The organism is Pseudomonas sp. 57B-090624, assembly GCF_003234055.1.
GTDB classification, from domain to species: Bacteria; Pseudomonadota; Gammaproteobacteria; order Pseudomonadales; family Pseudomonadaceae; genus Metapseudomonas; species Metapseudomonas tohonis.
Map to the genome: position 1 here is coordinate 1 of NZ_QKRU01000010.1, position 55,763 is coordinate 55,763.

Genomic DNA, 55,763 nt, shown 5'->3' on the forward strand with positions numbered 1-55,763 from the left:
TGAACGCCGCCGGTGTGGTGGGTTTCTCGACCGGCCTATCGGGCCGACCTGGTCCCCAGGTGGCCGAGCTGCATGATCGGTGGGTGCTGAGCATCGACGGTGAAACCATCGACCAGGCACAAAGCACTCTCCACGGCCTCTCGCTGGGCCTGGGCGGTGGCTACGGGCCCGGCGGCGACAACCTGTCGATAGATGAGCAAGGGCGCTTTGGCGAGGGCAACCCGGAAAAGTGGCTGGTGAGCGCGGCCCGCCGCGTCTTCACCCTGCCTATGCGTTCTCCGACCAAAACCTACAGCTGGCAGTGCTGGGCGCACTGGTGGAGCAATCGGCTGGTATGCCTGCTCGAGGCTTTCCGCGTGGTTGGCAGCCAGCGCCAGCGCGACCGCTACGGCTTCACCGCCTTTCCTGGCGGAGTCGACCAGGTGCGGCGTGACATCCCATTCCCGCCCCAAGGCCGCCCCTCACCGCTGTACGGGGCCATTGACCCGTTCACCGGGCAATACGTCCTGGGCGAGCCCAATTCAGTCGTCTACATCTAGGAGTCATTTCAAGTGCAACCACTGTTCATCAACAATTGGACGACCGAGCTTCTGGCAGCGCTGAGCGCCGGGGCCGAAACCATGACCATCGACGCCAGCAAAGCGGCCGCCCTGGGCAGCCTTGCCGGCGGCTACTACGTGCTGACGCTTTCGAGCGAAGACGCCAGCGACGACGACAGCGGCGAGATCGTCAAGGCTGTGGCCGTTTCCGGTGGCTCCATCACGCTGCTACGCGGCCAGGAGGGCACCGAAGCCAGGGCCTGGCCGTCAGGAACGCGCGTAAGCGCCTATTGGACTGCCGGCGTTGGCCGGGCCTTGCTTGAGGCCGCCAATGCGGGCGGCGGGTCGTCCGGCGCGTACAGCGTGACCGCCCTATGGGGTGGAAGCGAGGCCACTGCCGGCGGGGAGTTGGTAGGCCTCTATCCGGTAGGTGGCGACTCCAACACCCCTGGGCAGACTGACCGCTATGCGTACCTCTTGGAGGAGGACATCGGCAGCAGCCTGGGCCTGTTGCCTGGCTACCTGGTCGGAAGGGTGCTTGCTGCCGGCGTCGCCAGCGGTGAACCTGTCCAGGTGCTGGTGGGCGGCACCTGCACCCTGGCGGACCTGAAGGCAGACACCACCGCGTTGCCGGCCGGGACGCTGGACGATTGGGTCGGTGCCCCGGTTTGCGTGCTGGGCGGCGGGCAATCGTTCGCGGTCACCGTGGGAGGGGCGTACCTCAACGGGCGCGGCCCGGACGGTGAGGCACCCGCCACGGCCGAGGACTTGCACGTCGCCACCATCCTGGTGGTCGGCTACCTGACATCAGGGCTGAGTCAGGGCACCGTCACCCTGCACCCGCAGCCGATCCTCATCGACCTGGCCGGCGGCGGCGAGAGTGGCGGCAGTAGCAACATCACCGCTGCTGACCTGTTGCGTCCTGGTGGCCAGGCCTTCCAGTTGGCCGGCAGCTTGGCAGCGCCGTTTGCCCTGCGCGCGATCACCCAATCGCTACCCGAGCCGCCCACCCGTGAAGCGCGCTTTGTCCTGGAGCGCACCGCCAGCGGCTACGCCTGGCGTGACTCAGCCGACCCGCTGGCGACGCCCTGGGTGGATGCCATGAGGGCCACGAGCCGAACGGTGGTGCCGAACGTGTGGGGCAACTGGGCAGGGGCCTGGCATGAAATGGAGTGCGGTTATGCGAGCGGCTCGTTTGCCATCAGCGAGCAGGTAGTCCAGCAGCACCATTACCTGAGCGACACCACGGCGGGCACTCTGGTCATCCAACTGCCGGCAGGGTTCAACGACACCGTCCGCGATGCCTACAGCGCCAACGGCATCGACCAGCTGGGCGGCGACCCCGACCTGTTCGTCGAGGTGACAGTCGCGGCGGGTAACGCCAGGACCTGGCGTTTCGAGGCCGGGGCCGGCGCCACGCTATACCCGACCGGCGCTGTCGAGCTTAGCGCCCCCGGCCATCATGCTCGGTTCCGCTGCGACCCCCGGACGGGTGTCTGGTACGCCAGCGGGAGCTGGAGCTAACAGCATTTAGAGAGTTAAGAGAGGGCGACGGCCGCAGGTGCAGCGAAACCCTGCGGCCGGCAGCAACTAGCAGGTACAGCCTAAAGGCCGGCGAATAAGTCAGCTTGAAGATGGCTCCGGCTTTGCAACTCGGTATTCCTTAGAAAGCTCTTCGGACAGCTCACGATAAATTCTTATCGCCGCAATGCTCTTCTTAGTGGCAGCACAGTTCCTTTGGAGGAAGCACTCGCCGCGCAGAATGAGCACAGAGCCCATCGTCTCAGCATCATCAATTCGCAGCCCCGGCATCTCTCGCTGTCGTGACAACAAGCGTTGATTGGCTAAGGCCACCATCTCTTCTTTGGTGATTGTCTTCATGACGCCTCTACCTGTTGAGTCCAAGCGCTAAGCATAGTAGCGATGCCAAATGTCCCGCTAGGTACCGCTTGTTCGAAAATGCCAAATGGATCGCTAGGAAAGGCCAAAACCGGCGCGCGCTTACACCTGTGCGTACCACGTGGCGATGCGTTGGACGAAGAAAGTTGGAGCAGCCGCCAACGCCCCTCCAGGAGGCCGAACGCAGTCGTTGCGCCGGGGGACGAGCGGCATGGATGCCGCGAGAGGCGCGCCAGGCCATAGATGGCCCATCGCGCCGGCCCCCAGACGACGCTTGCGGCGAACGCACTTCAGTGCGGCCCGAAGGGCGAGCGTAGCGAGTAACGACGATGGAGTGAGGGAACCACGGCGAAGCCGGGGCCGGATGATGGGGCAAGCCTCTTTGGTTTCTTTCTTGGCGACTGAAGAAAGAGACTCGCCGGGGGGCGAAACCAGAAACATCACCAGAGCTCGGCAATCAGCTGGGCTCAATTCTTATAGCAACACTTAACGCAGACATAGCCAATGAGTTCGCCCCTACAAGCCCATGGGGCATCACGCCAGCGCCGGCTCCTCCAGGCGCATCGGCCGCCATTGGCGCAGCTTGCGGTACAGGGTCGGCACCACGAACAGGGTGAAGAAGGTGCCCACCAGCAGGCCGCCGACTATCACCATGCCGATCTGCTGGCGGCTCTCGGCGCCGGCACCGGTGGCGATCGCCAGGGGCAGCGAGCCGAGGACCATGGCGCCGGTGGTCATGAGGATCGGCCGCAGGCGCTGCACCGAGGCCTCCATCACCGCCTCATCCAGGCTGCGCCCCTCGCGCAGCAGCTGGTTGGCGAATTCGACGATGAGGATGCCGTGCTTGGTGATCAGCCCGATGAGCGTGACCATGCCCACCTGGGAATAGATGTTCAGGGTGCCGCCGAACAGCTCCAGGGCGAGCAAGGCCCCGGCGATGGAGAGCGGCACGCTGAAGAGGATGATCAAGGGGTCGACGAAGCTTTCGAACTGCGCCGCCAGCACCAGGTAGATGAACACCAGGGCCAGGGCGAAGGTCAGCGCCACGCCGGCGCTGGACTCCTTGAAGTCGCGGGAGGTGCCGGTGTAGTCGAACTGGGTCTCCGGCGGCATCACCTCGCGGGCCACGCGTTCCAGATGGGTCAGCGCCTCGCCCAGGGTGTAGCCGCTGCCGACGTTGGCGCTGAGGGTCACCGCGCGCAGCTGGTTGAAGTGGTTGAGCTCGCGCGGCGACACCGTCTCCTTCACCTCGATGAGGTTGGAGAGCTGCACCATGCTGTCGTCGCGGCCACGCACGTACACGCGGTTGAGGTCGTCGGGGTTGCTGCGGTCGACGTTGGCCAGCTGCACCAGCACGTCGTACTGCTCGCCGTTCTGCTTGAAGCGGGTCACCTGGCGGCTGCCGAACAGGCTTTCCAGGCTGCGGCCGATGGTGGCGACGTCGGTGCCCACGGCGGTGGCCTGCTCGCGGTTGACCGTGACCTTGAGCTGCGGGGTGTTGAGCTTGAGGTCGGTGTCGATGCTCTCCAGCCCCGGGTACTCGCGGATGCGCGCCAGCAGGGTGTCTACGTACTGCTGCAGCTCGGCGTATTCCAGGGACGAGCGGATGACGAAGTTCACCGGCTGGTTGCGCGCGCTCTGCCCCAGCGGCGGGCGGTTGACCGGGAAGGCACGCACGCCCGGGATGTCCTGCAGCTTGGGCAGGAGTTCGTCGCGGATCTCGAACTGGCTGCGGCTGCGTTTGTCCCAGTCCTCCAGCTTCATGAACGACAGGCCCTGGGCCACGGTGGGGAAACCCACCACCACCATGTAGCGGTTGGTCTCGGGGATGGACTTGTAGGCGTCCTCGAGCATCTTCGCGTAGCGGCTGGTGTACTGCAGGGTGGCGCCGTCCGGGCCGTTGAGGGTGCCGACTATGGTGCCGGTGTCCTCGGTGGGCGCCAGCTCGCTGCGCAGGCCGGTGAACATCCAGGCGCACGCCAGCAGCACACCGACCAGGAACACGGCGATCAGCACCCAGGCCCGCAGCACCCGCTCCAGCAGGTGGCGGTAGCTGTAGGTGAGGCCGTTGAGGAAGCCTTCGATCAGGTTGTAGACGCGACCGTGGCGCTCCTCCGCCCGGTGCGGCTTGAGCAGTTGGCCGCACATCATCGGCGATAGCGTCAGGGCGACGAAACCGGAGACCAGCACCGCGCCGGCCAGGGTCCAGGAGAACTCGGTGAACAGCTTGCCCGAGGTGCCCTGCATGAAGCCGATGGGCGCATAGACGGCGGCCAGGGTCAGGGTCATGGCGATCACCGCGAAGGCGATCTCGCGGCTGCCCTTGAACGCCGCCTGTACAGGCGACAAACCCGCCTCGATGTGCCGGTGGATGTTCTCCAGCACCACGATGGCGTCGTCCACCACCAGGCCGATGGCCAGCACCATGGCCAGCAGCGTGAGGGTGTTGATGGTGAAGCCCATCAGCGCCATCAGCGCGCAGGCGCCGATCAGCGACACCGGGATGGTCACCAGCGGGACCAGCGTCGCCCGCAGCGAGCGCAGGAACAGGAAGATGATCAGCACCACCAGCACCACCGCCTCCCAGATGGTGGCGTAGACGTTGGCGATGGACTCGCGGATGAACAGCGAGTTGTCGTTGGCGATGGCCATCTGCATGCCCTCGGGCAGCAGCTCGCGCACATCGGGCAGCGCGGCATTGAGACCATCGGAGATTTCCAGCGGGTTGGCCGTGGCCTGGCGCACCAGGCCCAGGGACACCGCCGGGCGGCCGTTGAAGCGCACCAGCGAGCGCTCGTCGGCGGCGCCGATCTCGGCATGGCCCACGTCGGACAGGCGCAGCAGGTAGCCACGGCGGTCGTCGATGATCAGGTCGTTGAATTCCTCGGGGGTCTTCAGGTCGGTTTCCGAGAGCACGCTGAACTCGCGCTGCACCGACTCGATGCGCCCGGCAGGGATCTCCACGTTCTGCCGGCGCAGGGCGTCTTCCACGTCCTGCACGGTGAGGTCGTGGGCGGCGAGCTTCTCCGGGTCCAGCCAGATGCGCATGGCATAGGTGCGCGCGCCGCGTATCTGCACCTCGGAGACGCCGGGGATGGTCTGCAGGCGGTCCTGCACCACCCGCTCCAGCACGTCGGTGATTTCCATCGCCGAGTGCCGCTCGCTGTAGAAGGCGATCCACACCACCGGCTGGGCGTCGGCCTCGACCTTCTGCACCACCGGTTCGTCGATCTCGGTGGGCAGCAGGCCACGCACCCGGCCGAGACGGTCACGCACGTCGTTGGCCGCCTCGTCGGCGTCGGTGCCGAGGCGGAACTGCGCGGTGATCTGGGTGTTCTCGGAGCGGCTGATGGAGGACACGAAGTCCAGGCCCTCGATGCCCGAGAGCACGTCCTCGATGGGCTGCGCCACCTGGGATTCCATGATCTCCGGGCTGGCGCCGGGGTAGATGACGTTGACGGTGACGATGGGCACGTCGATGTTCGGGTACTCGCGCACCGTCAGGCGCTGGTAGGCCATCAGCCCGAGCAGCACCACCACCAGGGAGAGGACGGTGGCGAATACCGGGCGGCGGATGCACAGGTCGGACAGGGTCATAGCGCACCCCGCGCGACAGTGCGCACCTCCTGCCCGGGCCCGGCCTTCTGCCAGCCCGCGGTGATCACCTGCTCGTTGCCCTGCAGGCCCTCGCGCACCTCGGCCTTGCCGCGCTGGCGCTGGCCGATGCGGATCTGCCGGCGCTCCACCTTGCCGTCGACGACGATGGCGACGAACAGCTGCTGGCCGACCGGGATCACCGCCTCCTCGGGGATCAGCAGCGCGTCGGGGCGCTCTTCGAGGATCACCGAGACCTTGACGAACTGGCCGGGCTTGAGGCGGTGGTCGGCGTTGCCGATCTGCGCGCGGATGGCCTGGCTGCGGCCGACCTCATCCAGGCGCGGGTTGAGGGCGATGATGCGGCCGCGGAAGCGCTCGCCCAGGTAGGCATCGACGCTGATCTCCACGGTCTGGCCGAGGTGCACCTGGGACACGGCCTTCTGCGGCACGCGGAAATCCACCTTGAGCGGGTCGAGCACCTCCAGGTTGACGATGTCCTGGCCGGGGCTGAGGTAATCGCCGGTGCTCACCTGGCGCAGGCCGAGGAAACCGTCGTAGGGCGCGCGGATCTGGGTCTTGTCGAGGCGCGCCTGGGCCAGGGCCAGGCTGGCGCGGGCGGCCTGCTGCTGGGACTGCGCCTCGTCCTGGGCCTGGGCGTTGCTGGCGCCGCGCTTGAACAGCATCTGCGCGCGCTGGTAGCTCTTCTCCGCCAGCTCCAGGTTGGCCCGGGCCTGGTCCAGCTCGGCGCGGGCGATGGCATCGTCGAGGCTGACCAGCAGGTCGCCGCCCTTCACCGGCTGCCCTTCCTTGAAATGCAGGCGGGCCAGGCGCCCTTCGATCTCCGGGCGGATGGTCACCGACTCGTCGGAACGCAGCGAGCCGAAGGTCACCAGCTCGTCCCGCACCAGCGTGCGCTGGGGCTCGGCCACCTCCACCAGCGGCGGGTTGGCGGCGAAGGCCGGACAGGTGAGCAATCCACACAGCAGCAACGGCCAGGCGCGGCGACGAGCGATCATCAACAGCCTCTTTTCGAGTCGTTCTTGTCGGAAATGAAAAAGTCTACCGGGAGTATCGGCGGACTTTTGTCAGGGGCACGTAAAGATAGAGGCAGTCTGTGACGCTTTGTATCGAGATGGATGCATTTCGGAGAGGGGCCCGCGTGGGAGCGGTTTCAACCGCGATGCCCGGTACGGGCCTTTGTTCGCGAGTAAAAATCCACGTTCTTAGAACGTGCTTTGCTTTTGGCCCCCTAGAAGGGGCGCAATCAGACCTTGGAGCAAGCAGCCGCCGCTCACTTCGGACGTAGGGTGTGCTGCGCGCACCTCGGACTCGCCGGAAGCACCGCGCGGAGGTGCGCACGGCACACCCTACGACACGCGTTCATCCTGCAGGGCTATCAATTCAAATCGTCACAGGCAGAACCGATGACCACGCCCTAAGGACGTGGTTTTCCAAGTTCAAATGAATTCGCTCCCATGACAGAGCAATGCCATCCAGCCCCGCCATTCAAGGTTCGCGAGCAGAGCTCGCTCCTACGGCTGGAGCACCCTTGCCCTCATCAGCGATGCCTTACTGGCGCATACCCCGCCCGCTCACCAGCAGGCGGATGCAGGCGATGTAGAGGATCACCGTGGTCAGCGTCATCAGGCCGATGGCGATGCCGATGTTGATGTCGGAGACGCCGAGGATGCCGTAGCGGAAGGCGTTGACCATGTGCAGGATGGGGTTGGCCAGGGACACCGTCTGCCAGAACGGCGGCAGCAGGCTGATGGAGTAGAACACCCCGCCCAGGTAGGTCAGCGGCGTCAGCACGAAGGTCGGGACGATGGAGATGTCGTCGAAGTTGCGGGCGTACACCGCGTTGATGAAGCCGCCCAGGGAAAAGGTGGTGGCGGTCAGCAGCACCACCAGCACGGTCACGCCCAGGTGGTGCACCTGCAGCTTGGTGAAGAACAGCGACAGCAGGGTCACGATCACCCCCACCGCCAGGCCGCGCAGCACGCCGCCGATGGTGTAGCCGAGGAGGATGGTGTGCGGCGACACCGGCGACACCAGCAGCTCCTCCACCGAACGCTGGAACTTGCTGCCGAAGAAGCTGGAGACCACGTTGCTGTACGAGTTGGTGATCACCGACATCATGATCAGCCCCGGCACGATGTATTCCATGTAGCTGAAGCCGCCCATGTCGCCGATCTGCCGGCCGATCAGGTTGCCGAAGATGACGAAGTACAGCGCCATGGTGATGCCCGGGGGCAGCAGGGTCTGCGGCCAGATGCGGGTGAAGCGACGGACTTCGCGGTAGACGATGGTGTTGAGGGCGACCAGGTTGGCGCGCAGTTCGGAACTCATACGGCCACCTTCGACAGGTTCTTCTCGACCAGGGACACGAACAACTCCTCCAGGCGGTTGGTCTTGTTGCGCAGGCTGAGCACGTCGATGTGCAGCGCCGACAGCTGGCGGAACAGCTCGGTGATGCCCTGGCTCTTGTCCACCTGCACCTCCAGGGTGTGGTGGTCCACCAGGCGTGCCGGGTAGCCGTCGAGCTGCGGCACGCTGGCCAGCGAATCCTTGAGGTCGAGCAGGAAGGTCTCCACGTGCAGCTTCTTCAGCAGCGCCTTCATGCTGGTGTTCTCGACGATGGTGCCGTGGTCGATGATGCCGATGTTGCGGCACAGCTGCTCGGCTTCCTCGAGGTAGTGGGTGGTGAGGATGATGGTGATGCCCTTGGCGTTGAGCTCGGTGAGGAAGCTCCACATCGAGCGGCGCAGCTCGATGTCGACGCCGGCGGTGGGCTCGTCGAGGATCAGCAGGCGCGGCTCGTGGATCAGCGCACGGGCGATCATCAGGCGGCGCTTCATGCCGCCGGACAGCTCGCGGGAGGCGGAGTCGCGCTTTTCCCACAGGCCCAGCTGGGTGAGGTACTGCTCGGCGCGCTCCTTGGCGATCTTCGCCGGGATGCCGTAGTAGCCGGCCTGGGTCACGACGATGTCGAAGACCTTCTCGAACTGGTTGAAGTTGAACTCCTGGGGCACCACGCCGAGGCAGCGCTTGAGCGCGTAGGGCGAGGTGTCCAGGTCGTTGCCGAACACGCTCACCGTGCCGCTGGTCTTGTTCACCAGGGTGGAGAGGATGCCGATGGTGGTGGACTTGCCGGCGCCGTTGGGGCCCAGCAATGCGAAGAAATCGCCTTCGGCCACTTCCAGGTCGATGCCCTTGAGGGCCTGGAAGCCGTTGCCGTAGGTCTTGGTCAGCTGCCGGATGGATAGAGCAGATGTCATGACGTGCCTTTGCAGAAGGGATTGAACTTGGCCTTGATGGCTGCGAACGCAACCATCAAGCCGCTTGATGGGTTGAGCCTAGCATCAGGTCAGGGCGGTCATCACCGCCTTGCGGTAGGCCGGGCGCTCCCTGAGCCGCGCGTACCAGGCCTCCAGGGCCGGCAGCCCGGGCCGCTCGATGGGCATCTCGAACCAGGCGTAGATGAAGCTGCCCAGGGGGATGTCGCCCATGGCGAAGCGCTCGCCGGAAAGGAATGGCTGTGCCGCCAGGGCCCGCTCGGGCATCGCCAGCAGCTCGCTGCAACGGGCCAGGGCGGTGGCGATCCTGGCCGGGTCGCGCTCAGCCGGCGGCGTGCGCAGGGTGCCCCAGAACAGGTCGCGGAAGACCGGGGCGAAGGCCGAGGTGGTCCAGTCCATCCACTTGTCGCCCTGGGCACGCAGCGCCGGGTCCTCGGGATAGAGATCGCCCGGGGCGTAGCGCGCGGCCAGGTAGCGGACGATGGCGTTGGACTCCCAGAGCACCAGCTCGCCATCCTCGATCAACGGCACCAGGCCATTGGGGTTCTTCGCCCGGTACTCGGGATCGTTGACCAGCCCGAAGGCGCCCCCGGCGTCGATCGCCTCGAAGGCGATGCCGGCCTCCTCGGCGGCCCAGAGCGCCTTTCTCACGTTGGACGAATTCTTGCGGCCCCAGATCTTCAGCATCTGTGATTGTCCTGTCGTTTCACGAGGCGTCGATTCTAGAGGCAATCCCCCCCTCCTTGGCCAAGGATTTGCGTTGATATCGCATATCGACCCGAGCGGGGTGGCGGATTGGTGGGGGTATGCATGGGCGCTTGCAGCAAGGGTTTCGCTCCGCCCACGGAACGGCCCCGTCCCAGGTGGCCTTCATTCGTAGGATGGGTCGGGCGGCGCTCCGCGAGCGAAGCGAAACCCATCATCGCGACGCCATCTTCGCCGCGGCGGCCTCGCTGTGCAGGTCACCGCTCATGAAGGCCGCGTCGGGCTCGAACAGGTGCGGGTAGACCTTCGCCAAGTGGCCGAAGAACAGCGCCTCCGGCAGGTCCTCGAACTGGCCATGGTCGGCGAGGTATTCCATGTAGCGCTCGCCCTGGCGGTTGAAGGGGTGGAAGACGCTGTCGCTGGCCCCGTCGAACTCCAGCGGCGCGACGTCGAACAACCGGCACAGCTCCAGGTTGAAGGCCGGCGTCGCCTTGACCCAGCGCCCGTCCAGATACAGCTCGGTGTAGCCGTGCATGGCGAACACCTCGCTCTTCAACAATTGCAGCAGGCGCGGGGTGGCCAGGTGGTTGCGCACGTCCGCCAGGCCGATGCGTGCGGGAATCCCGCAATGCCGCGCGCAGGCCGCGAGGAGGATGGCCTTGGGCACGCAGTAGGACTCCCCCGCCGCCAGCGCGGTGCTCGCCTTGAGCGAGCCGGGGTCGCGGCTGAAGGCGTAGGGGTTGTAGCGGATGGCGTCGCGCACCGCGTAGTACAGGCTGACCGCCTGGTCACGCGGCTGCGCGCTCGCGCCGCAGTTTTGCGAGGCGAACTCAACCACCAGGGGGTGGTCACTATCAACGAAGCGACCGGATCGCAGGTAGGGCTGCATGGCGTCTCTCCAGGGTGAACCGCCCCAGTCTAGGGGTTGCCCCGGTGCCCGCCCAACGACGATCCGGCCAAGCTGACTGCCCATGTCGCCACCTTCCATGGCGACGTCTACGCTCGTGACGGTCGCGCCTGTGCCGCACCGTCATCAAGGAGGATCACGCATGGTGTTCGTCTGGTTGCTCGTCCTGGTACTGGGGGTCGCCTGGCTGGCGCACCGCCGCACCGCTCCCCTGCCCGCCCTCGGCGCGGTGGCCCTGTATCTCCTGGCCATGGGGGTGTTCAGCCACTCGCCCGGCTGGCTGCTGGCGATCCTCTGGGTCCTCTGGCTGGCGGTCGCCCTGCCCCTGGCCTTCCCGGAAATGCGCCGCAAGCTGATCACCGCCCCGCTGTTCTCCTGGTTCCAGCGCGTGCTGCCGCCCATGTCGGAAACCGAGCGCGACGCCATCGAGGCCGGCACCGTGTGGTGGGACGGCGAGCTGTTCAGCGGCCGCCCCGACTGGAACAAGCTCCTCGACTACCCGCGCCCGGCGCTCACCGCCGAGGAGCAGGCCTTCATCGACGGCCCCACCGAGGAGCTCTGCGCCATGGTCAGCGACTGGGACATCGGCCAGCGCATGGACCTGCCCCCCGAGGCCTGGGAACACATCAAGGCCAACGGCTTCTTCGCCCTGATCATTCCCAAGGAGTACGGCGGCAAGGGCTTCTCCGCCTACGCCCACTCCCAGGTGGCCATGAAGCTGGCCACCCGCAGCGGCGACCTCGCCTCCACCGTGATGGTGCCCAACTCCCTCGGCCCGGCCGAGCTGCTGCTGCACTACGGCACCGACGAGCAGCGCCAGCACTACCTGCCGCGCCTGGCCCGTGGCGAGGACATCCCCTGCTTCGCCCTCACCGGCCCGTTGGCCGGCTCCGACGCCGGCGCCATGCCCGACGTCGGCATCGTCTGCAAGGGCCAGTGGAAGGGCGAGGAAGTCATCGGTCTGCGCCTGACCTGGGAGAAGCGCTACATCACCCTCGGCCCGGTGGCCACGCTGCTCGGCCTGGCCTTCAAGGCCTATGACCCCGAGCACCTGCTGGGTGACGAGGAAGACCTGGGCATCAGCCTGGCGCTGGTGCCCACCGACACCCCCGGCGTGGAAATCGGCCGCCGCCACCTGCCCCTGGGCGCCGCCTTCATGAACGGCCCCAACTCCGGCAAGGACGTGTTCGTACCGCTGGACTACCTGATCGGCGGCCAGCCCATGCTCGGCAAGGGCTGGATGATGCTGATGAACTGCCTCTCCGTCGGCCGCTCCATCTCGCTGCCGGCGGTGGGCACCGGTGCCGCCAAGTACACCAGCCTGGTCACCGGCCAGTACACCCGCGTGCGCGAGCAGTTCAACGTGCCGCTGGCGGCCTTCGAGGGCATCCAGGAGGCCATGGCGCGCATCGGCGGCAACGCCTGGCTGATGGACGCCGCGCGCGTGCTCACCGCCAACGCGGTGGACCTGGGCGAGAAGCCCTCGGTGCTCTCGGCCATCCTCAAGTACCACCTCACCGAACGCGGCCGCGAGTGCATCGGCCACGCCATGGACGTGCACGGCGGCAAGGGCATCATCATGGGCCCGAACAACTACCTGGGCCGCTCCTGGCAGGGCGCGCCGATCTTCATCACCGTGGAAGGCGCCAACATCCTCTCGCGCAACCTGATGATCTTCGGCCAGGGTGCCATCCGCTGCCATCCGTTCGTGCTCAAGGAAATGGCGCTGGCCGGCCGCGAGGACCACGACCGCGCCCTGGAGGAGTTCGACGACCTGCTGATGCAGCACATCGGCTTCGCCGTCAGCAACGCCGCCAGCACCCTGTTGCTGGGCCTGACCTTCGGCCACCTGGGCAGCGCCCCGGGCGATCGCCTGGCCCAGGGCTACTTCCGCAGCCTCAACCGTCTCTCGGCGGCCTTCGCCCTGCTCGCCGACTTCAGCATGATGCTGCTGGGCGGCGAGCTGAAACGCCGCGAGCGCCTCTCCGCGCGTCTGGGCGATGTGCTCAGCCACCTCTACCTGGCCTCCGCCGCGCTCAAGCGCTACCACGACCTGGACAGCCCCGAGCATCTGCGCCCGCTGCTGCGCTGGGCCCTGGAGGAAAGCCTGGGCAAGGCCGAGGACGCCCTCGCCGGCCTGCTGGCCAACTTCCCCAGCCGTGTCTTCGGTTGCCTGCTCGGCGTGCTGGTGTTCCCCTTCGGCCGTCGCCACAAGGGGCCGTCGGATGAACTGGACGCGGAGATCGCCGCCCTCATCGGCCGCGACCGGGGCGATCCGGCGCTGGAGAACCTGCTCGCCGGCTGCTTCCGCCCGCAAGCCGAAAACGACCCGGTCGGCGCGCTGCAGCACGCCGTCGACGCCCTGGCCGCCGTGCAGCCGCTGCAGAAGAAGCTGCACAAGGCGGTCAAGGACGGCCAGGTGAAACCCGCCGCCGGTGAAAGCCTGATCGACGCCGCCCTGGCCGCCGGGGTGGTCGACGCCAGCGAGGCCCAGCGCCTGCGCGCCGCCGAGGCCGCACGGCGCAAGGTGATCGACGTCGACGACTACGCCAAGGAAGAGCTGCTGCTGGCCGAGGGCCGGGTCCGCTAGGGCCACCACCCGGCCCGGCGGGCGGGACAGCGGGCGCGGAGGGACTTATACTCCGCGCCCGTTTTCATTCCGCCCCAGGACGCACGCCATGGCCAATCCCTACCTCGACCACCACCTCGCCCTGCTCGCCCACCTGCGCGGCATCCTGGTCGCCCTGGGCGAAGCCGAGCAGGTTCCCGAAGAGAACCACGCCCTGTTCGTCGAACGCTTCGACGAGCTGATGAGCGAACTGCCGCGCGACCCCGAGGCCAGCCTCTACCTGGGCCAGGACCTGATCGCCCAGGTGTTCCACCGCTACCCGCAGATCGCCCACCTGGTCCCCCGCGACCTGCTGTGGTTCTTCGGCGGCGACTGCCTGCACTTCATGCCCGATGAGGAGATCGCCCTGTTCCAGCGCCTCGACGAGCGCCGCTTCGAAGCCGAGGAGAACGACGAGCCCTTCGACTGGAACCAGGAAAAGCAATTCCTCGCCCTGCCCGACGAAAGCGGCAAGCACTGACCCTCGCGCCCCTGGCCCGTGCCCGGCCCGGGCATGGAGCCGCCGGCCGCCCCGGACCGCAGTCCGGGCCAGGCCCCTCGGGTTTCCTGCGGCCACGCAGGCACCGCCACCCCGGCGAGCGCGGGTCCCGCTGACCCCGGCCTGCACCGCAACCACCCTCCTGCGTGCGACGAGGCGAATCCGTGGTTCGGGGCGCAACTTTCCCGCCGCCATGCTGCCGAAACGCTAGGCCCCATGGGCCCGCTCCCCAGCCGCCACCCCCGTGCTCCGGACCCGCCAGCCGATGACCGATGATGCGACCCGCCGTCCCGACGGCGCCCCGACCCCCTACTTCCTGCCCGGCAGCGGTGAGCTGGGCCGCCTGATCAATGCCCACGACTGGGCCGCCACGCCCCTGGGGCCCATCGAAGGCTGGCCGCAGAGCCTGAAGACCGTCACCGGCATGCTGCTGCTCTCGCCGGTGCCCATCGTCCTGCTCTGGGGCGAGGCCGGCACCATGATCTACAACGACGCCTACTCGGTGTTCGCCGGTGGCCGCCACCCGCAGCTGCTGGGCTCGGAGGTGCGCAAGGGCTGGCCGGAGGTCGCCGACTTCAACGACAACGTCATGAAGGTCGGCCTGGCCGGCGGCACCCTCGCCTACAAGGACCAGGAGCTCACCCTGCACCGCAACGGCCGCCCCGAATCGGTGTGGATGAACCTCGACTACTCACCCGTGCTGGACGAGAGCGGCCACCCCGCCGGGGTCATCGCCATCGTCGTCGAGACCACCGAGCGGGTCCGCGCCGAGCAGCACATGCGCGCCGAGCGCAGCCGCCTGCAGAGTCTGTTCGAACAGGCCCCGGGGCTGATGGCGCTGCTCGCCGGGCCGGACTACGTGTTCGAGCTGGCCAACCCCGTCTACCGCCGCCTGGTGGGCGACCGCGACCTGATCGGCCGCCCCCTGCGCGAGGCCCTGCCGGAGGTGGAGCGACAAGGCTTCATCGAGCTGCTGGACCAGGTCCGCACCAGCGGCAAGGCCTATGTCGGCACCGGCGTGCACGTCATGCTGCAACGCGAACCCGGCGGCGCCGAGCAAGAGCGCGTGCTCGACTTCGTCTACCAGCCGGTGGTGGATGGCCAGGGCCGGGTCACCGCCATCTTCGTCGAGGGCCAGGACGTCACCGAACGCGCCGCCGCCGAGGCCCGCGTGCGCAAGAGCGAGGAGCGCTTCCGCGCGCTGGTCAACGCCTCCTCCGACATGCTCTTTCGCATGGACCCGCACTGGACCGAGATGCGCCGCCTCGACGGCAAGGGCCTGATCGCCGACCTCCGCCACCCCACCGCCAACTGGCTGCAGGACTACATCCCTGCCGAGGACCAGCCCCGCGTACGCGCGGCCATCGACCAGGCCGTGCGCACCAAAGGCATCTTCCAGCTGGAGCACCGCGTGTACCTGCTCGATGGCAGCCTGGGCTGGACCTTCTCCCGTGCCGTGCCCTTGCTGGATGCCGACGGCGAGATCAGCGAATGGTTCGGTGCCGCCAGCGACATGACCGGGCGCCACCTGGCCGAGGACGCCCTGCGCGAGAACGAGGCGCGGCTGCTGTTCCTCGACGCCCTCGGCAAGGAAACCTCCCGCAGCGTCGATGCCGACCAGATCCTCGCCATCACCACCCGCATGCTCGGCGAGCACCTGGGCGTGGCCGTCTGCGCCTACGCCGACATGGACCCCGACGGCGACGGCTTCACCATCCGCGGCGACTGGGCCGCCCCGGGCTGCCAGAGCATCGTCGGACACTACCACCTCGCCGATTTCGGCCAGTTGGCGGTGCAACGCCTCGGCGCGGGACTGCCGCTGGTCCTGGACGACAATCGCGGCCAGCTGCCCCCCGAGGAGGCCGCCACCTTCCTGGCCATTGGCCTGGCGGCGACCCTCTGCCTGCCCCTGGTCAAGGGCGGCCGCCTCACCGCGCTGATGGCCATCCATGACCGCGTGCCGCGCAACTGGAGCCACAAGGAACTGGCCCTGCTCACCGAGGTGACCGAGCGCTCCTGGGCGCACATCGAGCGGGTGCGCTCGGAGCTGGAAGCCCGTGACGGCGAACGCCGCTTCCGCGCGGAACTGGAAGCCAAGGTGGACGAGCGCACCGCCGCCCTGGCCCAGAGCGAGGCCAGCATCCGCACCATCTTCGAGACCTCGCACCTCTACCAGGGGCTGATCGCCGCCAGTGGCGAGGTGCTGCACTTCAACGCCACCGCCCTGGCCGGCATCGACGCCAGCCTGGAGGAAGTGGCCGGCCAGCCGTTCTGGGAAACCCCCTGGTTCACCGGCACCCCCGGCATGCCCGAAACCATCCGCGCGGCGGTGCAGCGGGTCGCCACCGGCGCCACCGCCAACCTCGGCATGGCCCTTGAGCTGCCCGGCGGTACCCGGCTGTTCGACTTCTCCCTGCGCCCGGTGCTCAGCGACACCGGCGAGGTGGTCGCCATGGTGCCCGAGGCGGTGGAGAAGACCGCGCGGGTCAAGGCCGAGCAGGCCCTGCAGCAGGTGCAGAAGATGGAGGCCATCGGCAACCTCACCGGCGGCATCGCCCATGACTTCAACAACCTGCTGATGGCGGTGCTCGGCAGCCTGGAACTGCTGCGGCGGCGCATGCCCCACGAGGCGCCGCTGCTGCGCCTGCTGGACAACGCCCGCGCCGCCGCCGAGCGCGGCGCCTCGCTGACCACGCGCATGCTCGCCTTCGCCCGGCGCCAGGAGCTGCGCCGCGAGCGCATCGACCTGCGCCAGCTGGTGGAGGACATGACCGACCTGCTGCAGAGCGCGCTGGGCTCCACCATCGCCGTGGAAACCCTGTTCCCGCTGCAACTGCCAGCGGTGGAGACCGACCCCAACCAGCTGGAGTCCGCCCTGCTCAACCTCGCCGTCAACGCGCGCGATGCCATGGGCGGCCAGGGCCGCATCTCCATCGCCGCCCGCGAGGAAACCGCGCCGCCGGGCGACGGCCTCACGCCCGGGCGCTACCTGTGCCTGGCCGTGACCGACAGCGGCGAAGGCATGGACGAGGCCACCCTCAAGCGCGCCACCGAGCCCTTCTTCACCACCAAGGGCGTCGGCAAGGGCACCGGCCTCGGCCTGTCCATGGTCCACGGCTTCGCCGAACAGTCCGGCGGCTTCCTGCGCCTGCGCAGCACGCCCGGGCACGGCACCACGGCGGAGATCTGGCTGCCGGCACAGGCGTGGCCGCACGAGGCCGCACCGATGCCACCGCCCGACACCTGCGAGCCGCTGGACGACTCGCGCACCGGCGGCCTGTCGATCCTCGCCGTGGACGATGACGACCTGGTGCTGACCAACACCGCCGAGATGCTCGAGGACCTCGGCCATCGCGTGCTCACGGCCCACTCCGGGCAGGAGGCCCTGGAACTGCTGGAGCGCGAGGCCTTCGACCTGCTGGTGACCGACCACGCCATGCCCCACATGACCGGCGCACAGCTGGCGCTGGAGGTGCGCTCGCGACGCCCCGGCCTGCCGGTGCTGATGGTCTCGGGCTACGCCGAACTGCCGGCCGGCGTGCGCCTGGACCTGCCGCGCCTGTCCAAGCCCTTCACCCAGCAGCAGCTCGCCGACGCCGTCGCCGGGCTGGCCACCCGCAACGCCCCCTGCGCCTGAGCCGACCCTTCGTCCAGGCGCCGGACGGCGCTACCACCTGGACGCGGCGGCGCCTTAACATGGCGACCCCGCCCGGCACAGGATGCCGGGCCCGACCGACCTGCCAGGACCGATAATGCTGTTCGTCGTGATGCTCGGGGGCAAACACCCCCGGGCCAAGATCGAAGTCCATGACGTGGTGTTCGCCTTCGCCGACACCATCGAGGAAACCCACCCGCAATTGCGCCAGGAATGGTTCGGCAGCCCCGCCGGCCTGCACATCGACTCCTGGATGGCCATCGAAGGCGTCGACGGCTACCGCGTCAGCCTGGGGGCCAGCGCTCCCGCCGCCGGCGCACCGCGACTGTTCTTCATCAACCTCGGCGGCTACGAGCCCGGTGCCTTCGGCGAAGCCCACCGCTACCTGCTGGTGGTGGCGCGGGACAAGGCCGAAGCCAAGGAGAAGGGCAAGCGACGCATGCTGGCGAACTGGGACAAGCCCCACACCGACGCCCTGCTGGACGTGGACGACTGCATCCCCATCGACCAGGTGGACGGCCGCTACGTGCAGCTGGTCGAGGGCGAGCACCGGGGCATCACCCAGCGCAGCGACTACGTCATCCTGTCCTGACCGGCCGCCGCCTCGCGCTGGCGGGCCGCCCACAGGCGCTGCTGGGTGATGCCGCGCACCTGTGCCTTGCTCCGCTCCACGTGCTCGCGCAGTAGCTGCTGCGCCGCCGCGCAACGCCCGTCGAGCATGGCGGCGAGGATCTGCCCGTGCTCCTCGTAGGTCGCCGCCACCCGCTGCGCCTGGGTGAAATCCAGGCGCCGGACGATGCGGATGCGCTCGCTCAGTTCGCGGTGCACGCGGGCCATCTCGGCATTGCCGGCGGCGGCCACCAGCTGGCAGTGGAAGGCCTCGTCGAGCTCCGCCACCGCACGGCCATCGACCAGGCGCTCGCCCTCCTCCACCTGCCAGGTGCGGCAGAGCCCGGCCAGCGGGCCCGGCCGCTCGCCGGCACGCCGGCACAGGCGCTCCACCGCTGCCAGTTCGAGGACGATGCGCAGATCGTAGAGCGCCTCGAAGCGCTCGAAGTCGAAGGGCCTGACCTGCCAGCCGCTGCGGAAATGCACCTCCAGGTAGCCCTCGCGCTCGAGCCGGTACAGGGCCTGGCGCACCGGTGTACGGCTGGCCGCCATGCGCCCGGCCACCTCGCCTTCGCTGAAGCGGTCGCCGGGCAACAGGCGGAATTCGGAGATGTCCTCCTTGAGCCGCTGGTAGATGCCGTCCACCAGGCTTTGCGGGCGACCGGCGCGCCCTTGCGCAACCTCCACGCGCCTCAGGCCGGCGTGCGGCTGGCGATGTAGGCGCGCCAGCCACCGAAGGCGGTGATGTCCTCGGCGTCGGCCAGCGCCCAGGGCTCGCAGATGAAACCCTTGACCCAGCGCCCGTCCTCCAGCTGCAGGTTGCCGATGCCCAGCGGCGGCGGGATCTCGGCGACGAACTCGCCGAAGCGCGCCAGGGGGATGTCCCACAGCTCGACGATGATCGACGCGCCTTCGGCGGCGCGAGCCAGCCCCGGTTTGGGAGGCACCGAGCCGGGCAGCGCGTGGAGGCGGTAGGTCGGTGCGGTCAGCGTCTGCTCCACCAGCACCGCGTCGCGGGTGGTGAGCTGGGCATTCAGCGGCATGCCGGTGAGGTGCGCGCCCACCACCGCCACGCGCACGCTGCCGGGCGCCTGGGTGGCCGCGGCGGCAGGCGCCAGGGGGCGACCGGTGGCGCCCAGGGGCAGGCCGAGGCTCGCCTGCCAGCGCTTGCCCAGGGACGCCAGGGCCCGGTCGTGCCAGGCCGGGGCGATCAGGGTGATGCCGGCCGGCAAGCCGTCGTCGCGGAACCCCGCCGGCAGCGCCAGGGCGCTGAGGTCGGCGAGGTTGGTGAAGTTGGTGTAGGTGCCGAACTGGCTGTTGTAGAGCACCGGTTCCGCCTCCATCTGCGCCAGCGTGCGCAGGGTCGGCGAGGTGGGCACCACCAGCGCGTCGAAGCCCTCCAGGGCCCGCTCGATGCACCGCGCCAGTTCGGCGCGGCGGTATTCCGCGCGGTAGGCGTCGCAGGCGCTGTAGCCCAGGCCGTTGGCGACGATACCGCGCACCACCGGGTTGATCGCTTCCGGGGCGCGCTCCAGCATCCCCGCCAGCGCCACGGTGCGCTCGGCCACCCAGGCCCCCTGGTAGAGCTGCTCGGCCAGCTCGCGGAAGGGTGTGAAGTCGATGGGCACCAGCTCCGCCCCGAGCCCGGCCAGGTGCTCCAGGGCACGCTCGAACACCGCCTGGTTGCCGGTATCGCCGAAGAACTCCAACGGCTGCGGCACCGCCAGGCGCGGCCTGGCACCGATGGCCACCGGCGCGCGCTGGGGGTTGCGCCGCGAATAGGCGTCCGCCGCATCGAAACCGCCGGCGATATCGGCGACGCATTCGGCGTCCGCCACCGTCAGGGCGAACACCGAGATGCAGTCCAGGGTGCGGCACGCCGGCACCAGCCCGTGGGTGGAGAGCCAGCCCTTTGTCGGCTTGAGGCCGACGATATTGTTGAAACCGGCCGGCACCCGGCCGGAACCGGCGGTGTCGGTGCCGAGGGAGAACGCCACCAGGCCCCGCGCCACCACCGAGGCGGACCCGGAGCTGGACCCGCCGCTGACGTAATCGGCATCGAAGGCGTTGGGCACCGCGCCGAAGGGCGAGCGGGTGCCCACCAGGCCGGTGGCGAACTGGTCGAGGTTGGTCTTGCCGACCAGCACCGCCCCGGCCGCCTGCAGGCGCGCGACCACGGTGGCGTCCTCTTCGGCCAGGTAGGCGAACGCGGGGCAGGCCGCGCTGGTGCGCCAGCCGGCGGCGTCGATGTTGTCCTTGATGGCGAAGGGCACCCCGTACAGCGGCAGACGGCTGCGATCGCCGCCAACGGCCGCCAGCTGCGTCGCCAGGGTCGCCAGCCGCTCAGCGAGCTGCGCATCGCTGGCCAGCACGATCCAGGCGGGGTCCTCGCCACGCAGGCCCTGCAGCCATTCGAAGAGGATCTGCGGGGTGATCCGCTCGCTGGCGTAGGCATCGCGCCAGTCATCGAGGGTCCAGCCTTGGGGTTGCCGGTCGGGGGTCTGCATCGGAGGGCTCCATCTTGTATCCAAGTTGTGGCGGCAGCCCTGCAACCCGCGGACCAACTATGCTGAACCCCGTGAAACCGGGCCATTGGAACGAGACAGGGAAGGATCGAGCCATGCCCGCGCCATAATCCGGTGCAATCCTGCATGTTTTTGGTGCCCATCGCCCAACGTGCGACGGGGCTGCCCCGGCGGAGGCAAACCGCTAGACTGCCATCACTTAGCCAGTACCCGAGCAACGGAATGACCGCAGCCCCCTCCTACATCACGCCGGACCAGCTTTGCGTCGGCCTCTACATCCAGCTCGAACTGGGCTGGTGGGAGCACGATTTCACCTTCAGCAACTTCAAGATCAAGGATGAAGCGCAGATCAGGGCGCTGCGCGAGCTGGGCCTCAAGCGCCTGCGCTACGACCCGGCACGCAGTGATTGCGAGCCCCTGGACCTGGAACCCGAAGCCCCGCCGGCCTCCCAGGAACCCGCAGCGCCCGCGCCCAGCCCCGAGGACATCGCCCGCCAGGAACGGGTGGTCAAGCTCAGCAAGCTGCGCAAGCGCCTGGCGGAGGTGGACCGCAAGTTCATCCACGCCAGCCAGCAGGTGAAGCAGCTCAACCAGACCCTGCGCAGCCAGCCCGAAGAAGCCTTGAAGCAGGCCGGCCAGGTGGTCGGCGACCTGGTGGCCTCGGTACTCGGCGAAGATGGCGCCGCCCTGCACAGCATCAACGGCAAGCCCGCCGAAGACGCCTACTTCCACTCGCTGAACGTCACCGTGCTGTCGGTGATGCTCGGCCGCCAGCTCGGCTACGACAGCGAGGCCTGCCACAGCCTCGGCCTCGGCGCCCTGCTCCACGACATCGGCAAGATGGACGTGCCCAGCAAGGTGCTGCTCAAGCCCGAGCCGCTGACCCGCCCCGAGCAGCAACTGCTGCAGATGCACACCGACTTCGGCCTGCGCCGCAGCCAGCAGCTGATGCTCGACGACGAGGTGCAGCGGATCATCCACGAGCACCACGAGCACTGCGACGGCAGCGGCTACCCCCGGCAGCTGCACGAGGCCGGCATCGGCCGCCTGAGCCGGGTGGTGTGCATCACCAACCACTTCGACAACCTGTGCAACCCGCTCAACCCGCGCGACGGCCTCAGCCCCCACGAGGCCCTGTCGCGCATGTACGGGCAGTACCGCCAGCGCTTCGACGAGGTGATGCTCAAGGCCTTCATCCGCTGCATGGGCGTCTACCCGCCGGGCAGCCTGGTGCAGTTGCAGGACGATCGCTACGGCCTGGTGCTGGGCATGCACCCGACGCTGCCGCTGAAGCCGACGCTGATCCTCTTCGACCCCAAGGTGCCGAAGGAGGAAGCGCTGATCGCCAACCTCGAGCACGACGCGTCGATCGCCATCGCCCGCAGCGTCCGCCCCGCCCAGGTTCCGCCGGAGGCCCTGGAGTACCTCGACCCGCGCCAGCAGGTGACCTACTACGTGGACCCGCGCACCCGGGGCTGAACAATGCCTGCGATCGCAGATTGTTGGTACGGCGCACGCGCGGCGCCCGGCCACGGCCGGACGGGCGAAATTCCGCCCAGAGCCTCCGCTCCCACCCCCTGTAATGGCGGACTCCCGCCACTACAAGCAGCCTCCCGGCTGCCATGAGCCGCGCAGCGCCTGGCTTGCGGCCTGCAGGCACGCTCCTTGCTCTACTGGCCGCCCACGGTGGCGAACAGCTACCGGATGCAGGGCGCCGAGGCGCCTGACCGGGGCGCCGCACACGCCCCGGCCACGAAGAATGCAGGGCCGCCAGCCCAGGAAGACGTCACTCCCGCCACCCTGGCCGGGAACCGTCGATCCGCGTGCCCCCGGGGCGGCAGGCCATGCTCGAAATCTGGACGGTTGGTATATGAAGAAACTACTGCTGGCGCTCCTGTGCCTGAGCGTCATGGGCTGCTCCCAGCCCGACTCCTCCGAGAAACCCCTGGACGTGCTGCTGATCGGCGGCGGCATCATGAGCGCCAGCCTCGGCACCTACCTGCACGAGCTGGAGCCCGACTGGACGATCGAGACCTTCGAGCGCCTGGACCAGGTCGCCGAGGAAAGCTCCAACGCCCTGAACAACGCCGGCACCGGCCACTCCGCCTTCTGCGAGCTGAACTACACCCCCGAGACCGCCGACGGCGGCATCGACATCAGCAAGGCCGTGGCGATCAATGAATCCTTCGAGATCTCCAAGCAGTTCTGGGCCTACCAGATCGACCAGGGCGTGCTGAAGAACCCCCGCGCCTTCATCAACACCGTGCCGCACATGAGCTTCGTCTGGGGCGACGACAACGTCGCCTACCTGAAGAAGCGCCACGCGGCCCTGCAGCACAGCCCGCTGTTCCGCGGCATGCAGTACAGCGAGGACCACGCGCAGATCGCCCAGTGGGTGCCCCTGGTGATGGAGAACCGCGCCCAGGACCAGAAGATCGCCGCCACCCGCATGCCCATCGGCACCGACGTCAACTTCGGCGAGATCACCCGCCAGCTGTTCGGCTCGCTGTCCGAGTCGCCCAACTTCAAGCTCAACCTCGGCCATGAAGTGCGCGACATCGTGCGCAACGAAGACGGCACCTGGAAAGTGGTGGTCGCCGACCTGGCCAAGGGTGGCGAGGAGCGCGCGGTCAATGCCCGCTTCGTGTTCATCGGTGCCGGCGGCGGTGCCCTCAAGCTGCTGCAGAAATCCGGCATCCCCGAGGCCGACGGCTACGCCGGCTTCCCGGTGGGCGGCTCCTTCCTGATGACCCGCAACCCGGACATCGTCGCGCGCCACCACGCCAAGCTCTACGGCAAGGCCTCGGTCGGCTCGCCGCCCATGTCGGTGCCGCACCTGGACACCCGCGTGGTCGATGGCCAGGAGGTGCTGCTGTTCGGCCCCTTCGCCACCTTCTCCACCAAGTTCCTCAAGAACGGCTCGCACATGGACATGTTCAGCGCCATCACCACCGGCAACATCGGCCCGATGACCAACGCCGGCATCGACAACATGGACCTCAGCCAGTACCTGATCGGCCAGCTCATGCTCGACCAGGACGACCGCATGAACGCCCTGCGCGAGTACTTCCCCGATGCCCGGGACGCCGACTGGGAGCTGATCCAGGCCGGCCAGCGCGTGCAGGTGATCAAGAAGGACGCCGAGAAGGGCGGCGTGCTGCAGTTCGGCACCGAAGTGGTGAGTGCCGCCGACGGCTCCATCGCCGCGCTGCTGGGCGCCTCCCCGGGTGCTTCCACCGCCGCGCCGATCATGCTCAGCGTGCTGGAGAAGACCTTCCCCGAGAAGATGAAGAGCGACGCCTGGCAGACCCGCCTGAAGGCGATCATCCCCTCCTACGGCCGCAAGCTGAACGATGACCTCGAGCTGACCAACGCCACCCGCGCCTGGAGCCATGAGCGCCTGCAGCTGGACTTCATCCCCGTCCAGCCCGAGGAAAGCGCCCCGGCCGCAGCCGCCGAGTGATGCAAGCGCCCCGCCCTCACGGGTGGGGCGTCTCCCCTTGCGGGAGCGAATTCATTGGCTCTGTCGGCGTTAGCTGTTGTGGTTTTAATGCAAGCCCTCAAGCTCGGCCCTTTCCGGGCGCCCAAGGGTTCGTGCCACCCCCACCGCATGGGTTTCGCTTCGCTCTACACCATCCTACGAAAGCCCGTGCGCACCACGTGGCGATGCGCTGGACGAAGAAAGTTGGAGCAGCCGCCAACGCCCCTCCAGGAGGCCGAACGCAGTCGTTGCGCCGGGGGACGAGCGGCATGGATGCCGCGAGAGGCGCGCCAGGCCATGGATGGCACATCGCGCCGGCCCCCAGACGACGCTTGCGGCGAACGCACTTCAGTGCGGCCCGAAGGGCGAGCGTAGCGAGTAACGACGATGGAGTGAGGGAACCCCGGCGAAGCCGGGGCCGGATGATGGGGCAAGCCCTTTTGGTTTCTTTTGGGTGGTTCGGCACCCCGACGACCGCCAAAAGAGACTCGCCCGGGGGGGGGCGAAACCAGAAACATCACCAGAGCTCGGCAATCAGCTGTGCTCAATTCTTCTAGCAACACTTAACGCAGACAGAGCCAATTCATTCGCGAATGGGCTACCTGGCCATTCGCAGCCGAGTGCCTGCGCAACGTCTTTCGCGGTTGAAACCGCTCCCACACCTAACGGGAAGCCCTCACCCCTTGAGCGGCAACTCCTTCCCGCCGACGCCCTCGCCTATCACCAGGTAATGCCCGCCCGCCACATGGTGCAGGGTGCGCAGTTCGTCATGCCCCTCGAAATGCCAGCGGCCGTCGCTGAACACCCGCGCATCGGCCCAGGCGGCCACCACTTCGCCGAGGAACAGGTCATAGCGCTCCTGGATGTGCGGCTCTGGCAGCAGGCGGCATTCCAGCCAGGCCACGCAACCTTCCACCAGCGGCGCCGGCACCTGTGCGCCGGGGAAGGTGGCGATGCCATAGGCGTCGAACTTGTCGCGCCCCGCCTCGTCGAGGGTCTGCCCGGAGCTGGAACCGACCGTCTGCACCAGGTCGACCTGGCAGCGCGCCGGCACATTGAGCACGAAGCTGCCGGAGGCTTCCAGCAGGCGGCGGGTCCAGGTGGACTTGTCGAGCACCACGGAGACCTTGGGCGGCTCGAAATCCAGGGCCATCGCCCAGGCGGCCGCCATGACGTTGCGCTTGCCCTCGTGGGCGGCGCTGACCAGCACGGTGGGGCCGTGGTTGATCAGGCGATAGGCCTTGGCCAGCGGAACGGGACGGCGGTGATCGACGGACATGGCAGGGCTCCGGAAGGCTGCGAAAGGGGACGGCGCAGCCTGCACCAGGGCGAAGCCGGAGAGCAAGCCCGGCTGTGCCGGCTCACCAGCGCAGCAGGCGCGGCCCCAGCAGCCAGCCGGCCAGGGTCGGCAGCGCCATGCCCAGCACGTACCAGACACCCCAGAACGGCACCGCCATTTCCGGGCAGTGCAGGCAGTAGACCAGCGTCGCCAGCGCTCCGGCGAGCAGGCCGCCGGCGGCCCCGGCGAGGCGCAGCCGGGTGGGTGCGAGGCCGCGAAGAGCCCAGTTCACCGCGATGAAGGCCGGTACCGAGAGCAGGGCGATGTTCAGCGGGCAGGTCCGCCACGTACTGCCGAGCACGACCGCCAGCCTGTCCCCGGCGGGCAGCGCCGCCAGCAGCACCAGGCTCGCCCCCCACACCAGCATCACGGGCGCGGCGATGGCCGCCCAGCGCGAGCCCACCGCCACGCCAGGCCGCGCCAGCCGGCCGGCGGCCCATAGCGCGCCCAGCACCAAGGCCGCCGGCAACGCCACCTTGGCCCAGAACAGGGGAGTGGCGGCCACCTCGGCCAGGTCCTTGCGCGCGCCGAAGAAACAGGCCATGAGCAGCAGCGCCCCCAACAGGCCGCAGCCGAGCGCCAGGACGAAACGCTGGGTCGAATGGAGCAGCGGCACCGTCGGGTTGTCGCTGGCGAGCATCGTAATCAGGTCATCGGTCTTCATCACTTACCTCGAATCATGTCCGCGAGCACCTTGAGCCCGCGGTGTATGCCGACCTTGACGGCAGAACTGGAAAGCCCGGTGAGCCGGGCGGTTTCCTCCACCGAAAGGCCTTCCAGCTTCACGTGGATGATCGGCAGGCGCTGCTTGTCGGGCAGCCGCTCCAGCAAGCGCCCCAGGTCACGACTGGCCTCGCCTGGCTGCGCGTCGGCCTCGTCGAACAGGCCTTCCTCGTCCAGCGGGTCGTGCAATGCCTCGCGCCGGCCACGGGCGCGGAAGTGGTCAGCCAGCTTGTAGCGCGCGATGGCCTGTACCCAGGCCGTCACCGGCTGGTCGGCACGGTAGGTGTGGCGGGCGTTGTGCACAGCCAGCAGCACCTCCTGCACCAGGTCCTCGCAATCGCTCGGCTGCCGCAGGCGACGCATCAGGAAGGCCCGCAGGTGCGCGCCGAGCTGGCCGAGAAAATCCCGGTACGCGGCCGCCTCACCCGCCAGCCCCTTGAGCAGCAGGGCTTGCAATCCGGCTTCCCGTGCTTCGAGCGCCTCTTGGTCACTAGTTCGCTTCATCGACCGTCCTGGTTACACCCCGGATGAAATTCTCCCGCCGTCGGCATCCGCCGCGCTTCGGGCGACACACGTTAGGGCGCGGCGAAAAAAATCTCAAAAAAATTTCGGCAGGCTGTAACCGGATGCGAAGTGCCGGCGAACTACCCATCGAGCCACCGGTGAAACACCGGTCGCCACCCTCAATGGAATCTGGAGATACGACATGAACAACATCGCCCTCACCGCCGCCGCCCTCGCCCTCGCCACCCTCGCCGGTGGTGCCGTCGCCGCCGACGCCAAGCCCGGCGCCATGGAGAAGTGCTACGGCGTGGCAATGGCCGGGCAGAACGACTGCAAGGCCGGCGCCGGCACCAGCTGCGCGGGCACCTCGAAGAAGGACTACCAGGGCGACGCCTGGAAGAACGTACCCGCCGGCACCTGCACCTCGATCAAGACGCCCAACGGCATGGGCTCGCTGACCCCGATCAAGTCCTGACCGACGGCCGTCGACCATGCAACGCCACGCGCCGCTGGGCGCCGGACTGGGCCTCAAGCCCGAGCACTACGAACAGGCCCACGCCTGCACGGCAACGGGCTTGTGGTTCGAAGTGCACCCGGAGAACTACATGGTCGACGGCGGCCCGCGCCTGGACTGGCTGCAGGCCATGGGCGCACGCCACCCGCCGTCGCTGCACGGGGTTTGGCGGTCCCTGGCGGCGGATTGCCCGCCCGACCCGGCCCACCTGCGGCGCCTGCGCGCCCTGGCGGACCGGGTACGGCCGGCCCTCATATCCGAGCACCTCGCCTGGTCCACCTGGCGCGGTGCCTACAACCCGGACCTGCTGCCCTTCCCCCGTACCGAGGCGGCGCTGGTCCGCATCACCGACAACATCGCCCGTACCCAGGACGCCCTGGGGCGGCGCATCGCCATCGAAAACCCCAGCCACTACCTGCGCATGGACGGCCACCGGTACCCGGAGATGGACTTCCTCGCCGAACTCAGCCGGCGCAGCGGCTGCGGGTTGCTGCTGGACCTGAACAACGTGCAGGTGAGCGCGCACAACCTGGATTTCGACCCGGTCGGCTACGTGGACGCCTTCCCCGCCGAGGCCATCCTCGAGCTGCACCTGGCCGGGCACAGCCACGACGGGGGCGGTAGCGGGCTGCTGGTGGATTCCCACGACGCGCCCATCGACGAGGCCGTGTGGGCCCTTTACCGGCGCCTGATCGGACGCATCGGCCCGCGCCCGACCCTGATCGAGCGCGACGACCACATCCCCCCGTTCGCCGAGCTGCTGGCCGAGCGCGACATCGCCCAGGCCGTGCTGGATGGCTGGGAGGTGCGGCCATGACGCTGTCCCTCGGCGCCTTCCAGGACGCCTTCATCGCGGCGGCCCGTGGCGCTCCCCTGGCCAGCGACAGCGCGGAAAGCCGACTGGTGGCCGAGCTTGCCCGCCAGGCCGGTTTCGACCTCTACCGCAACACCCTGGCGAAGGGCTGCGTGGACGCCCTGCGGGCCAACTTCCCGGCTGTGGAGCTCCTGGTGGGCGTCGACTGGTTCGGTGCCGCGGCGGCGCTGTACGCACGCCAATCGCCGCCGACCTCGGTGCAGTTGCTGGAGTACGGCCAGGGTTTCGCCGACTTCCTCGAGGCCTTCGAGCCGGCCCGCGAGCTGCCCTACCTGGGCGCGGTGGCGCGGCTGGACCGTCTCTGGGTGGAGGTCTTCGCCGCAGCGGAGCGGCCATCGCTCGCGCTCGGCGATATCGCCGACCTCGCCCCTGAAGCACTGGGCGCCCTGTGCCTGCGCCCGAGACCGGCACTGCGCTGGTTCTGGTGCACCGACATGCCGGCCTACAGCATCTGGCGCCACCAGCGCGAGGAGCAGCCCCTGCCCGACACCCTGGAGTGGCGCGGCGAAGGCGCCTTGCTGGGCCGCAGCGGCGGCCAGGTGACCTGGCAGGCACTGGGCCCGGGCGGCTGCGCCTTCCTCGACGCCTGCGCCCAGGGCCAGTCGCTGGACCAGGCCAGTGGCCTGGCCCTGGCCGCCGAACCGGCTCTCGATTTCATCGACCTGCTCGGCCGCCTGCTGGCGGCCGGCGCCTTCACCTCACTGCTCGCCCCAAGCGACACCTGACCGGAGCACCGCCCCATGGATACCCCGCATGCCCACCCGATCACGGCCGGCCCCGTGGCCCCGCGCAGCCTGGCTGCGCGCCTGCACGCCCTGCTCCCCGATGCGTTGCTGTTGCTGGTGGCACGCCTGGGCATCGCCGGGGTGTTCTTCCTCTCCGGACGCACCAAGGTGGAGGGGGTGCTGACCATCACCGACAGCACCTACGAGCTGTTCCGCAGCGAGTACGCCCTGCCCCTGCTGCCGCCGGAGCTGGCCGCACACCTGGCCACCTATGCCGAGCACCTGTTCCCGTTGCTGCTGGTGCTGGGCCTGTGCACCCGCCTCTCGGCCCTGGCGCTGCTGGGCATGACGCTGGTGATCCAGGTGTTCGTCTACCCCGATGCCTGGTCCACCCACCTCAGCTGGGCCGGCCTCCTGCTGCTGCTCGTCGGGCGCGGCGCGGGCGCCTGGTCGCTGGACAGCCGGCTGGGCATGCGCTGACCGGCCGCTAGGGCTGCACCCTGCAGCACTCGGTGGCCACCGCCGCACCGGGCTCGAAGGGTGGGCGCAGGCCGCCGAGCAACTGCTCGCGCAGCTCCGGGTCCTGGGTGCGGGCATCCAGCCAGATGCCGAAGAAGGTCCGCGCGAACAGCGGGTCGCGAACCTCGTGGGGCGGGCGCCCGTCCACATAGAGGCGCCCACCGACGCCGGGCAGGTAGACGCCGGTGATGCGCTGCCCGGGCGCGACATCGACGAAGGCACGCTCCATCTCCGCCTGCCAGGCGCTCAGCCTGGCCGCATCCACCGCCTCGCCGCCGAGCCGTTGCAGGTCGTCGAGGCTGGCCTCCACCAGGGTCTCGCGGCTGATGGAGCGCCGGTAGGTCAGCTCCAGGGCGAAGGGACGGTCCTCGCCAAGCCCCGCCTCGGTGGCCCACAGCCTGGCGTCGTAGATGTGGAAGCCGTAGGCGCTGAAGGCGCCGCTGCCCACCAGACGCGCGTTGGGCACGGCCTCGTGCCAGGTATCGGCCAGGGCCTGCGGCAGGCCCAGCAGGCCGATGAGCGCGGCCACCAGAAGGTGGCATGGCGAGAAGAAGTGGATGGTCACGGTTGGCTGCTCCTGGGACGTGGATACGAGCAGTCTCCTGCGGCCAGGTTGCAATATTCCGTTCGCGGCCAACCTAGCGTCGCAACAGCTCCAGCACCGCAGCGACCACATCATCCGGCGCCTCCTGGGGGATGTTGTGGCCGACGCCGGGCAGCAGCCGGCGCTGGTAGGGGCCGGTGAAATGCGCAGCGTCCTCGTCTTCCTCCGTTGGCGGGCCGACGCCGTCGTCCAGGCCGCAAAGGGAGAGGCTCGGCACGCCGATGGCCGGCTGCGCCGCCAGCTGCCGCTCGATGGACTCCAGCGCCGGGTCGCCCGGGGCGTAGCCATAGCGATGGCGGTAGGAGTGGATCACCACCTCGACGAAGTCCGGGTTGTCGAAGGCCTCCGCCGTCGCGGCGTAGGTCGTCTCGTCGAAGCGCCAGGTGGGTGACCACAGCTGCCAGAGCAGGCGGCACAGTGCACGGCGGTTCGCCTCCAGCCCCAGGTGCCCGCGCGGCGTGTGGAAGTAGAACTGATACCAGTAGCGGAACTCCTGCTCCGGGGCTGCCGGCATGCCCGAGGCGGCGATGTCCTGGATGTTGTAGCCGTCCCCCGTCACCAGCGCCCTCACCCGCTGCGGCCAGAGCGCGGCGACGATGCACGCCGCGCGCCCGCCCCAGTCGTAGCCCACCAGGGTCGCGCGCGGGATCGCCAGCGCGTCCATGAAGTCCAGCAGGTCACGTCCCAGGGCCGCCTGCTGGCCGGAGCGCGGGGTGTCGCCGGAAAGAAAACGGCCGGGGCCGTAGCCGCGCAGGTACGGCACCAGCACCCGCATTCCCTGCGCGGCCAGGGCCGGTGCCACGGCGTCGTAAGCGCGCGGCGAATAGGGGAAGCCGTGGAGCAGGATCACCACCTCATCCCCCGCGCCATGCTCCTCATAGGCCAGCGCCAGGCTGGGTGTGCGGACCTTGTGGATCTCCCTTGCGGTCATGCCGTGCTCCTTCTTCGATGATCGGGACAGCTTAGCCAGCCGCCGCCGAACCGCCGGCCGGAACCAACTCCGCAGCCCTGGAACCTAACGACCATCGACAGCCTCGCATCGAGGTCACCCGCCATGCCCGCCTCTCTCCAGCGCCCCTTGCTCGTCCTGGCCCTCGCCCTCGTCACCTGCACCGCCCTGGCCGCCGAGGAAGACGCCCCCGACCCCGGCGCCCTCGCCGCCCTGGTGAGGATGGGCGAATACCTGCGCGGTCTGCAGCAGTACGCCATAGACGCCGAAAGCGACAGCGACCAGTTGCTGGAAAACGGCCAGGCGCTGGTGGTGCATGCCCGCACCCAACTGCTGGTGAGCGCGCCGGACAAGCTGCGCGTGCAGATGACGAGCCCCGATTACCAGCGCAGCCTGTTCTACGACGGCCAGCAGTTCACCCTCTACGACAGCCGCCAGGGCTACTTCGGCCGGGAGGTGGCACCCACCAGCCAGGAGGAACTGCTGGCCCTGCTGGGCGAGCGCTACGGCATCCAGCTGCCGCTGGCCGATCTCATCCAATGGGGCCCGGACACCGCCCAGCGAGTAGGCATTGGCAGCGCCCTGCACGTTGGCACCGAGCAGGTCGGCGACCAGAGCTGCGAACACTACGCCTACCGCCAGCCAGGGCTGGACTGGCAGCTTTGGCTGCGCCAGGGCGACGAGCCCTTGCCCTGCAAGAGGGTGCTGACCCGCCTCGACCAACCCGAGCGCCCGCGCCACAGCGTGACCTACCAGTGGGACACCCTGCCCATGGTCGGCCCCACCGACTTCGTCTTCACCCCGCCCGAGGGCGCGAAGCCGGTGCCATTGCTGGAGTTGCAGGCGGGGGTGGACGGCACGCCGCGATAAGCACGACCCGCCATGGACTGCCCACAGGCCATACGGTAATTTCTGCCGCCCGACGCCCTCCCGCCGAGGCGTCCCGACAAGGAGCGTCCCATTGAAATACCTGATCGCCCTGCTGCTGGCCCTCGGCCTGTCGGGCTGCCAGACCGGCCAGAGCAGCCCGTTCCTGCCCCAGGACATCCCGGCCGCCGGCCCTTACCGGCACGACGGCACCGGCATCGTCTTCCCGACCACCTCCGGCATCTTCCTCCGCACCCGGATCCTGCGCTTCGACGAGCAGGCCCGGCACATCATGGTGGCCTACAACTCCGAGCTGATCGCCCAGCCCGTCATCCTCAACGCCTATGTCTACCCGGCGCCGCAGGTCAGCTCGTTCGGCTCACCGGCGGATGTCAGCGCAGCAGCCCGGCACCAACTGGTGCTCAACCACCAGCAACAGCAGAAGCAGGAAATCCTCGCCCTCCACAAGACCGGCAAGCTGGTCGGCGAGCAACCGGTGACCCTGGACTACCGAGGCCAGGCCATCACCGGCCTGCGCGCGGACTTCGAATTCGTCGAGCCCTTCGCCGGCGAAGTGCAACCGATCCGCTCCTCGCTCTACCTGTTCGAACTGGGCGAGAGCATGCTCAAGTTCCGCGTCTCCGCGCCCGCCTCGGTGGACAGCGAGGCGGCGGCCAAGGCGATGATCGAGGAGATTGCGGGCAGCTCGGCTGGGGAGCCGCTTTGAAGCAGTGGTCTGATCGCACGGCGCGAGCCCCGTAGCCCGGGCTTCAGCCCGGGACGCCCACCGCACCCGCGCCCCTCGCTGAACCGGGCTGCCACACACTTCACAGGGTCGTCGCCCGGCCCTGGCTGTCCAGCTCGAACACCTTGTTGCGCATCAGCCGCTCGCGCAGCCAGCGTTGCGCCTGGCCGCGCCCGTGGCGGCGCTGCCAGAGCAGGTCGACGCCCACCAGCCAGTCGGTGAAGGGGTAGGCGGCGAGCTGCAGCTCCACCAGCTCGCCGGCGGCCAGCTCGCGGCGCACGAGCTGGCGCGGTAGGGTCGCCCAGCCGAGGCCGGCGCGGACCATTTCCACCAGGGCCATGTAGCTCTCCGCCTGCCACAGGCGCGTGGCGCGCAGGTATTCGCTGCTGGGCAGCTTGCTGGCGTGGGCGCTGAAGGCCAGGCGGCGGTGGGCGTGCAGGTCGGCGAAGCCGACCTCGCCGCGTTGGGCCAGCGGATGTCCGGGGTGGGTGACGTGGACCATCACCAGCTTGCCCATCTGCTGGAACTCCAGTTCGCGCGGGTATTCCGGCTGGGAGAAGGCGATGCCCAGTTCCACCTCGCCGCGCTGGAGCATGCCGGCGACATCGCCGCTGTGCGGGTGGCGGACGATCAGGTCGACATGGGGAAAGGCCTGCTCGAACTCGCACAGCACCGGCATGACCGTGCTGTAGGGCACCTCGATGGCGAGGGTGAGGTGGGCTTCGGTCTCACCCGCCAGGCTGTCGGCATGGCCCTGCAACGCCAGGCAGCGCTCCAGCACGGCCTCGGCCTCCAGCTGCAGTTTCTGGCCAGCGGCGGTGAGGCCGGGAATGCGCGTGGAGCGGTCGAACAGCTCGACGCCCAGGTCGGCCTCCAGGTTGGCGATGGCGGCGCTGACGGTGGACTGGGTGCGCCCCAGGTGCCGCGCCGCCGCCGAGAAGGACCCGGCCTGCACCACGGCGACGAACACCTGCAGTTGATCGAGAGAAAACCGCATCGCACACCCTCCAACCATCGATGAAGACGATGGTTATTCATTTGATCCATCGCCAGCAAGCCCCTGAAGATGCGGGCGAGCCAGCACTGCCTCCTCGAAACGCTGGGCAACCCGAATCCCATAACAAGAAACGTTGCACCTTCAGGAGAACGCCCCCATGAGCCACCCCACGCCCCATCCCGTCGACCAGCTTCTGCCGGTGCGACAGCTCCTCACCTATGGCCTGCAACACGTGCTGGTGCTCTACGCCGGTGCAGTGGCGGTGCCGCTGATCCTCGGCAGCGCCCTGGGCCTGAGCAATGCGCAGATCGTCCTGCTGATCAACGCCAACCTGCTCACCTCCGGCATCGCCACGCTGGTCCAGACCCTGGGCTTCTGGAAATTCGGCGCGCGCCTGCCGCTGGTACAGGCCTGCTCGTTCATCGCCCTGGCGCCGATGATCATGATCGGCAAGGAGTTTGGCCTGCCCCAGGTGTTCGGCGCGGTGATCGCCGCCGGTGCCATCACCATCGCCCTGGCGCCGGTGTTCAGCCGCCTGTTGCGCTTCTTCCCACCGGTGGTGATCGGCAGCCTGATCACCATCATCGGCATCTCGCTGATGCCTGCCGCCGCCATCTGGCTCGGCGGCGGCAACCCCGGCGCGGCGGATTTCGGCGCCCCGGCCAACCTCTTGCTGGGCCTGGCCACCGTGGCCATCACCCTGGTGGTGTACGCGCGCTTTTCCGGCTTCATCGGCAACCTCGCCGTGCTCATCGGCCTGCTGCTGGGCAGCCTGCTGGCGGCGGCATGCGGCATGACCGACTTCAGCCGTGTCGGCGAGGCGGCCTGGTTCGAACTCTCCGCCCCCATGGCCTTCGGCGCGCCGCAGTTCTCGCTGACGCCGATCCTGATCATGACCCTGGCGATGCTGGTGATCATGGCCGAGACCACCGGCAACTGCCTCGCCATCGGCCAGCTCACCGGCAGGTCGATCGATGCACGCACCCTGGGCAACGCCTTCCGCGCGGACGGCCTGTCGACGGTGATCGGCGGGCTGTTCAACAGCTTCCCCTACAACGCCTTCACCCAGAACACCGGGCTGATCGCCCTGTCGCAGGTCAAGAGCCGCTTCGTGGTGACCGCGGCCGGCGGGATCATGGTGCTGATGGGCCTGTTCCCCAAGCTCGGCGCGCTGATCGCTGCCGTGCCGACGCCGGTGCTCGGCGGCGGCGCCATCGTGATGTTCGGCATGACGACCGTGGCGGGCATCCAGGAGCTGTCGCGGGTGCGCTTCGAAGGCACGCGCAACGCCATCGTGGTCGCCGTCTCGGTGAGCGTCGGCGTGCTGCCGATGTCCTTCCCCGCCCTCTTCGCCCATGCCCATGGCGCCCTGAAGCTGGTGCTGGAGAGCGGCATCTTCCTCGGCGCCATCACCGCCATCGTCCTCAACCTGCTGCTCAACGGCCGCGCGCACAGCGAGCCGCACGCCCAAAGTGCGGCCGACCTCGCCGACTGATTTCCCGCGCCCTGCGCACCCACTGCCAAGGAGTCACCCATGACCTTCACCCAACTGGTCCCTGCCGGGGTCACCGAGCTCGACCTGGAGCTGCTGCGCGAGTCCATCCGCCTTTCCCGGGAATCGCGCCAGCGCGGCCGCCATCCCTTCGCCGCCCTGGTGGCCGACCGCGACGGCAAGGTGATCGCCCGTGCCGGCAACAACTCGATGCCACCTGAAGGCGACCCGACCCAGCACGCCGAACTGGTGGCGGTGGCCGAGGCCGCGCGCCTGCTGGGCCCGGAGGAGCTGGCCGGATGCACCCTCTACACCAGTGCCGAGCCCTGCTGCATGTGCGCCGGTGCGGTGTACTGGACCGGTGTCGGGCGGGTGGTCTATGCCCTCTCGGAGCACGCGCTGCTGGGGCTGACCGGGGCCCACCCGGAGAACCCGACCTTCTCCCTGCCCTGCCGCGAGGTGTTCGCCCGGGGCCAGCGCCAGGTCACGGTGCTGGGGCCGATGCTGGAACACGAAGCGGCGGCGCCCCACGAGGGCTTCTGGACGTGAAGGGCCTTTCCATTCATGTCGTGGACGTGGCCCGTGGCTGCGTCGCCGAAGGGCTGGAGCTGCAGGTGGAGCGCCTGGAAGGCGAGCGTCGCGAGCTGATCCACGCCGGGCGCATCGGCGCTGACGGCCTGCTCGCCGGGCTGGCCGACGAAGCCGGGCGCTGCAGCGCAGGTGTCTACGAAGTCAGCCTGCAGGTGGCGGACTTCTACCGCGCCCAGGGCATGGTCCTACCCGAGCCGGCCTTCCTCGACCTGCTGGTCTACCGCTTCGGCATCGCCGATACGGGGCAGCACTACCACCTGCCCTTCAAGCTCACCGCCTGGGGCGTCTCCTGCTTCCGGGGCGGTGCCTGAGCCCGGCCTGCGCCGGGCCCCAAGCCGGCAGTTCCGTGCTTGTGCCCCTGCGGGTGCAGGCACGGAAATGCCCGCCATCGGCCCGGTCGCACCGGCTGCGGCAGGAACCGGGCAGGGTCGCTCCGGTGTCGCTGTCGGCTGGCTGCGGGTCGCATCCGGGGGGCCAGGTCGCGGGCAGGCTCGGTAGGTTGCCGGCAGGAGGACGCCAAGGCCCAGGCTGGATGCGTCCGTGACCATCGGAAGGCTCGGAGCGACCATGACCATCCAGGATATTTCCCACGCCACCTCATCCGTCGATCCGGCGACCTTGCGCAAGGTCATCGCCGCCTCGGCCATCGGCAACTTCGTCGAATGGTTCGACTTTGCCGTGTACGGTTTCCTCGCGGTGACCCTCGCCAGCCTGTTCTTCCCACCGGGCAATGCCTCCCTCGCGCTGCTGCAGACCTTCGCCGTGTTTGCCGTGTCATTCGCCCTGCGCCCGCTGGGCGGGATCGTCTTCGGCATCCTCGGGGACAAGGTCGGGCGCAAGCGCATCCTGGCCATCACGGTGTTGCTGATGGCCGCGGCCACCACCCTGATCGGCCTCTTGCCGACCTATGCCTCCATCGGCCTGCTCGCCCCGCTGTTGCTGGCCCTGGCCCGCTGCATCCAGGGCTTTTCCGCCGGCGGGGAGTACGCCGGCGCCTGCGCGTTCGTCATGGAGCACGCGCCTCCCGAGCAGAAGGCCCGGTACGGCAGCTTCGTCCCGGTGTCGACGTTCATGGCCTTCGCCGCCGCCGCAGGCATCGTGTTCGGCATGGGGCTGCTGCTGTCCGAGGCCCAGATGCAGGGCTGGGGTTGGCGCGTGCCCTTCCTGGTCGCGGCTCCCCTGGGGCTGATCGGCCTGTACATGCGCCTGCACCTGGACGAGTCGCCGGCGTTCCGTGCCCTGGCGGCGGCCCCGCAGGCCGCCCACTCGCCGTTGAAGGAAACCCTGCAGGAGCATGGCCGCACCATCCTCTGCCTGTCGGCCTTCATTTCCGCCACGGCGCTGTCGTTCTATACCTTCACCACCTACCTCACCACCTACATGCAGGTGGTCGGCGGTGCCTCGCGGCCGACCGCCCTGCTCGCCAGCCTGATGGCCCTGCTGTTCGCCGCCTTGCTGTGCCCGCTGGTGGGGCGCTATTCGGACTGGGTGGGGCGTCGGCGCACCATCGCCACGGGGTGCGCCTGCCTGATCGTCGCGGTCTACCCCGCCTTCGTGCTGGCCGCGTCGGGCAGCCTGCTGGCCGCAGCGCTGGGGGCGATGCTGCTGGCGGTGGGGGCGGTGATCTGTGGCGTGGTGACGGCCGTGCTGCTGTCCGAACAGTTCCCGACGCAGGTGCGCTACACCGCCTCGGCATTCACCTACAACCTGGCGTACACGGTCTTCGGGGGCACCGCACCGCTGGTGGCGACCTGGCTGATCGAGCAGACCGGCGACCGCCTGTCACCGGCCCTCTACCTGATCGCCATTGCGCTGCTGGCGCTGGCCGGTGGCCTGGCACTGCCGGAGTCGTCCCGACGTTCCCTGGACTACCAGCCGGAATGACAGCCGCCGCGACCCGGCACGGGCCGCCGGTGCTCAGCCCCGCAGGCGCGCGCACGAGGCTGGCGCCCTGTCGCTGAGCGGCGGCGGAACATCCCGCCCGCCTGGGGACTCGAACGTCCGGATGCCCCAGGCGAGCGGATTATTCGAACGCCGGACTTGCCGCAGCGTCAAAAATTACGCAGAGTGTAAATAGATTATGAAAACAACAGCGTCAGCGGTGAGCCTGCCGACCGACGCGCTGCCCTGCGAGTGCCTGCCATGGACCTGTACACCTACTACCGCTCCACGTCGTCCTACCGCGTACGCATCGCGCTCGCGCTGAAGGGGCTGGAGGTCCGGCACGTACCGGTCAACCTGATCCGCGACGGCGGCGAGCACCACCAGCCGGAGTACCGCGCGATCAACCCCCAGGGCCGCGTCCCCGCCCTGCGCACCGACTCCGGCGAGGTACTGATCCAGTCACCCGCCATCATCGAATACCTCGAAGAGACCCACCCGCAGCCGCCCCTGCTGCCGGGCGATGCGCTGCAGCGTGCACGCCAGCGCCAGGTCGCCGCGCTGATCGGCTGCGATATCCACCCGCTGCACAACGTCGCGGTGCTCAACCGCCTGCGCAAGATGGGCACCGACGAGGACGGCGTGAGCGCCTGGATCGGCCACTGGATCAACGAAGGCCTGGCCGCCGTCGAGGCACTGATCGGTGACGACGGTTTCTGCTTCGGCGCCCAGCCGGGCCTGGCAGACGTCTATCTGCTGCCCCAGCTCTACGCCGCCCGACGCTTTGCCGTGGACCTGGCGCCCTACCCGCGTATTCTCAGGGTCGAGCGCCTGGCCCTGGAGCACCCGGCCTTCCGCACCGCCCACCCGGACGCCCAGGCCGACAAGCCGGCCTGAGGAGCGCACATGCAGACCCTCGGTTTCAAAGTCACCATCGGCGATTTTCTCGCCCGCAGCGTGCGCGGAGTCTCCTGCGCGCCGCCCTCGCACGCCTGAATCGCCGCCGTACCGACTTTAATCCGATTCAGGCGCCGCCGCGCGCCACTGCAAGGAGCCAGAACATGGCCGACATCTTTGAAAACCCCATGGGCCTGATGGGCTTCGAATTCATCGAGCTGGCATCACCCGTGCCGAACCTGCTGGAACCGATCTTCGCCAGCATGGGCTTCACCAAGGTGGCTACCCACCGCTCCAAGGACGTGCACCTGTATCGCCAGGGCGAGATCAACCTGATCCTCAACAACGAGCCCAAGAGCCTCGCGTCCTATTTCGCCGCCGAACACGGCCCGTCCGTATGCGGCATGGCCTTCCGCGTGAAGAACGCGCACCAGGCCTACGCCCGTGCCCTGGAGCTGGGCGCCCAGCCGATCGAGATCCCCACCGGCCCGATGGAGTTGCGCCTGCCGGCGATCAAGGGCATCGGCGGCGCGCCGCTGTACCTGATCGACCGCTTCGGCGAGGGCTCGTCCATCTACGACATCGACTTCGAGTTCATCGAGGGCGTGGACCGCAACCCCAAGGGCGCGGGGCTGAAGATCATCGACCACCTCACCCACAACGTGTACCGCGGCCGCATGGCCTACTGGGCGGACTTCTACGAGAAGCTGTTCAACTTCCGCGAGATCCGCTACTTCGACATCAAGGGCGAGTACACCGGCCTGACCTCCAAGGCCATGACCGCGCCGGACGGCATGATCCGCATCCCGCTCAACGAGGAATCCTCCAAGGGCGCCGGGCAGATCGAGGAATTCCTCATGCAGTTCAACGGCGAGGGCATCCAGCACGTGGCCTTCCTCACCGACGACCTGATCAGCACCTGGGACAACCTCAAGGCCCTGGGCATGCGCTTCATGACCGCCCCGCCGACCACCTACTACGAGATGCTCGAAGGGCGCATCCCCAACCACGGCGAGCCGGTGGAGCAGCTGCAGAGCCGCGGCATCCTGCTCGACGGCTCCGCCGATGCGAACGACCGTCGCCTGCTGCTGCAGATCTTTTCGGAAACCCTGATGGGCCCGGTGTTCTTCGAGTTCATCCAGCGCAAGGGCGACGATGGCTTCGGCGAGGGCAACTTCAAGGCGCTGTTCGAATCCATCGAACGCGACCAGATCCGCCGGGGCGTGCTCGCCACCGAGTGAGTCACCGCCGCAACGAAAAAGCCCGCATCAGCGGGCTTTTTCATGGGCATCACCCGCGACTCCAGGATGGGTAGGGCGGCATCCCTCGAGCTCCGCGAACTACCACCGCACAGCGCCAACCGCATGGGTTTCGCTTCGCTCTACCCATCCTACGGACTGAACAGGGCAGATGCTCAAGCCGGACGAATGCCCGCCATGCGCGCGGTGATGGATTCGGCCGCCTGCTTCAGCAACTGCGCCGCGCGGCCGCTGGCTTCGGCCTGGAAGCCGCTGGCGGCGCCGACCACGGTGACCACCCCGGCGATCTGCTGACCCACAGCGAACACCGGTGCGGAGAGCGCGTTCACCCCCGGCATCAGCAGCCCATGCACGTGGTGCAGGCCGCTGGCGCGGATCTCGGCGATCTGCTTGCGCAGCGCCTTGGCATCGGGCACGCCGGGCAGGTTCGCCTCCTCCTCGCGCAGCGGCGCCGTCTCGGCGTCGGGCAGGTAGCTGGCGAATACCAGGCCGGTGGAGGAGCCCAGCAGCGGCAGCACGGAGCCCACGCGGGTGACCAGGGTCACCGCGCGCAGCGGTTGCTCGACATGCACCACGGTGGGCCCCTTGTTGCCCCAGACGGCGAGGAAGCAGGTTTCGTTGAGCGCATCGCGCAGCTCCGACAGCTGCGGCGTGGCGGCCCGCACCACATCCAGCCGGCCGATGGCGGCGAGGCCGACGAACAGCGCCTCACGTCCCAGGCCGTAATGGTTGGTGGCGGCGTCCTGTTCGGCGAAGCCGCTGGCGATCAGCGCCTGCAGGTAGCGGTGGACCTTGGCCGCCGGCATGCCGACATGCTCCGCCAGGCGTGACAGGGAAGTGGCCGGCGCCAGTTCGGCGAGCCCCTTGAGAATGTCGGTGCCGACTTCGGCCGCCTGCACCTTCTGCCGCTTGGGCGCCTCGGCGTCGTCCCGTTGGATGGCCATCTACTACCTCGGTTGGCAATGGAGGCGCTGTTATAGCTTGACCCCCTCAGGCTTTCAAATTACGTTATCCGTAATTCAATTACAAAAAACACAGAGGTTCTCATGAGCTCCTCGCTGCCCCTCGCCTACCAATCCGGCTTCAACAACCAGTTCACCAGCGAAGCGCTGCCGGGCGCCCTGCCCAGCGGGCAGAACTCGCCCCAGCGCGCGCCTTACGGGCTCTATGCCGAGCAGTTCTCCGGCACCGCCTTCACCGTGCCCCGCGCCGAGGCCCGCCGTACCTGGCTGTACCGCATCCGCCCGTCCGCCGCGCACCCGCGCTTCCAGCGCCTGGAGCGGCAGATTCCCGGCCGCCAGCTGGGTCCGGTCGAACCCAACCGCCTGCGCTGGGACGCCCACGACATCCCCGCCGAGCGCACCGATTTCATCGACGGCCTGCTGACCATCGCCGCCACCGCCGACCCCGAGCAGGCGTCCGGTGTCAGCGTGCACATCTACCGCGCCAACACCTCCATGCAGCGCGTGTTCTTCAACGCCGATGGCGAATGGCTGATCGTCCCCGAACAGGGCCGCCTGCGCCTGGCCACCGAGCTGGGCCTGCTGGACGTGGAGCCCCTGGAGATCGCGGTGATCCCGCGTGGCATGAAGTTCCGCGTCGAGCTGCTGGATGAGAGCGCCCGGGGCTACATCTGCGAGAACCATGGCGTCGCACTGCGCATTCCCGACCTCGGCCCCATCGGCAGCAACGGCCTGGCCAACCCGCGTGACTTCCTCGCCCCGGTGGCGCATTTCGAGGACATCGACGCCCCCGTGACCCTGGTGCAGAAGTTCCTCGGCGAGCTCTGGGCCACCGAGCTGGACCACTCGCCCCTGGACGTGGTCGCCTGGCATGGCAACAACGTGCCCTACAAGTACGACCTGCGCCTGTTCAACACCATCGGCACGGTCAGCTACGACCACCCGGACCCGTCGATCTTCACCGTGCTGACCTCACCCAGCGACACCCCCGGCATGGCCAACGTCGACTTCGTGATCTTCCCGCCGCGCTGGATGGTGGCCGAGAAGACCTTCCGCCCGCCGTGGTTCCACCGCAACCTGATGAACGAGTTCATGGGCCTGATCCAGGGCGCCTACGACGCCAAGGCCGGCGGCTTCACCCCTGGCGGTGCCTCGCTGCACAACTGCATGAGCGCCCACGGCCCGGACAACGCCAGCACCAGCGCCGCCATCAACGCGGAACTCAAGCCGCACAAGCTCGATCACACCATGGCGTTCATGTTCGAAACCGGCCGCGTGCTGCGGCCGAGCCGCCATGCCCTCGAATGCCCGCAGCTGCAGAACGACTACGACGCCTGCTGGAACGGCATGGCCAAGACCTTCAATGGCAGGAACTGACCGATGACCCAGATAGACCAACGCCGCAGCTGGATAGCCTCCGCCAACGGCCACCCCGACTTCCCCCTGCAGAACCTGCCCCTGGGCATCTTCAGCCCGGTGGGCGGCACCCCGCGTGGTGGCGTGGCCATCGGCGAGCAGATTCTCGACCTCAAGGTCGCCACCACCACCGGCCTGTTCGAAGGTGAAGCGGCGGACGCCGCGCGCGTCGCCGCCGGGGAAGACCTCAACGCCTTCTTCGCCCTCGGCGCCGACGCCCGCCGCGCCCTGCGCCGCCAGCTGCAGGAGCTGCTCGCCGAAGGCAGCCCCGCCCAGGCGCGCCTCGAAGCCCTCGGCGCCGAGCTGCTACCGGCCGCCGCCGACTGCCAGCTGCACCTGCCGGCACGCATCGGCGACTACACCGACTTCTACGTGGGCATCCACCACGCCAACAACGTCGGTCGCCTGTTCCGCCCGGACAACCCGCTGCTGCCCAACTACAAGTACGTGCCCATCGGCTACCACGGCCGCGCGTCCACCGTGTGCGTCTCCGGCACCCCGGTGCACCGCCCCAATGGCCAGACCCTGCCGCCGGGCGCCGAAGTACCGAACTTCGGCCCCAGCAAGCGCCTGGACTACGAACTGGAACTGGGCATCTGGATCGGCCAGGGCAATGCCATGGGCGAGGCCATCGCCATTGGCGAGGCGGAGCAGCACATCGCCGGCTACTGCCTGCTCAACGACTGGTCCGCACGCGACCTGCAGGCCTGGGAATACCAGCCGCTGGGCCCCTTCCTGGCGAAGAACTTCGCGACCACGGTCTCGCCCTGGGTGGTGACGGCCGAGGCCCTGGAGCCCTTCCGTACCGCCCAGCCCGCGCGCCCGGAAGGCGACCCGCAACCGCTGCCCTACCTGCTGGACGCCAACGACCAGGCCCGTGGCGCCTTCGACATCAGGCTGGAGGTGCTGCTGCAGACCGCCGCCATGCGCGAACGCGGCCAGCAGCCGCAGCGCCTGGCCCTGAGCAACACCCAGCACATGTACTGGACCGTGGCCCAACTGGTGGCGCACCACGCAGTGGGCGGCTGCAAGCTGCAGCCGGGCGACCTGTTCGGCTCCGGCACCCTGTCCGGCCCCGAGGCCGACGCCTTCGGCAGCCTGCTGGAGAGCACCTTCGGCGGCAAGCAGCCGTTGTCGCTGGCCAGCGGCGAGCAGCGCACCTTCCTGGAAAGTGGCGACGAGGTGATCCTGCGCGCCTGGTGCGAAGGCGAAGGCCGTGTCCGCATCGGCTTCGGCGAGTGCCGCGGCCGGGTGCTCTGACCCCTCCCGACGCGGGCCCACCCGGGCCCGCGCCTCTTCAGGCCAGCCCGCGCAGGGCCAGCGCCGCCATCACCAGCAGCAACACCCCGCACAACCCGTGGCTGACCCGGTGCCAGGTCGGCGAGCTGTTGCGCCGCAGCCAGTCCACCAGCGCCGCGCAGAGGAAGCAGCAGGCCAGCGAGGCCGTCATGAAGCCGGCGAAGAACACGCCGGTCTGGGCCATGTCCGGCGCACCGCCGATCATTCCCGCCATCGCCGTACCCAGGGCGCCCCAGTAGACGATGTTCTTCGGGTTGGTCAGCGAGATCGCCGCGCCGGTAAGCAGCGCACCGCGCCCCTCGTGCTCGGTGGCGCCTCCCTCCTCCGGCAGCTGCCAGGCATCGCGCAGGCTGCGCAGCCCGAGCCAGGCCAGGTAGGCCGCGCAGGCCAGGGTCAGCGGCACGCGCACCTGCTCCTGGCCGAGCAACAGGGTCAGGCCCGCCAGGCCCAGCACCGCCCAGACCGCATCGCCCACCAGGGAGCCGAACTGCACCAGCAGCGCCGGGCGGAAGCCGTGCAGCAGGCCACGACGCAGGGTTTCGGCGAGCACGGCACCGGGAGACAGGCAGAAGACCACGCCGAAGGCGAAGGCCGAGCAGAACAGCAGGAGCATGGAAACCTCAAGCGATGAACGGGACGGATGGGGGCATTCTGCCCGCGTCCCCGCCGGCGGACTTGGACAGGATTGCACTCAGGCGTTGAGCAGGCGCTTCAGCTCGCCGGGGGTGATGCCGTAGGCAGCGCGGAAGTGGCGGTTGAGGTGGCTCTGGTCGGCGAAGCCCAGGGCATGGGCCGTATCGGTGGCCGACCAGCCGGCACGCAGCAACCCACGGGCGCGACGGGTGCGCAGCTGCATGGCCCATTGCCGGGGACTGAGGCCGGTGTGCTTCTGGAAGCTGCGCAACAGGTGGAACTTGCACAGGCCCAGCTCGGCGGCCAGCTCATCGAGGCTCGGGCTGTCCTGCAGCCGCTCGGCCAGCAGTTCCTGCACCCGCGCCATCGGCCCCGCGCCCACCGCCGCCGTATCCGGCAGGGGCCCGGCGCTGCGCTGCACCAGGTGCCCGAGCCACAGCAGCAGATGCTCCTCCGCGCGTTCGCGCACCAGGGCGTCGCCGCCCAGCGCCCGCTCCACCGCGTCGGCCAGGCTGGCGGCGAGGTCGGGCTGGTGGATGCAGGCGCGTTGGAATTCCACCCGAGCCAGGCCCAGGTCATCGGCCAGCTGCTCGGCGCTCACGTAGAGGCCGACATAGCGCCAGGGCTCGCCCTCCTTCACCCCGCCGCCCTGGATCTGCCCCGGGTTGTAGAGGGTGATGTCGCCCGCACCGGCACGGAAGCTGCGCCGATCCAGCCACACCTGCTCCTCGCCCAGAAGGTTCACGCCGATGACGCACTCGTCATGGCTGTGCTTGGCGAAGGCGTGGCCGGCGCCGCTGTTGCTGGCGACTTCCAGGCGGCCGAGATAGGCCTGTCGGCTATGGAGCATGGCGGGGACTCGGGGGTCGGGAGGCGCCGAGCATAACGCCCCGGCGACTCAGCCGGCCAGAAGCAACGCCCCGCGCAGCAGCGAGTGCGCCCCCAGGGCCAGCAGGCCGAGGAAGAACAGCCGGCGGAACAGGCGCTCGCTCAGGCGCCTGCGGATGCGCCGGCCGATTTCCAGGCCCAGCAGGGCCGGCAGCAGCATCAGCCAGGTGAGGCCAAGGTCTAGCCCCGGGGGGCCGCCATGGAGGAACAGGCCGAGCCCCAGGGCCAGGGTGGCGACGATGAAGGACAGCCCGAGCGCCTGGATCAGCACCTCGCGGGGCAGGCCCAGCGCCTGCAGGTAAGGCACGGCGGGGACCACGAAGACGCCCGTAAGGCCCGTCACCAGACCGGTGAGCAGCCCCACCAGTGCCGACCAGGCGCCCTCCCGCCGCTGCGGTGTCGGCGCGTGAAAGGCCAACAGCCCAAGCCCGCCATAGGCCAGCAGGCAGGCGCCGAGCGCTGCGGGAATCCAGGGGCTGGCCGATTCGACCAGCCAGCGCGTGGTCACCAGGGTGCCCAGGGCCAGCGCCAGCAGCAGCGGCCACAGGCGACGCAGCAGCGGCAGCAGCGCCGGCCCGCCGAACAGCTGCCAGAGGTTGGTCAGAAGCGAAGGCACGAGCAGCAGTGCCGACGCCTCGCCCGGCGTCATCGCCACCGCCAGCAGGCCCATGGCCACGGTGGGCAGGCCCATGCCGAGCACGCCCTTGACCAGGCCGGCAAGCAGGAAAACCAAGAAGCAGAAGAGCAGCAGCATGGCGGATACCGATAAGGAGGATGGCGCCAGCTTGCGCGATGTCGCGCCAGGGCTGAATCTGTGATTCCCGAGCCCAGGCTACGCCCTGGACGAAGCCTGGAAGAGCACGATGCGCTACGACCTGATCGACTTGAAGCTGTTCCTCGACATCCTCGACGCCGGCAGCATCACCCGCGGCGCCGAACGCAGCCACCTGGCCCTGGCCTCGGCCAGTGCGCGCCTCAAGGGGCTGGAGGAAAGCCTCGGCATACCGCTGTTCGAGCGCCAGCGCCATGGGGTCAGCCCCACGCCGGCAGGCCGCGCCCTGGCCCATCACGCCCGTTCGGTGATGCACCAGCTGGAGCTGATGGTCGACGAACTGGGCGATTTCGCCAGCGGCCTGCGCGCGCGGGTCCGACTGCTGGGCAACACCGCCGCCCTGGCCGAGCACCTGCCTGGCGTGCTGGGTGACTTTTTGCTGGCGCACCCGCAGATCGACCTGGATATCGAGGAAAGGCCCAGCCATGCCATCGTCGAAGCGCTCAGCCGGGGCCAGGCGGACCTCGGGGTCCTGGCCGACAACACCGACCTGGCCGCCCTGGAAGCACGCCCCTTGCGCATCGACCGCCTGGTGCTGGTGACGCGCCTGGACGACGCGAGCCTCGATCACGGCCAGCCGCTGCACTTCGAGCAGTTGCTCGACCGTGCCTTCATCGGCCTGGGCCGGGACAACCCGCTGCAGCAGCACATCGCCGGCAAGGCCCTGAAAGCCGGTCGCCACCTGGACCTGCGCCTGCGGGTCAGCGATTTCGACGCGGTGCTGGGCCTGGTGGCCCGTGGCGTGGGCATCGCCCTGGTGCCCGAAGCCGCCCTGGACCGCGCCCGGGATCGCCATGCGCTGCGCACCCTGCCCCTGGCCGATGCCTGGGCCACCCGCCAGCTGCACCTCTGCGCACGGCGCTTCGATGCCCTGCCCCCGCCCGCTGCGCGCCTGGCCGAGGCCTTGCTCGGCAGCTGACAGGCAAAGAAAAGGCCGCCCGAAGGCGGCCGCAAGTGAATCAGGAGCACGATGTGTAGGCACAAGTCTAGGGCCCGATGACGACCGATTCATGTCGACGAGGTGACCGTTGCATGACGAAAGCCGCACAGGCGCACAGGGCCCGGGCCGTCTAACCTTCGTTCCCGTAGCGGCGGGCGATGCGCCCCCTCAAGCGATTGGAGAACCCCATGCGATCGATCAAGCACCTGCTGGGCGGCGCCCTGCTCGCCGGCGCGTTGCTGGCCCAGGGCGCAACGACGGACCCGCACGAGCCGATCCACTTCGGCGACCTGACATGGGAAAGCGGCAGCCTGATCACCGAGATCCTCCGCCTGGTGGTCGAGAAGGGCTACGGCTACCCGACGGACACCCTGCCCGGCAGCACCGTCAGCCTGGAAACCGCGCTGGCCCAGGACGACATCCAGGTCATAGGCGAGGAATGGCCGGGGCGCAGCCCGGTGTGGGTCAAAGCCGAGCAGGAGGGCAAGGTGTTCGCCTTGGGCGACATCGTCAAGAACGCCGACGAAGGCTGGTGGGTGCCGGCCTATGTGGTGGAGGGCGACGCCGGGCGGGGCATCGAGGCGGCGGCACCGGGGTTGCGCTCGGTGCAGGACCTGCCGCGCTACAAGGCGCTGTTCCGCGACCCGGAAGCGCCGGACAAGGGGCGCTTCCTCAACAGCCCCACCGGCTGGACCTCCGAGACGGTCAACAGCCAGAAGCTCAAGGCCTATGGGCTCGAAGGCAGCTACGTGAACTTCCGCACCGGCTCAGGAGCGGCCCTGGACGCGGAAATCGTCTCCGCCATCCGCCGTGGCCAGCCGGTGCTGTTCTACTACTGGTCGCCGACGCCCCTGCTTGGCCGCTACAAGCTGATCAAGCTGGAGGAGCCGCCCTTCGATGCCGAGGCCTGGAAGACCCTGGCCGACGCCAGCAACCCCAACCCGCGTGGCACCCGCTCATTGCCGGCGCGCCTGGCGATCGGCGTATCCGCCCCCTTCCGCCAGCGCTACCCGCACCTGGTGGAGATGTTCGCCAAGGTGGACCTGCCCATCGACGGCCTGAACCAGGCACTGGCAACCATGAGCGAGAAACGCCAGCCACCTCGCGACGCTGCGCGTGACTACCTGCGCGCCCATCCCGATGTCTGGAAGAACTGGCTGCCCGAAGAAGCCCGCGCCAAGGTGGCTGCCGGGCTCTGAGGGCAAAAGACGCACAAACGAAAACGCCGCTCGTATGAGCGGCGTTTTCGTTTTACTGGAGCGGGAAACGAGACTCGAACTCGCGACCCCGACCTTGGCAAGGTCGTGCTCTACCAACTGAGCTATTCCCGCATGAAAATGGCGTCCCCTAGGGGACTCGAACCCCTGTTACCGCCGTGAAAGGGCGGTGTCCTAGGCCACTAGACGAAGGGGACAGGTAAAACCTGGCAAGCATCGCTTGTGAAACTGGAGCGGGAAACGAGACTCGAACTCGCGACCCCGACCTTGGCAAGGTCGTGCTCTACCAACTGAGCTATTCCCGCGTGAAACTGGCGTCCCCTAGGGGACTCGAACCCCTGTTACCGCCGTGAAAGGGCGGTGTCCTAGGCCACTAGACGAAGGGGACAAACAACACTCAACAAGCATTGCTTGAAAATCTGGAGCGGGAAACGAGACTCGAACTCGCGACCCCGACCTTGGCAAGGTCGTGCTCTACCAACTGAGCTATTCCCGCATTGCAACTACAACGTAACGCCAGAAAGTGGCGTCCCCTAGGGGACTCGAACCCCTGTTACCGCCGTGAAAGGGCGGTGTCCTAGGCCACTAGACGAAGGGGACGCGGCCCGGAGCTTACAACAGCTTTAACGCTTTCTTCCGGCCTTCGTCGCTTTTGCCCTCAGGCTTCGCGTCGAAGTGGCGCGCATTCTAGGGAGCGTTTTAACACCCGTCAACCCTTCGGCAAAAAACTTTTAAAATCAAAGGGTTCAGGTCAAAAACTGACACGGAGCTATCAGCAGGGTGGCCAACCCTCTACACTCCCGCAGAAAACGCACACGGGAGCTGTATAAAGATGTCGCCACTCGTGATCACCCTGATGGTGATAGCCGGCCTGGTCGTACTGCTGATCATCGGCTACGCCAACCACATGGTAGAAGCCAGCAAGTTGGAGAAAGCGCGCCTGCGCGCCGACCTCAACGACAGGCTGCGCCGTACCAGCGCCCTCTCCGACAGCCTGCCCGGCCAGTTCATGACGCCTGAACTGAAACTGCAGCTGACCCGCCTGCAACTGCTGTTCTGCGAGCGGCTGCTGCCGCTGGACAAGGGCAATGCGCAGCTCAAGGTCAAGGCCGAGGAACTGCGCGGCCTGGTGGCCCAGGGCGAGGCGATGCCGATCCGCAACGCGCCCCTGAAGATCGCCAATGAAGCCCAGGCCAAGGAGATCCGCTTCCAGCTGGAAACCCTGCACGGCCAACTGACCCGCTCCGCCAAGGACGGGTTCATGCCGGTGAACGATGCCAAGCGCTGGGTCAACGAGATCCGCGCAATGCTGGTGCAACTGCATATCGAGTTCTTCACCAACCTCGGCCTCCAGGCCCTGCAGGAAGGCCAGCCACGCCAGGCACGCCTGGCCTTCGAACGCGGCGTGCAGTACCTGCAGAAACAGCCGGACCCCGCCCGCTACCAGAACCAGCTGCAGCAGTTGCAGAACCAGTTGGCCCGCGCCAATGCCCTGGCCCTGGACAAGCAGCCGGCCGCCGACGAACCCAGCGAGCTCGGCGAAGCGCTGAAATCCCTGGACGATGAAGACACCTGGAAGAAGAAGAACATCTACGACTGACAGGCTCCGCTCAGACAAGGACCCCCACGATGAGCATCACCCTCTACGGCGCCCCGCTCTCCCCCTTCGTGCGCAAGGTGCGCCTCTTCCTCCTTGAAAAGGGCATCGACTACCAGCTCGAGATCATCACGCCCTTCGGCCAGCCCGCCTGGTATCGCGAACTGAACCCGCTGGGGCGCATCCCGGCGATGCGCGACGGTGACTTCACCCTCGCCGACTCCAGCGTCATCTGCCAGTACCTGGAGGACAAGCACGCCGACCTGCCGCCGCTCTATGGCCGCGACGCCGAGCAGCGCGCCCGGGTGCGCTGGCTGGAGAAGTACGCCGATTACGAGTTGGCACCGCTGACCACCTTCTGCGTGTTCCGCAACCGCGCGCTCAAGCCGACCATGGGCCAGCCCTGTGACGAGGCGGCCGTGCAGGCGGCGCTGCAGGACAAGCTGCCGCAGCATTTCGACTATCTGGAAAAGACCCTGGGCGATGCCGAGTACTTCGTCGGCGCCGAGCTCACCCTGGCGGACCTGGCCCTGTGCTGCCAGCTGATCAACATGGAGCACGGCACCGAGCTGCTGGACAGCGGCCGCTGGCCGGCCCTGGCGGCGCACTACCAGCGCATCCGCGCGCGGGAATCGGTGCAGACGGTTCTGCCTGGCGAGCAGCGCACCTTGGCGAAGCTCAGCGGCAAGGCCTGACTGCCCTGCTCCCCCTGAGAAGCCCGGCGATTGCCGGGCTTTTCCTTGGCGCGCCATCAAGAAAAAGCCCGGCCTGAGCCGGGCTTCGCACAAGTGGAACCGCGTCGATCAGCAATCGGTCAGGCGCAGGAAAATCGCCGCCAGGTGCTCGATGCCGGCCTGGTCCTGCTCCTTGAAGCGGCCGATGCTCGGGCTGTCGAGGTCGAGCACGCCGATCAGCCTGCCGTCCTTGACCAGGGGCACCACCAGTTCGCTGTTGGACGCGCTGTCGCAGGCGATGTGGCCGGGGAAGGCATGCACGTCCTCGACACGCTGGGTCTCGCGGGTGCGTGCCGCAGCACCACAGACGCCCCGGGTGAAGGGGATGCGCACGCAGGCGACCTTGCCCTGGAAGGGGCCGAGCACCAGTTCTTCCTGTTTGTTCAGGTAGAAGCCGGCCCAGTTCAGTTCGGGCAGCTCGTTATAGAGGAAGGCGGAAAACTGCGAGGCATTGGCGATGAAATCGCGCTCGTCGGCGAGCAGCGACTCCAGTTGGGCCGCCAGCAGGGCGTAGCCCTCCAGGCCGGCGCCGGCTTGTTGCAGGTCGATCATGGGGAGGTCTCCAGCAGCGCCCGGCCAACCCATTGGCGGGCGAATTGATAGGCGCAACGGCCATTGCGGTTGCCGCGCCCAAGGGCCCAGCGGATGGCCGCCTTCTCCAGCTCCTCGTTCCACTCCCAGGCCAGCCCGGCGGGGGCCAGGGACTCGATCCAGTGGCGCACCACGGCGAGGAAGTGCTCCTGGGTGAAGGGGTAGAAGGACAGCCAGAGGCCGAAGCGGTCGGACAGGGCGATCTTGTCTTCCACCGCCTCATTGGGGTGCAGCTCGCCGCCGACCATCTGCCAGTGCTCGTTGTCGCTCTCCTTCTCCGGCACCAGGTGGCGGCGGTTGGAGGTGGCGTAGAGCAGCACGTTGTCCGGTGCACGCTCGAGCGAGCCGTCGAGCACGCTCTTGAGCACGCGGTAGTCACCTTCACCGGACTCGAAGGAGAGGTCGTCGCAGAACATCACGAAGCGTTGCGGCAGCTTGGCCACCAGCTCGACCACGCGCGGCAGGTCGGCGAGATGATCACGCTCGATCTCGATCAGGCGCAGGCCGACGCCCGCGTGGGCGGCCAGCAGCGCGCGCACCAGGGACGACTTGCCGGTGCCCCGGGCGCCCCACAGCAGCGCATGGTTGGCGGGCAGGCCATCGACGAACTGGCGGGTATTGCGCGCCAACTGCTCACGCTGGGCATCGACGCCGATCAGGTCGGTGAGGTTGAGGTCGAGGCTGACTTCCAGCGGCTGCAGGTAGCCGCCACGCCCCTCGCGGTGCCAGCGCGCGGCGAGGCAGTCGCTCCAGTCGATCTCGGGGCGCAGGGCAGGCAGCAGGGGCTCCAGGCGCGCGAGCACGGCATCGGCGCGTTCGAGGAAGGCATTCAAACGGGAATCCACAATAAACTCCTTGATTGAGCTCGGAGAGCCGGGCTGTCGGCAGGCGGGATAGGCTATGCTTGGCAGGCCCACGGAACAAGGCCAAATCTTCTCGCCCATGGATATCCCGCTGACCCAACGCCTGTCGTTCAAGCAGGCCAGCATCACCGTGCTGGTGGCGTTCGTACTCGGGACACTCCTCAGCATCATCCAGGTCGGCATCGACTACGCCAGCGAGAACGCCTCGCTGGAGCGCGAGATCAATGCCCTGCTGGAAATCAGCCACAATCCCGCTGCCCGCATCGCCTACAACATCGACGCCGAACTGGCCCAGGAACTGGTGCTGGGACTGCTGCGCTCGCCGGCGGTGATCCGCGCCGAGATCATCGACAACAGCGGCACCGTGCTCGCCAGCGTCAACCGCCCGCGCACCGAGAGCGACTACCGCATCTTCAGCGACTTCCTGTTCGGCGAGCGTCGCGACTTCCAGGACCCGCTGTACATCGCCCACGCCCCCTCGGAGACCCTCGGCCTGCTGCGCCTGGAGGTGGACACCTTCGCCTTCGGCAACCACTTCCTGCGCCGCTCCATGCTCACCCTGCTGTCGGGCTTCGTCCGCAGCCTGTTGCTGTCGCTGATCCTCCTGGTGCTCTTCTACAGCATGCTCACCAAGCCCCTGGTGGGCCTGATCCGCGCCCTCAGCGAAGGTGACTCGCGCAATCCGGTGGACAACCGCCTGCCCTGCCCGCCCGGCCATGAACAGGACGAGATCGGCGTGCTGGTGGATGTGATCAACCGCCAGTTGGCCAACCTCTTCGCCGAGATGGAACAGCGCCGCGATGCCGAGGATCGCCTGACCCAGTACCTCGCCGAGCTGGAGAACATCGTCTCGGCGCGTACCGCCGAGCTCAAAGCCACCAACAGCCGCCTCAGCCAGTCCAACCAGGAACTGGACATGGCCCGCACCCACGCCATTGAAACCGCCCAGGCCCGTGCCACCTTCCTGGCCAACATGAGCCATGAGATCCGCACCCCGCTCAACGGCCTGCTCGGCATGCTCTCGCTGACCCTGGACAGCCCCCTGAACCCCGAGCAGCGCCAACAGCTGACCATCGCCCACGACTCGGGCAACGTGCTGGTCGAGCTGCTCAACGACATCCTCGACCTGTCCAAGTTCGAGGCCGGCCAACTGGAGCTGGAGGCCATCCCCTTCGACCTCGGCGTGCTGGTGGAAGACACCGCCAGCCTGCTCTCGCAGAACGCCGCACCCGGCGTGGAACTGAGCTGCCTGATCGACCCGCGCATGCCTTCGCTAGTGGTCGGCGACCCGACGCGGGTCCGGCAGATCGTCAGCAACCTGCTGTCCAACGCCCTCAAGTTCACCCGCTTCGGCCGCGTCGACCTGCGCGTCACGCCCACGGCCGAGGGCGTGACCGTCAGCGTGCGCGACACCGGCATCGGCATCTCCAGCGAGGCCATGCCCAAGCTGTTCCAGCCCTTCGCCCAGGCTGGCGCCGGCATCACCCGCCAGTTCGGCGGCACCGGGCTCGGTCTCGCCCTCACCCGGCGCCTCTGCGAGGCCATGAACGGCAAGCTGCACGTGCGCTCGGAAGAAGGCATCGGCAGCCTGTTCAGTGCCGAGCTGCCGCTGGCCAGCCATGCCGACGCCACGCCGGCACCGGCGCTGCAGGGGCGCGTCATCGCCCTGTGCGCCGCAGGCAGCGGCCTGGCCGAATTGCTGAAGACCTGGCTGCCGGCCTGGGGCATCAACTACCAGCGACGCGATGTCGATACCAGCCTGGCGGGCCAGGTGTTCGACCAGGTCATCACCGACTCGCCGGAACAACTGCAGCGCCTGCGCGGCGAAAGCACGGCGCCGATCCTGCTGATCACCGGCTACGGCAACTTCATCCAGGGCGAACAGGCCGCCCCGCTCGCGCCCCTGCAGCAGCTAGCCCGACCGCTGGCCCGCTCGGCGCTTTACCAGGCACTGCGCCGCAGCCTGCAGGCCCAGCCGGACGAACCCGCCCCCGCACCCACACCGAAGCAGCGCCTGGCGCGCTCGGCCCGCGTGCTGCTGGTGGAAGACAACGCGGTGAACCAACTGGTGGCCAAGGGCATGCTCGGCAAGCTGGGCTGCGAGGTGCTGATCGCCGCCCACGGGGGCGAGGCCCTGCAGATGCTCGCCGAAGAGCCCGTGGACCTGGTTCTGATGGACTGCAACATGCCGATCATGGATGGCTACGAGGCCACCCGGCGTATCCGCCAGAGCGGCAACTGGCCGGGCCTGCCCATCGTCGCACTGACCGCCAATGCCCTGCCGGACGAACGCGAACGTTGCCGCGCCGCCGGCATGGACGACTACCTGGCCAAGCCCTTCCGCCGGGAAGAGCTGGTCGCCCTGCTGGACAACTGGCTGCCGGCTACCCAGCCAACCCAGTGAAGCGCCCGAGCAGTTCGGACAACCGGCTGCGCAGCTCCACCATCTCGTTGAGGTCCAGACCGCTGCTGCAGATCAGCTCCGCGCGCAGCGCCGGCACCTGCTCGCGCAGCGCGACGCCGGATTCGCTCAAGCCCAGGTGCACCTCGCGCTCGTCATGGGCCGCGCGACGGCGCAGTACATGGCCGAGCTGCTCGAGGCGCTTGAGCAGCGGCGTCAGGGTGCCGGAGTCCAGCATCAGACGCTCGCCCAGGGCTTTAACCGTAGGCTGCTCAGGCGACGCGGCATGCCATTCCCAGAGCACCAGCATGACCAGGTACTGCGGGTAGGTCAGGCCCAGCTGTTCGAGCAGGGGCCGGTAGCCGCGGATCACGGCGCGCGAGGCGGCGTAGAGCTTGAAGCACAGCTGGTTGTCCAGCAGCAGTTCGGCTTCGGGCGATTCGGGCAGGGTCATTTCAGCAGCGCTTCGATCTCGGCGGTGAGTTCTTCCGGCTTGGTGGTCGGCGCGAAACGCTTCACCTGGCGACCTTCGCCATCGATCAGGAACTTGGTGAAGTTCCACTTGATGCCCTTGCTGCCCAGGAGGCCCGGCGCGCGGTTCTTCAGCTCGACATAGAGCGGGTGGGCGTCGGCACCGTTGACGTCGATCTTCTTGAACAGCGGGAAGCTGACGCCGAAGTTCAGCTCGCAGAACTCGGAGATGGCGCCCTCGTCACCCGGCTCCTGCTTGCCGAACTGGTTGCAGGGGAAGCCGAGCACCACCAGGCCCTTGTCCTTGTATTGCTGCCAGATGCTCTCAAGGCCCTTGTACTGCGGGGTGAAGCCGCACTTGCTCGCGGTGTTGACCACCAGCACGGCCTTGCCGCCGAAATCGGCCAGCGTCTTCTGCTCGCCCTTGATGGTGGTGACGGGGATATCGAAAAGCTTCGCGCTCATGTGATGTGCCTGCGATTGGGGGATGACGGCGACAAAATAGCTCGCAATTGAATTGCGTGCAATTTAATTGCAATGAAAAAGGCCCGCGCATCGGGCGGGCCCACTCGATCAGGCTTCGCGAGGAACCAGCTTCAGCGACACCGAATTGATGCAGTAGCGCAGGCCGGTCGGGCGCGGGCCATCCGGGAACACATGGCCCAGGTGCGCTTCGCAACGGGCGCAGCGCACCTCGATACGGTGCATGCCGTGGCTGAAGTCCTCCTTCTCCTCGATCGCACTGCCGTCCACCGGCTGGAAATAGCTCGGCCAGCCACTGCCGGAGTCGTACTTGGCATCGGAGTCGAACAGCGCCGCGCCGCAGCAGGAGCAATGGTAGATGCCCGGCGTCTTGGTGCCGTTGTACTCACCGGTGAAGGGACGTTCGGTGCCCCCCAGGCGACAGACGTGGAACTGGGTTTCGCTCAGCTCTTCACGCCAGGATTCAAGGGGTTTGTCCAGCTTTTCCATGGGTCACCTCGGCTACGGAAAAAAGCCCGACCAGTACCTTTTCCGGTCATCGGGCCGCACGTATCATGCGTGGCTTTAGACGCCAGTCTGGCAGCGGCGTTACAGGCTGCCAAGGCGCAGTTTCCTCAGATCGGGACACGAACCACC

At 68.3% G+C, this 55,763-nt stretch carries 51 protein-coding genes and 6 tRNA genes; 27 read left to right on the forward strand and 30 right to left on the reverse strand.

The features are described from left to right. Both DMX10_RS32765 and DMX10_RS06445 read left to right on the forward strand, forming a co-directional pair. Positions 1–539 (forward strand): hypothetical protein (locus DMX10_RS32765; RefSeq protein WP_158545582.1); only part of this gene is annotated, 539 nt, incomplete at its 5' end. 12 nt (positions 540–551) lie between these two features. Continuing rightward, positions 552–2,063 carry a hypothetical protein gene (locus DMX10_RS06445; protein WP_111260321.1) on the forward strand — a complete coding sequence of 504 codons (1,512 nt, stop codon included), beginning with the start codon at positions 552–554 and terminating at the stop codon, positions 2,061–2,063. Positions 2,064–2,162: 99 nt separating this feature from the next. On the opposite strand, the gene DMX10_RS06450 is transcribed toward DMX10_RS06445, so the two are convergent. The 7 genes from DMX10_RS06450 to DMX10_RS06480 all read right to left on the reverse strand — a co-directional run bounded on the left by DMX10_RS06450 (position 2,163) and on the right by DMX10_RS06480 (position 10,925). Then, entirely contained in the window at positions 2,163–2,420 is a 258-nt protein-coding gene (locus DMX10_RS06450; protein WP_111260322.1) for a DUF2498 family protein, read from the reverse strand. Between the two features lie 552 nt (positions 2,421–2,972). Continuing rightward, positions 2,973–6,035 carry an efflux RND transporter permease subunit gene (locus DMX10_RS06455; RefSeq protein WP_111260323.1) on the reverse strand — a complete coding sequence of 1,021 codons (3,063 nt, stop codon included), beginning with the start codon at positions 6,033–6,035 and terminating at the stop codon, positions 2,973–2,975. After that, positions 6,032–7,051 (reverse strand): efflux RND transporter periplasmic adaptor subunit, encoded by a 1,020-nt coding sequence (locus tag DMX10_RS06460; protein WP_111260324.1) that lies wholly within the window; start codon positions 7,049–7,051, stop codon positions 6,032–6,034. The genes DMX10_RS06455 and DMX10_RS06460 overlap by 4 nt, the downstream gene beginning before the upstream one ends. A gap of 553 nt (positions 7,052–7,604) precedes the next feature. After that, entirely contained in the window at positions 7,605–8,384 is a 780-nt protein-coding gene (locus DMX10_RS06465; RefSeq protein ID WP_021217959.1) for an ABC transporter permease, read from the reverse strand. Further along, positions 8,381–9,313 carry an ABC transporter ATP-binding protein gene (locus tag DMX10_RS06470; protein ID WP_111260325.1) on the reverse strand — a complete coding sequence of 311 codons (933 nt, stop codon included), beginning with the start codon at positions 9,311–9,313 and terminating at the stop codon, positions 8,381–8,383. Before DMX10_RS06470 ends, DMX10_RS06465 begins: the two co-directional genes overlap by 4 nt. Before the next feature lie 84 nt (positions 9,314–9,397). Next, positions 9,398–10,018, reverse strand: coding sequence for a glutathione S-transferase family protein (locus DMX10_RS06475; RefSeq protein WP_111260326.1), 621 nt, complete (start codon positions 10,016–10,018; stop codon positions 9,398–9,400). A 232-nt stretch (positions 10,019–10,250) separates the two neighbouring features. Further along, on the reverse strand, positions 10,251–10,925 hold the full coding sequence (locus tag DMX10_RS06480; protein ID WP_111260327.1) for a transglutaminase family protein: 675 nt from the start codon (positions 10,923–10,925) through the stop codon (positions 10,251–10,253). A 160-nt stretch (positions 10,926–11,085) separates the two neighbouring features. Between DMX10_RS06480 and DMX10_RS06485 the strand changes: the two genes are divergently transcribed. The 4 genes from DMX10_RS06485 to DMX10_RS06500 all read left to right on the forward strand — a co-directional run bounded on the left by DMX10_RS06485 (position 11,086) and on the right by DMX10_RS06500 (position 18,297). Further along, entirely contained in the window at positions 11,086–13,533 is a 2,448-nt protein-coding gene (locus DMX10_RS06485) for an acyl-CoA dehydrogenase (protein ID WP_111260328.1), read from the forward strand. Positions 13,534–13,621: 88 nt separating this feature from the next. Next, positions 13,622–14,032 (forward strand): PA2817 family protein, encoded by a 411-nt coding sequence (locus DMX10_RS06490; protein WP_111260329.1) that lies wholly within the window; start codon positions 13,622–13,624, stop codon positions 14,030–14,032. Between the two features lie 283 nt (positions 14,033–14,315). Further along, positions 14,316–17,687: a PAS domain-containing protein gene (locus DMX10_RS06495; protein WP_111260330.1), complete on the forward strand. Its 3,372-nt coding sequence runs from the start codon at positions 14,316–14,318 to the stop codon at positions 17,685–17,687. Positions 17,688–17,802: 115 nt separating this feature from the next. Next, a complete protein-coding gene (locus DMX10_RS06500; RefSeq protein ID WP_111260331.1) occupies positions 17,803–18,297 on the forward strand; it encodes a DUF1543 domain-containing protein in 495 nt (164 codons plus the stop codon). Here the strand turns inward: DMX10_RS06500 and DMX10_RS06505 are convergent. Both DMX10_RS06505 and atzF read right to left on the reverse strand, forming a co-directional pair. After that, positions 18,279–19,010: a GntR family transcriptional regulator gene (locus tag DMX10_RS06505; protein ID WP_371921679.1), complete on the reverse strand. Its 732-nt coding sequence runs from the start codon at positions 19,008–19,010 to the stop codon at positions 18,279–18,281. The two genes, DMX10_RS06500 and DMX10_RS06505, sit on opposite strands and share 19 nt — an antisense overlap. Next, positions 19,007–20,821, reverse strand: coding sequence for an allophanate hydrolase (gene atzF / locus DMX10_RS06510; RefSeq protein ID WP_111260333.1), 1,815 nt, complete (start codon positions 20,819–20,821; stop codon positions 19,007–19,009). Before atzF ends, DMX10_RS06505 begins: the two co-directional genes overlap by 4 nt. Positions 20,822–21,061: 240 nt before the next feature. Between atzF and DMX10_RS06515 the strand changes: the two genes are divergently transcribed. After that, positions 21,062–22,318, forward strand: coding sequence for an HD-GYP domain-containing protein (locus DMX10_RS06515; RefSeq protein WP_111260334.1), 1,257 nt, complete (start codon positions 21,062–21,064; stop codon positions 22,316–22,318). Positions 22,319–22,709: 391 nt separating this feature from the next. Further along, positions 22,710–24,302 carry a malate:quinone oxidoreductase gene (locus DMX10_RS06520; RefSeq protein WP_111260335.1) on the forward strand — a complete coding sequence of 531 codons (1,593 nt, stop codon included), beginning with the start codon at positions 22,710–22,712 and terminating at the stop codon, positions 24,300–24,302. A 694-nt stretch (positions 24,303–24,996) separates the two neighbouring features. Here DMX10_RS06520 and DMX10_RS06525 read toward each other — a convergent pair. From DMX10_RS06525 to DMX10_RS06535, 3 genes are all read right to left on the reverse strand, one after another. Then, positions 24,997–25,599, reverse strand: coding sequence for a flavin reductase family protein (locus DMX10_RS06525; protein WP_111260336.1), 603 nt, complete (start codon positions 25,597–25,599; stop codon positions 24,997–24,999). Between the two features lie 82 nt (positions 25,600–25,681). Next, on the reverse strand, positions 25,682–26,323 hold the full coding sequence (locus tag DMX10_RS06530) for a DUF1109 domain-containing protein (RefSeq protein ID WP_111260337.1): 642 nt from the start codon (positions 26,321–26,323) through the stop codon (positions 25,682–25,684). Then, a complete protein-coding gene (locus DMX10_RS06535) occupies positions 26,323–26,886 on the reverse strand; it encodes a sigma-70 family RNA polymerase sigma factor (protein WP_111260338.1) in 564 nt (187 codons plus the stop codon). Before DMX10_RS06535 ends, DMX10_RS06530 begins: the two co-directional genes overlap by 1 nt. A gap of 202 nt (positions 26,887–27,088) precedes the next feature. Here DMX10_RS06535 and DMX10_RS06540 point away from each other — a divergent pair, with 202 nt between their 5' ends. The 4 genes from DMX10_RS06540 to DMX10_RS06555 are packed head-to-tail and all read left to right on the forward strand — an operon-like array spanning position 27,089 to position 29,479. Further along, positions 27,089–27,361 carry a DUF2282 domain-containing protein gene (locus DMX10_RS06540; RefSeq protein ID WP_021217973.1) on the forward strand — a complete coding sequence of 91 codons (273 nt, stop codon included), beginning with the start codon at positions 27,089–27,091 and terminating at the stop codon, positions 27,359–27,361. Positions 27,362–27,377: 16 nt separating this feature from the next. Next, on the forward strand, positions 27,378–28,217 hold the full coding sequence (locus DMX10_RS06545; RefSeq protein WP_111260339.1) for a DUF692 domain-containing protein: 840 nt from the start codon (positions 27,378–27,380) through the stop codon (positions 28,215–28,217). Next, positions 28,214–28,999, forward strand: coding sequence for a DNA-binding domain-containing protein (locus tag DMX10_RS06550; protein ID WP_111260340.1), 786 nt, complete (start codon positions 28,214–28,216; stop codon positions 28,997–28,999). Before DMX10_RS06545 ends, DMX10_RS06550 begins: the two co-directional genes overlap by 4 nt. A 15-nt stretch (positions 29,000–29,014) precedes the next feature. Further along, the gene (locus DMX10_RS06555) at positions 29,015–29,479 is read left to right on the forward strand and encodes a DoxX family protein (protein ID WP_111260341.1); all 465 of its coding nucleotides are present in this window, start codon (positions 29,015–29,017) and stop codon (positions 29,477–29,479) included. A 7-nt stretch (positions 29,480–29,486) separates the two neighbouring features. On the opposite strand, the gene DMX10_RS06560 is transcribed toward DMX10_RS06555, so the two are convergent. Beyond that, positions 29,487–30,083, reverse strand: a complete 597-nt coding sequence (locus tag DMX10_RS06560; protein ID WP_236204992.1) for a chalcone isomerase family protein — start codon at positions 30,081–30,083, stop codon at positions 29,487–29,489. Between the two features lie 73 nt (positions 30,084–30,156). Beyond that, positions 30,157–31,053, reverse strand: coding sequence for an alpha/beta fold hydrolase (locus tag DMX10_RS06565; RefSeq protein WP_111260342.1), 897 nt, complete (start codon positions 31,051–31,053; stop codon positions 30,157–30,159). Between the two features lie 123 nt (positions 31,054–31,176). On the opposite strand from DMX10_RS06565, the gene DMX10_RS06570 reads away from it, so the two are divergent. Then, positions 31,177–31,941, forward strand: a complete 765-nt coding sequence (locus DMX10_RS06570; protein ID WP_111260343.1) for a DUF2092 domain-containing protein — start codon at positions 31,177–31,179, stop codon at positions 31,939–31,941. 91 nt (positions 31,942–32,032) lie between these two features. After that, a complete protein-coding gene (locus tag DMX10_RS06575; protein WP_111260344.1) occupies positions 32,033–32,665 on the forward strand; it encodes a hypothetical protein in 633 nt (210 codons plus the stop codon). A gap of 100 nt (positions 32,666–32,765) precedes the next feature. On the opposite strand, the gene DMX10_RS06580 is transcribed toward DMX10_RS06575, so the two are convergent. Then, positions 32,766–33,680 (reverse strand): LysR family transcriptional regulator, encoded by a 915-nt coding sequence (locus DMX10_RS06580; protein ID WP_111260345.1) that lies wholly within the window; start codon positions 33,678–33,680, stop codon positions 32,766–32,768. Between the two features lie 157 nt (positions 33,681–33,837). Here DMX10_RS06580 and DMX10_RS06585 point away from each other — a divergent pair, with 157 nt between their 5' ends. The 6 genes from DMX10_RS06585 to hppD all read left to right on the forward strand — a co-directional run bounded on the left by DMX10_RS06585 (position 33,838) and on the right by hppD (position 39,782). Beyond that, entirely contained in the window at positions 33,838–35,175 is a 1,338-nt protein-coding gene (locus tag DMX10_RS06585; protein ID WP_111260346.1) for a nucleobase:cation symporter-2 family protein, read from the forward strand. Positions 35,176–35,214: 39 nt separating this feature from the next. Beyond that, on the forward strand, positions 35,215–35,721 hold the full coding sequence (locus tag DMX10_RS06590) for a nucleoside deaminase (protein WP_111260347.1): 507 nt from the start codon (positions 35,215–35,217) through the stop codon (positions 35,719–35,721). After that, positions 35,718–36,074, forward strand: coding sequence for a hydroxyisourate hydrolase (locus DMX10_RS06595; RefSeq protein WP_111260348.1), 357 nt, complete (start codon positions 35,718–35,720; stop codon positions 36,072–36,074). Before DMX10_RS06590 ends, DMX10_RS06595 begins: the two co-directional genes overlap by 4 nt. A gap of 256 nt (positions 36,075–36,330) precedes the next feature. Beyond that, positions 36,331–37,647 carry an MFS transporter gene (locus DMX10_RS06600; RefSeq protein ID WP_111260349.1) on the forward strand — a complete coding sequence of 439 codons (1,317 nt, stop codon included), beginning with the start codon at positions 36,331–36,333 and terminating at the stop codon, positions 37,645–37,647. Positions 37,648–37,905: 258 nt separating this feature from the next. Then, a complete protein-coding gene (gene maiA, locus DMX10_RS06605) occupies positions 37,906–38,541 on the forward strand; it encodes a maleylacetoacetate isomerase (RefSeq protein WP_111260350.1) in 636 nt (211 codons plus the stop codon). A 164-nt stretch (positions 38,542–38,705) separates the two neighbouring features. Next, entirely contained in the window at positions 38,706–39,782 is a 1,077-nt protein-coding gene (gene hppD / locus DMX10_RS06610; RefSeq protein ID WP_111260351.1) for a 4-hydroxyphenylpyruvate dioxygenase, read from the forward strand. Between the two features lie 173 nt (positions 39,783–39,955). On the opposite strand, the gene DMX10_RS06615 is transcribed toward hppD, so the two are convergent. Further along, positions 39,956–40,744, reverse strand: coding sequence for an IclR family transcriptional regulator (locus DMX10_RS06615; protein ID WP_111260352.1), 789 nt, complete (start codon positions 40,742–40,744; stop codon positions 39,956–39,958). Positions 40,745–40,846: 102 nt separating this feature from the next. On the opposite strand from DMX10_RS06615, the gene hmgA reads away from it, so the two are divergent. Beyond that, entirely contained in the window at positions 40,847–42,139 is a 1,293-nt protein-coding gene (gene hmgA / locus DMX10_RS06620; protein WP_111260353.1) for a homogentisate 1,2-dioxygenase, read from the forward strand. Between the two features lie 3 nt (positions 42,140–42,142). Further along, entirely contained in the window at positions 42,143–43,438 is a 1,296-nt protein-coding gene (fahA, locus tag DMX10_RS06625; RefSeq protein ID WP_111260354.1) for a fumarylacetoacetase, read from the forward strand. A 37-nt stretch (positions 43,439–43,475) separates the two neighbouring features. Here the strand turns inward: fahA and DMX10_RS06630 are convergent, their stop codons facing one another. The 3 genes from DMX10_RS06630 to DMX10_RS06640 form a co-directional block, all read right to left on the reverse strand. Then, positions 43,476–44,090: a LysE family transporter gene (locus tag DMX10_RS06630; protein ID WP_111260355.1), complete on the reverse strand. Its 615-nt coding sequence runs from the start codon at positions 44,088–44,090 to the stop codon at positions 43,476–43,478. Positions 44,091–44,168: 78 nt separating this feature from the next. Then, positions 44,169–44,960, reverse strand: coding sequence for an AraC family transcriptional regulator (locus DMX10_RS06635; RefSeq protein ID WP_111260356.1), 792 nt, complete (start codon positions 44,958–44,960; stop codon positions 44,169–44,171). Positions 44,961–45,008: 48 nt separating this feature from the next. Beyond that, entirely contained in the window at positions 45,009–45,752 is a 744-nt protein-coding gene (locus tag DMX10_RS06640; RefSeq protein ID WP_111260357.1) for a TSUP family transporter, read from the reverse strand. Positions 45,753–45,861: 109 nt separating this feature from the next. Here DMX10_RS06640 and DMX10_RS06645 point away from each other — a divergent pair, with 109 nt between their 5' ends. Together DMX10_RS06645 and DMX10_RS06650 are read left to right on the forward strand one after the other, a co-directional pair. Further along, complete coding sequence (locus DMX10_RS06645; RefSeq protein WP_111260358.1) at positions 45,862–46,749, forward strand: LysR substrate-binding domain-containing protein; 888 nt, start codon at positions 45,862–45,864, stop codon at positions 46,747–46,749. Between the two features lie 209 nt (positions 46,750–46,958). Then, on the forward strand, positions 46,959–47,969 hold the full coding sequence (locus DMX10_RS06650) for an ABC transporter substrate-binding protein (RefSeq protein WP_111260359.1): 1,011 nt from the start codon (positions 46,959–46,961) through the stop codon (positions 47,967–47,969). A 56-nt stretch (positions 47,970–48,025) separates the two neighbouring features. Here DMX10_RS06650 and DMX10_RS06655 read toward each other — a convergent pair. The 6 genes from DMX10_RS06655 to DMX10_RS06680 all read right to left on the reverse strand — a co-directional run bounded on the left by DMX10_RS06655 (position 48,026) and on the right by DMX10_RS06680 (position 48,587). Further along, positions 48,026–48,101 (reverse strand) — tRNA-Gly (locus DMX10_RS06655). Positions 48,102–48,108: 7 nt separating this feature from the next. Beyond that, a tRNA-Glu gene (locus DMX10_RS06660) sits at positions 48,109–48,184 on the reverse strand. Between the two features lie 32 nt (positions 48,185–48,216). After that, a tRNA-Gly gene (locus DMX10_RS06665) sits at positions 48,217–48,292 on the reverse strand. A 7-nt stretch (positions 48,293–48,299) separates the two neighbouring features. Continuing rightward, positions 48,300–48,375: transfer RNA gene (locus DMX10_RS06670), tRNA-Glu, on the reverse strand. A 32-nt stretch (positions 48,376–48,407) separates the two neighbouring features. Beyond that, positions 48,408–48,483: transfer RNA gene (locus DMX10_RS06675), tRNA-Gly, on the reverse strand. A gap of 28 nt (positions 48,484–48,511) precedes the next feature. After that, positions 48,512–48,587: transfer RNA gene (locus DMX10_RS06680), tRNA-Glu, on the reverse strand. Positions 48,588–48,819: 232 nt separating this feature from the next. On the opposite strand from DMX10_RS06680, the gene DMX10_RS06685 reads away from it, so the two are divergent. Together DMX10_RS06685 and DMX10_RS06690 are read left to right on the forward strand one after the other, a co-directional pair. Then, positions 48,820–49,587, forward strand: a complete 768-nt coding sequence (locus tag DMX10_RS06685) for a hypothetical protein (RefSeq protein ID WP_111260360.1) — start codon at positions 48,820–48,822, stop codon at positions 49,585–49,587. Positions 49,588–49,616: 29 nt separating this feature from the next. Then, positions 49,617–50,279, forward strand: coding sequence for a glutathione S-transferase family protein (locus DMX10_RS06690; RefSeq protein ID WP_111260361.1), 663 nt, complete (start codon positions 49,617–49,619; stop codon positions 50,277–50,279). Between the two features lie 108 nt (positions 50,280–50,387). Here DMX10_RS06690 and DMX10_RS06695 read toward each other — a convergent pair whose 3' ends face one another. Further along, a complete protein-coding gene (locus tag DMX10_RS06695; protein ID WP_111260362.1) occupies positions 50,388–50,870 on the reverse strand; it encodes a GAF domain-containing protein in 483 nt (160 codons plus the stop codon). Continuing rightward, a complete protein-coding gene (locus tag DMX10_RS06700; protein ID WP_111260363.1) occupies positions 50,867–51,754 on the reverse strand; it encodes an ATP-binding protein in 888 nt (295 codons plus the stop codon). The genes DMX10_RS06695 and DMX10_RS06700 overlap by 4 nt, the downstream gene beginning before the upstream one ends. 55 nt (positions 51,755–51,809) lie before the next feature. On the opposite strand from DMX10_RS06700, the gene DMX10_RS06705 reads away from it, so the two are divergent. Continuing rightward, positions 51,810–54,176 carry an ATP-binding protein gene (locus DMX10_RS06705; protein WP_236206818.1) on the forward strand — a complete coding sequence of 789 codons (2,367 nt, stop codon included), beginning with the start codon at positions 51,810–51,812 and terminating at the stop codon, positions 54,174–54,176. Here DMX10_RS06705 and DMX10_RS06710 read toward each other — a convergent pair. The 3 genes from DMX10_RS06710 to msrB all read right to left on the reverse strand — a co-directional run bounded on the left by DMX10_RS06710 (position 54,157) and on the right by msrB (position 55,616). Then, the gene (locus DMX10_RS06710) at positions 54,157–54,627 is read right to left on the reverse strand and encodes a MarR family winged helix-turn-helix transcriptional regulator (protein ID WP_111260365.1); all 471 of its coding nucleotides are present in this window, start codon (positions 54,625–54,627) and stop codon (positions 54,157–54,159) included. The two genes, DMX10_RS06705 and DMX10_RS06710, sit on opposite strands and share 20 nt — an antisense overlap. Next, positions 54,624–55,109, reverse strand: a complete 486-nt coding sequence (locus DMX10_RS06715) for a glutathione peroxidase (protein WP_111260366.1) — start codon at positions 55,107–55,109, stop codon at positions 54,624–54,626. Before DMX10_RS06715 ends, DMX10_RS06710 begins: the two co-directional genes overlap by 4 nt. Before the next feature lie 108 nt (positions 55,110–55,217). Further along, the gene (gene msrB, locus DMX10_RS06720; protein WP_111260367.1) at positions 55,218–55,616 is read right to left on the reverse strand and encodes a peptide-methionine (R)-S-oxide reductase MsrB; all 399 of its coding nucleotides are present in this window, start codon (positions 55,614–55,616) and stop codon (positions 55,218–55,220) included. Positions 55,617–55,763: the final 147 nt, after the last annotated feature.

Excerpts from the sequence above, each read along its gene's own strand:
- DMX10_RS06640 (WP_111260357.1), bottom strand. The coding sequence starts at position 45,752 with ATGCTGCTGCTCTTCTGCTTCTTGGTTTTCCTGCTTGCCGGCCTGGTC.
- DMX10_RS06580 (WP_111260345.1), bottom strand. The coding sequence starts at position 33,680 with ATGCGGTTTTCTCTCGATCAACTGCAGGTGTTCGTCGCCGTGGTGCAG.
- DMX10_RS06460 (WP_111260324.1), bottom strand. The coding sequence starts at position 7,051 with ATGATCGCTCGTCGCCGCGCCTGGCCGTTGCTGCTGTGTGGATTGCTC.
- DMX10_RS06470 (WP_111260325.1), bottom strand. The coding sequence starts at position 9,313 with ATGACATCTGCTCTATCCATCCGGCAGCTGACCAAGACCTACGGCAAC.
- DMX10_RS06615 (WP_111260352.1), bottom strand. The coding sequence starts at position 40,744 with ATGGCCATCCAACGGGACGACGCCGAGGCGCCCAAGCGGCAGAAGGTG.
- maiA (WP_111260350.1), top strand. The coding sequence starts at position 37,906 with ATGGACCTGTACACCTACTACCGCTCCACGTCGTCCTACCGCGTACGC.
- DMX10_RS06630 (WP_111260355.1), bottom strand. The coding sequence starts at position 44,090 with ATGCTCCTGCTGTTCTGCTCGGCCTTCGCCTTCGGCGTGGTCTTCTGC.
- DMX10_RS06710 (WP_111260365.1), bottom strand. The coding sequence starts at position 54,627 with ATGACCCTGCCCGAATCGCCCGAAGCCGAACTGCTGCTGGACAACCAG.
- DMX10_RS06515 (WP_111260334.1), top strand. The coding sequence starts at position 21,062 with ATGACCGCAGCCCCCTCCTACATCACGCCGGACCAGCTTTGCGTCGGC.
- DMX10_RS06495 (WP_111260330.1), top strand. The coding sequence starts at position 14,316 with ATGACCGATGATGCGACCCGCCGTCCCGACGGCGCCCCGACCCCCTAC.
- DMX10_RS06535 (WP_111260338.1), bottom strand. The coding sequence starts at position 26,886 with ATGAAGCGAACTAGTGACCAAGAGGCGCTCGAAGCACGGGAAGCCGGA.
- DMX10_RS06450 (WP_111260322.1), bottom strand. The coding sequence starts at position 2,420 with ATGAAGACAATCACCAAAGAAGAGATGGTGGCCTTAGCCAATCAACGC.
- DMX10_RS06485 (WP_111260328.1), top strand. The coding sequence starts at position 11,086 with ATGGTGTTCGTCTGGTTGCTCGTCCTGGTACTGGGGGTCGCCTGGCTG.
- DMX10_RS06475 (WP_111260326.1), bottom strand. The coding sequence starts at position 10,018 with ATGCTGAAGATCTGGGGCCGCAAGAATTCGTCCAACGTGAGAAAGGCG.
- DMX10_RS06525 (WP_111260336.1), bottom strand. The coding sequence starts at position 25,599 with ATGTCCGTCGATCACCGCCGTCCCGTTCCGCTGGCCAAGGCCTATCGC.
- DMX10_RS06490 (WP_111260329.1), top strand. The coding sequence starts at position 13,622 with ATGGCCAATCCCTACCTCGACCACCACCTCGCCCTGCTCGCCCACCTG.
- DMX10_RS06540 (WP_021217973.1), top strand. The coding sequence starts at position 27,089 with ATGAACAACATCGCCCTCACCGCCGCCGCCCTCGCCCTCGCCACCCTC.
- DMX10_RS06645 (WP_111260358.1), top strand. The coding sequence starts at position 45,862 with ATGCGCTACGACCTGATCGACTTGAAGCTGTTCCTCGACATCCTCGAC.
- DMX10_RS06545 (WP_111260339.1), top strand. The coding sequence starts at position 27,378 with ATGCAACGCCACGCGCCGCTGGGCGCCGGACTGGGCCTCAAGCCCGAG.
- hppD (WP_111260351.1), top strand. The coding sequence starts at position 38,706 with ATGGCCGACATCTTTGAAAACCCCATGGGCCTGATGGGCTTCGAATTC.
- DMX10_RS06705 (WP_236206818.1), top strand. The coding sequence starts at position 51,810 with ATGCTTGGCAGGCCCACGGAACAAGGCCAAATCTTCTCGCCCATGGAT.
- msrB (WP_111260367.1), bottom strand. The coding sequence starts at position 55,616 with ATGGAAAAGCTGGACAAACCCCTTGAATCCTGGCGTGAAGAGCTGAGC.
- DMX10_RS06585 (WP_111260346.1), top strand. The coding sequence starts at position 33,838 with ATGAGCCACCCCACGCCCCATCCCGTCGACCAGCTTCTGCCGGTGCGA.
- DMX10_RS06570 (WP_111260343.1), top strand. The coding sequence starts at position 31,177 with ATGCCCGCCTCTCTCCAGCGCCCCTTGCTCGTCCTGGCCCTCGCCCTC.
- DMX10_RS06520 (WP_111260335.1), top strand. The coding sequence starts at position 22,710 with ATGAAGAAACTACTGCTGGCGCTCCTGTGCCTGAGCGTCATGGGCTGC.
- DMX10_RS06555 (WP_111260341.1), top strand. The coding sequence starts at position 29,015 with ATGGATACCCCGCATGCCCACCCGATCACGGCCGGCCCCGTGGCCCCG.
- fahA (WP_111260354.1), top strand. The coding sequence starts at position 42,143 with ATGACCCAGATAGACCAACGCCGCAGCTGGATAGCCTCCGCCAACGGC.
- hmgA (WP_111260353.1), top strand. The coding sequence starts at position 40,847 with ATGAGCTCCTCGCTGCCCCTCGCCTACCAATCCGGCTTCAACAACCAG.
- atzF (WP_111260333.1), bottom strand. The coding sequence starts at position 20,821 with ATGCAGACCCCCGACCGGCAACCCCAAGGCTGGACCCTCGATGACTGG.
- DMX10_RS06590 (WP_111260347.1), top strand. The coding sequence starts at position 35,215 with ATGACCTTCACCCAACTGGTCCCTGCCGGGGTCACCGAGCTCGACCTG.
- DMX10_RS06480 (WP_111260327.1), bottom strand. The coding sequence starts at position 10,925 with ATGCAGCCCTACCTGCGATCCGGTCGCTTCGTTGATAGTGACCACCCC.
- DMX10_RS06635 (WP_111260356.1), bottom strand. The coding sequence starts at position 44,960 with ATGCTCCATAGCCGACAGGCCTATCTCGGCCGCCTGGAAGTCGCCAGC.
- DMX10_RS06530 (WP_111260337.1), bottom strand. The coding sequence starts at position 26,323 with ATGAAGACCGATGACCTGATTACGATGCTCGCCAGCGACAACCCGACG.
- DMX10_RS06715 (WP_111260366.1), bottom strand. The coding sequence starts at position 55,109 with ATGAGCGCGAAGCTTTTCGATATCCCCGTCACCACCATCAAGGGCGAG.
- DMX10_RS06565 (WP_111260342.1), bottom strand. The coding sequence starts at position 31,053 with ATGACCGCAAGGGAGATCCACAAGGTCCGCACACCCAGCCTGGCGCTG.
- DMX10_RS06685 (WP_111260360.1), top strand. The coding sequence starts at position 48,820 with ATGTCGCCACTCGTGATCACCCTGATGGTGATAGCCGGCCTGGTCGTA.
- DMX10_RS06500 (WP_111260331.1), top strand. The coding sequence starts at position 17,803 with ATGCTGTTCGTCGTGATGCTCGGGGGCAAACACCCCCGGGCCAAGATC.
- DMX10_RS06695 (WP_111260362.1), bottom strand. The coding sequence starts at position 50,870 with ATGATCGACCTGCAACAAGCCGGCGCCGGCCTGGAGGGCTACGCCCTG.
- DMX10_RS06600 (WP_111260349.1), top strand. The coding sequence starts at position 36,331 with ATGACCATCCAGGATATTTCCCACGCCACCTCATCCGTCGATCCGGCG.
- DMX10_RS06650 (WP_111260359.1), top strand. The coding sequence starts at position 46,959 with ATGCGATCGATCAAGCACCTGCTGGGCGGCGCCCTGCTCGCCGGCGCG.
- DMX10_RS06465 (WP_021217959.1), bottom strand. The coding sequence starts at position 8,384 with ATGAGTTCCGAACTGCGCGCCAACCTGGTCGCCCTCAACACCATCGTC.
- DMX10_RS06550 (WP_111260340.1), top strand. The coding sequence starts at position 28,214 with ATGACGCTGTCCCTCGGCGCCTTCCAGGACGCCTTCATCGCGGCGGCC.
- DMX10_RS06690 (WP_111260361.1), top strand. The coding sequence starts at position 49,617 with ATGAGCATCACCCTCTACGGCGCCCCGCTCTCCCCCTTCGTGCGCAAG.
- DMX10_RS06455 (WP_111260323.1), bottom strand. The coding sequence starts at position 6,035 with ATGACCCTGTCCGACCTGTGCATCCGCCGCCCGGTATTCGCCACCGTC.